General features: G+C 61.4%; 53 protein-coding genes and 4 pseudogenes (2 of these 57 running past the window's edge). 26 read left to right on the plus strand and 31 right to left on the minus strand.

What is annotated here, in order from left to right; all coding sequences use genetic code 11:
• The 5 genes from AC1RS8_RS09950 to ribBA form a co-directional block, all read right to left on the minus strand.
• Positions 1 to 695: the 5' portion of an ABC transporter ATP-binding protein gene (locus AC1RS8_RS09950; RefSeq protein WP_218496458.1), read on the minus strand. 460 nt of this gene lie to the left of the window's left edge; 695 of the gene's 1,155 nt are visible here — the first part of the coding sequence; the start codon lies at positions 693 to 695; its stop codon lies beyond the left edge, outside the window.
• A gap of 17 nt (positions 696 to 712) precedes the next feature.
• On the minus strand, positions 713 to 1,522 hold the full coding sequence (locus AC1RS8_RS09955) for an ABC transporter permease (protein WP_090456315.1): 810 nt from the start codon (positions 1,520 to 1,522) through the stop codon (positions 713 to 715).
• Between the two features lie 6 nt (positions 1,523 to 1,528).
• A complete protein-coding gene (locus tag AC1RS8_RS09960) occupies positions 1,529 to 2,461 on the minus strand; it encodes an ABC transporter permease (protein ID WP_167362897.1) in 933 nt (310 codons plus the stop codon).
• Positions 2,458 to 3,483: an ABC transporter substrate-binding protein gene (locus tag AC1RS8_RS09965; protein WP_095967714.1), complete on the minus strand. Its 1,026-nt coding sequence runs from the start codon at positions 3,481 to 3,483 to the stop codon at positions 2,458 to 2,460. The genes AC1RS8_RS09960 and AC1RS8_RS09965 overlap by 4 nt, the downstream gene beginning before the upstream one ends.
• Before the next feature lie 308 nt (positions 3,484 to 3,791).
• Positions 3,792 to 4,901: a bifunctional 3,4-dihydroxy-2-butanone-4-phosphate synthase/GTP cyclohydrolase II gene (gene ribBA, locus AC1RS8_RS09970; protein WP_489338734.1), complete on the minus strand. Its 1,110-nt coding sequence runs from the start codon at positions 4,899 to 4,901 to the stop codon at positions 3,792 to 3,794.
• A 70-nt stretch (positions 4,902 to 4,971) separates the two neighbouring features.
• Between ribBA and AC1RS8_RS09975 the strand changes: the two genes are divergently transcribed.
• Positions 4,972 to 5,268 (plus strand): DUF1330 domain-containing protein, encoded by a 297-nt coding sequence (locus AC1RS8_RS09975; protein WP_489338733.1) that lies wholly within the window; start codon positions 4,972 to 4,974, stop codon positions 5,266 to 5,268.
• A 133-nt stretch (positions 5,269 to 5,401) separates the two neighbouring features.
• On the opposite strand, the gene AC1RS8_RS09980 is transcribed toward AC1RS8_RS09975, so the two are convergent.
• From AC1RS8_RS09980 to AC1RS8_RS10030, 11 genes are all read right to left on the minus strand, one after another.
• A complete protein-coding gene (locus AC1RS8_RS09980; RefSeq protein ID WP_102671435.1) occupies positions 5,402 to 5,965 on the minus strand; it encodes an NUDIX hydrolase in 564 nt (187 codons plus the stop codon).
• 1 nt (position 5,966) lies between these two features.
• The gene (locus AC1RS8_RS09985) at positions 5,967 to 6,719 is read right to left on the minus strand and encodes a GntR family transcriptional regulator (RefSeq protein WP_015095667.1); all 753 of its coding nucleotides are present in this window, start codon (positions 6,717 to 6,719) and stop codon (positions 5,967 to 5,969) included.
• Positions 6,720 to 6,808: 89 nt separating this feature from the next.
• On the minus strand, positions 6,809 to 7,198 hold the full coding sequence (locus AC1RS8_RS09990; RefSeq protein WP_007991919.1) for a carboxymuconolactone decarboxylase family protein: 390 nt from the start codon (positions 7,196 to 7,198) through the stop codon (positions 6,809 to 6,811).
• A gap of 19 nt (positions 7,199 to 7,217) precedes the next feature.
• Positions 7,218 to 8,669, minus strand: coding sequence for an NAD-dependent succinate-semialdehyde dehydrogenase (locus AC1RS8_RS09995; RefSeq protein ID WP_489338732.1), 1,452 nt, complete (start codon positions 8,667 to 8,669; stop codon positions 7,218 to 7,220).
• Positions 8,670 to 8,816: 147 nt separating this feature from the next.
• Entirely contained in the window at positions 8,817 to 9,302 is a 486-nt protein-coding gene (locus AC1RS8_RS10000; RefSeq protein WP_218496465.1) for a flavin reductase family protein, read from the minus strand.
• Between the two features lie 12 nt (positions 9,303 to 9,314).
• Positions 9,315 to 10,796 carry an aldehyde dehydrogenase gene (locus AC1RS8_RS10005; protein WP_489338731.1) on the minus strand — a complete coding sequence of 494 codons (1,482 nt, stop codon included), beginning with the start codon at positions 10,794 to 10,796 and terminating at the stop codon, positions 9,315 to 9,317.
• A complete protein-coding gene (locus AC1RS8_RS10010; protein WP_090456298.1) occupies positions 10,793 to 11,626 on the minus strand; it encodes an alpha/beta fold hydrolase in 834 nt (277 codons plus the stop codon). The genes AC1RS8_RS10005 and AC1RS8_RS10010 overlap by 4 nt, the downstream gene beginning before the upstream one ends.
• Positions 11,627 to 11,670: 44 nt before the next feature.
• On the minus strand, positions 11,671 to 12,261 hold the full coding sequence (locus AC1RS8_RS10015) for an amino acid synthesis family protein (protein ID WP_007978708.1): 591 nt from the start codon (positions 12,259 to 12,261) through the stop codon (positions 11,671 to 11,673).
• 211 nt (positions 12,262 to 12,472) lie between these two features.
• Entirely contained in the window at positions 12,473 to 12,835 is a 363-nt protein-coding gene (locus AC1RS8_RS10020; protein ID WP_349736725.1) for a hypothetical protein, read from the minus strand.
• 245 nt (positions 12,836 to 13,080) lie between these two features.
• The gene (locus tag AC1RS8_RS10025; RefSeq protein ID WP_090456295.1) at positions 13,081 to 13,713 is read right to left on the minus strand and encodes a response regulator; all 633 of its coding nucleotides are present in this window, start codon (positions 13,711 to 13,713) and stop codon (positions 13,081 to 13,083) included.
• Positions 13,714 to 13,752: 39 nt separating this feature from the next.
• A complete protein-coding gene (locus AC1RS8_RS10030) occupies positions 13,753 to 15,111 on the minus strand; it encodes a cache domain-containing protein (RefSeq protein WP_489338730.1) in 1,359 nt (452 codons plus the stop codon).
• A 406-nt stretch (positions 15,112 to 15,517) separates the two neighbouring features.
• Between AC1RS8_RS10030 and AC1RS8_RS10035 the strand changes: the two genes are divergently transcribed.
• The 3 genes from AC1RS8_RS10035 to katG all read left to right on the plus strand — a co-directional run bounded on the left by AC1RS8_RS10035 (position 15,518) and on the right by katG (position 20,301).
• Entirely contained in the window at positions 15,518 to 17,575 is a 2,058-nt protein-coding gene (locus AC1RS8_RS10035; RefSeq protein WP_489338729.1) for a carbon starvation CstA family protein, read from the plus strand.
• 2 nt (positions 17,576 to 17,577) lie between these two features.
• Entirely contained in the window at positions 17,578 to 17,775 is a 198-nt protein-coding gene (locus tag AC1RS8_RS10040; RefSeq protein WP_007976534.1) for a YbdD/YjiX family protein, read from the plus strand.
• Between the two features lie 312 nt (positions 17,776 to 18,087).
• Positions 18,088 to 20,301, plus strand: coding sequence for a catalase/peroxidase HPI (gene katG / locus AC1RS8_RS10045; protein WP_489338728.1), 2,214 nt, complete (start codon positions 18,088 to 18,090; stop codon positions 20,299 to 20,301).
• Positions 20,302 to 20,710: 409 nt separating this feature from the next.
• Here katG and alr read toward each other — a convergent pair whose 3' ends face one another.
• On the minus strand, positions 20,711 to 21,940 hold the full coding sequence (alr, locus tag AC1RS8_RS10050) for an alanine racemase (protein WP_090456287.1): 1,230 nt from the start codon (positions 21,938 to 21,940) through the stop codon (positions 20,711 to 20,713).
• 337 nt (positions 21,941 to 22,277) lie between these two features.
• Here alr and AC1RS8_RS10055 point away from each other — a divergent pair, with 337 nt between their 5' ends.
• Both AC1RS8_RS10055 and AC1RS8_RS10060 read left to right on the plus strand, forming a co-directional pair.
• Positions 22,278 to 22,511 (plus strand): hypothetical protein, encoded by a 234-nt coding sequence (locus tag AC1RS8_RS10055; RefSeq protein WP_090456285.1) that lies wholly within the window; start codon positions 22,278 to 22,280, stop codon positions 22,509 to 22,511.
• Positions 22,495 to 22,662 (plus strand): hypothetical protein, encoded by a 168-nt coding sequence (locus AC1RS8_RS10060; protein ID WP_407516494.1) that lies wholly within the window; start codon positions 22,495 to 22,497, stop codon positions 22,660 to 22,662. Before AC1RS8_RS10055 ends, AC1RS8_RS10060 begins: the two co-directional genes overlap by 17 nt.
• 71 nt (positions 22,663 to 22,733) lie before the next feature.
• Here the strand turns inward: AC1RS8_RS10060 and AC1RS8_RS10065 are convergent, their stop codons facing one another.
• Positions 22,734 to 23,147, minus strand: a complete 414-nt coding sequence (locus AC1RS8_RS10065; RefSeq protein ID WP_218496475.1) for a DoxX family protein — start codon at positions 23,145 to 23,147, stop codon at positions 22,734 to 22,736.
• A 270-nt stretch (positions 23,148 to 23,417) separates the two neighbouring features.
• A complete protein-coding gene (locus tag AC1RS8_RS10070; RefSeq protein WP_090456283.1) occupies positions 23,418 to 24,050 on the minus strand; it encodes a cysteine hydrolase family protein in 633 nt (210 codons plus the stop codon).
• Positions 24,051 to 24,149: 99 nt separating this feature from the next.
• Here AC1RS8_RS10070 and AC1RS8_RS10075 point away from each other — a divergent pair, with 99 nt between their 5' ends.
• Together AC1RS8_RS10075 and AC1RS8_RS10080 are read left to right on the plus strand one after the other, a co-directional pair.
• Positions 24,150 to 24,665, plus strand: a complete 516-nt coding sequence (locus tag AC1RS8_RS10075; protein ID WP_489338727.1) for a winged helix-turn-helix transcriptional regulator — start codon at positions 24,150 to 24,152, stop codon at positions 24,663 to 24,665.
• A 183-nt stretch (positions 24,666 to 24,848) separates the two neighbouring features.
• Positions 24,849 to 25,301: a cupin domain-containing protein gene (locus tag AC1RS8_RS10080; protein WP_223531989.1), complete on the plus strand. Its 453-nt coding sequence runs from the start codon at positions 24,849 to 24,851 to the stop codon at positions 25,299 to 25,301.
• A gap of 173 nt (positions 25,302 to 25,474) precedes the next feature.
• Here AC1RS8_RS10080 and AC1RS8_RS10085 read toward each other — a convergent pair whose 3' ends face one another.
• Together AC1RS8_RS10085 and AC1RS8_RS10090 are read right to left on the minus strand one after the other, a co-directional pair.
• A complete protein-coding gene (locus tag AC1RS8_RS10085) occupies positions 25,475 to 25,894 on the minus strand; it encodes an organic hydroperoxide resistance protein (protein WP_489338726.1) in 420 nt (139 codons plus the stop codon).
• 232 nt (positions 25,895 to 26,126) lie between these two features.
• Entirely contained in the window at positions 26,127 to 27,011 is an 885-nt protein-coding gene (locus AC1RS8_RS10090) for a LysR family transcriptional regulator (RefSeq protein WP_340317037.1), read from the minus strand.
• A gap of 262 nt (positions 27,012 to 27,273) precedes the next feature.
• Between AC1RS8_RS10090 and AC1RS8_RS10095 the strand changes: the two genes are divergently transcribed.
• From AC1RS8_RS10095 to AC1RS8_RS10120, 6 genes are all read left to right on the plus strand, one after another.
• Positions 27,274 to 28,674, plus strand: coding sequence for an MFS transporter (locus AC1RS8_RS10095; protein WP_489338725.1), 1,401 nt, complete (start codon positions 27,274 to 27,276; stop codon positions 28,672 to 28,674).
• A gap of 157 nt (positions 28,675 to 28,831) precedes the next feature.
• Positions 28,832 to 30,835: an aminotransferase class I/II-fold pyridoxal phosphate-dependent enzyme gene (locus AC1RS8_RS10100; RefSeq protein WP_489338724.1), complete on the plus strand. Its 2,004-nt coding sequence runs from the start codon at positions 28,832 to 28,834 to the stop codon at positions 30,833 to 30,835.
• A gap of 27 nt (positions 30,836 to 30,862) precedes the next feature.
• Positions 30,863 to 31,645 (plus strand): transporter substrate-binding domain-containing protein, encoded by a 783-nt coding sequence (locus AC1RS8_RS10105; protein WP_489338723.1) that lies wholly within the window; start codon positions 30,863 to 30,865, stop codon positions 31,643 to 31,645.
• A gap of 170 nt (positions 31,646 to 31,815) precedes the next feature.
• Positions 31,816 to 32,529 (plus strand): ABC transporter permease, encoded by a 714-nt coding sequence (locus AC1RS8_RS10110; protein ID WP_057396652.1) that lies wholly within the window; start codon positions 31,816 to 31,818, stop codon positions 32,527 to 32,529.
• A gap of 5 nt (positions 32,530 to 32,534) precedes the next feature.
• The gene (locus AC1RS8_RS10115) at positions 32,535 to 33,233 is read left to right on the plus strand and encodes an ABC transporter permease subunit (RefSeq protein WP_154908666.1); all 699 of its coding nucleotides are present in this window, start codon (positions 32,535 to 32,537) and stop codon (positions 33,231 to 33,233) included.
• On the plus strand, positions 33,233 to 34,237 hold the full coding sequence (locus AC1RS8_RS10120) for a DMT family transporter (protein ID WP_489338722.1): 1,005 nt from the start codon (positions 33,233 to 33,235) through the stop codon (positions 34,235 to 34,237). Before AC1RS8_RS10115 ends, AC1RS8_RS10120 begins: the two co-directional genes overlap by 1 nt.
• On the opposite strand, the pseudogene AC1RS8_RS10125 reads toward AC1RS8_RS10120, so the two are convergent.
• Positions 34,193 to 34,678, minus strand: a pseudogene (locus tag AC1RS8_RS10125) (TetR family transcriptional regulator C-terminal domain-containing protein); the annotation flags it as partial. The gene AC1RS8_RS10120 and the pseudogene AC1RS8_RS10125 overlap by 45 nt on opposite strands.
• Positions 34,679 to 34,845: 167 nt before the next feature.
• Between AC1RS8_RS10125 and AC1RS8_RS10130 the strand changes: the two are divergent.
• Positions 34,846 to 35,862, plus strand: a complete 1,017-nt coding sequence (locus AC1RS8_RS10130; protein WP_489338721.1) for a M14 family zinc carboxypeptidase — start codon at positions 34,846 to 34,848, stop codon at positions 35,860 to 35,862.
• Positions 35,863 to 36,073: 211 nt separating this feature from the next.
• On the opposite strand, the gene AC1RS8_RS10135 is transcribed toward AC1RS8_RS10130, so the two are convergent.
• The gene (locus AC1RS8_RS10135; protein ID WP_489338720.1) at positions 36,074 to 36,442 is read right to left on the minus strand and encodes a type 1 fimbrial protein; all 369 of its coding nucleotides are present in this window, start codon (positions 36,440 to 36,442) and stop codon (positions 36,074 to 36,076) included.
• 263 nt (positions 36,443 to 36,705) lie between these two features.
• On the opposite strand from AC1RS8_RS10135, the gene AC1RS8_RS10140 reads away from it, so the two are divergent.
• Complete coding sequence (locus AC1RS8_RS10140) at positions 36,706 to 37,167, plus strand: HvfA family oxazolone/thioamide-modified RiPP metallophore (protein WP_407516486.1); 462 nt, start codon at positions 36,706 to 36,708, stop codon at positions 37,165 to 37,167.
• Positions 37,168 to 37,530: 363 nt separating this feature from the next.
• Positions 37,531 to 39,666: a calcium-binding protein gene (locus AC1RS8_RS10145; protein WP_489338719.1), complete on the plus strand. Its 2,136-nt coding sequence runs from the start codon at positions 37,531 to 37,533 to the stop codon at positions 39,664 to 39,666.
• A 214-nt stretch (positions 39,667 to 39,880) separates the two neighbouring features.
• On the opposite strand, the pseudogene AC1RS8_RS10150 reads toward AC1RS8_RS10145, so the two are convergent.
• Positions 39,881 to 40,060: pseudogene (locus AC1RS8_RS10150) on the minus strand (nucleotidyltransferase family protein); the annotation flags it as partial.
• 364 nt (positions 40,061 to 40,424) lie between these two features.
• Between AC1RS8_RS10150 and AC1RS8_RS10155 the strand changes: the two are divergent.
• The gene (locus AC1RS8_RS10155; RefSeq protein ID WP_090456259.1) at positions 40,425 to 41,084 is read left to right on the plus strand and encodes a hypothetical protein; all 660 of its coding nucleotides are present in this window, start codon (positions 40,425 to 40,427) and stop codon (positions 41,082 to 41,084) included.
• A gap of 198 nt (positions 41,085 to 41,282) precedes the next feature.
• Here the strand turns inward: AC1RS8_RS10155 and AC1RS8_RS10160 are convergent.
• Positions 41,283 to 41,525, minus strand: a pseudogene (locus AC1RS8_RS10160) (SDR family oxidoreductase); the annotation flags it as partial.
• Between the two features lie 51 nt (positions 41,526 to 41,576).
• Between AC1RS8_RS10160 and AC1RS8_RS10165 the strand changes: the two are divergent.
• From AC1RS8_RS10165 to AC1RS8_RS10175, 3 genes and pseudogenes are all read left to right on the plus strand, one after another.
• On the plus strand, positions 41,577 to 42,953 hold the full coding sequence (locus AC1RS8_RS10165) for an NfeD family protein (RefSeq protein WP_489338718.1): 1,377 nt from the start codon (positions 41,577 to 41,579) through the stop codon (positions 42,951 to 42,953).
• Between the two features lie 2 nt (positions 42,954 to 42,955).
• Positions 42,956 to 43,145, plus strand: a pseudogene (locus AC1RS8_RS10170) (slipin family protein); the annotation flags it as partial.
• Between the two features lie 564 nt (positions 43,146 to 43,709).
• Positions 43,710 to 43,961 (plus strand): hypothetical protein, encoded by a 252-nt coding sequence (locus AC1RS8_RS10175; RefSeq protein WP_090456258.1) that lies wholly within the window; start codon positions 43,710 to 43,712, stop codon positions 43,959 to 43,961.
• 189 nt (positions 43,962 to 44,150) lie between these two features.
• Here AC1RS8_RS10175 and phnE read toward each other — a convergent pair whose 3' ends face one another.
• From phnE to AC1RS8_RS10205, 6 genes are all read right to left on the minus strand, one after another.
• Complete coding sequence (gene phnE / locus AC1RS8_RS10180) at positions 44,151 to 44,918, minus strand: phosphonate ABC transporter, permease protein PhnE (RefSeq protein ID WP_489338717.1); 768 nt, start codon at positions 44,916 to 44,918, stop codon at positions 44,151 to 44,153.
• Positions 44,915 to 45,742, minus strand: coding sequence for a PhnE/PtxC family ABC transporter permease (locus AC1RS8_RS10185; RefSeq protein WP_489338716.1), 828 nt, complete (start codon positions 45,740 to 45,742; stop codon positions 44,915 to 44,917). The genes phnE and AC1RS8_RS10185 overlap by 4 nt, the downstream gene beginning before the upstream one ends.
• Positions 45,736 to 46,533, minus strand: coding sequence for a phosphonate ABC transporter ATP-binding protein (locus AC1RS8_RS10190; RefSeq protein ID WP_489338715.1), 798 nt, complete (start codon positions 46,531 to 46,533; stop codon positions 45,736 to 45,738). The genes AC1RS8_RS10185 and AC1RS8_RS10190 overlap by 7 nt, the downstream gene beginning before the upstream one ends.
• A complete protein-coding gene (locus tag AC1RS8_RS10195) occupies positions 46,530 to 47,381 on the minus strand; it encodes a putative selenate ABC transporter substrate-binding protein (RefSeq protein WP_489338714.1) in 852 nt (283 codons plus the stop codon). Before AC1RS8_RS10195 ends, AC1RS8_RS10190 begins: the two co-directional genes overlap by 4 nt.
• Positions 47,382 to 47,667: 286 nt before the next feature.
• On the minus strand, positions 47,668 to 48,846 hold the full coding sequence (locus AC1RS8_RS10200; protein ID WP_489338713.1) for a trans-sulfuration enzyme family protein: 1,179 nt from the start codon (positions 48,844 to 48,846) through the stop codon (positions 47,668 to 47,670).
• Positions 48,843 to 50,219 (minus strand): pyridoxal-phosphate dependent enzyme, encoded by a 1,377-nt coding sequence (locus tag AC1RS8_RS10205; protein ID WP_090456244.1) that lies wholly within the window; start codon positions 50,217 to 50,219, stop codon positions 48,843 to 48,845. Before AC1RS8_RS10205 ends, AC1RS8_RS10200 begins: the two co-directional genes overlap by 4 nt.
• Positions 50,220 to 50,495: 276 nt before the next feature.
• On the opposite strand from AC1RS8_RS10205, the gene AC1RS8_RS10210 reads away from it, so the two are divergent.
• The 5 genes in view from AC1RS8_RS10210 to AC1RS8_RS10230 are tightly spaced (at most 35 nt apart) and all read left to right on the plus strand, a layout consistent with a single transcriptional unit that may run on beyond the window.
• Complete coding sequence (locus tag AC1RS8_RS10210) at positions 50,496 to 51,857, plus strand: flavin-containing monooxygenase (protein ID WP_489338712.1); 1,362 nt, start codon at positions 50,496 to 50,498, stop codon at positions 51,855 to 51,857.
• Positions 51,857 to 52,267: a RidA family protein gene (locus AC1RS8_RS10215; RefSeq protein ID WP_003201555.1), complete on the plus strand. Its 411-nt coding sequence runs from the start codon at positions 51,857 to 51,859 to the stop codon at positions 52,265 to 52,267. Before AC1RS8_RS10210 ends, AC1RS8_RS10215 begins: the two co-directional genes overlap by 1 nt.
• 10 nt (positions 52,268 to 52,277) lie before the next feature.
• Positions 52,278 to 52,952, plus strand: a complete 675-nt coding sequence (locus tag AC1RS8_RS10220) for a DUF1028 domain-containing protein (RefSeq protein WP_090456242.1) — start codon at positions 52,278 to 52,280, stop codon at positions 52,950 to 52,952.
• Complete coding sequence (argE, locus tag AC1RS8_RS10225; protein ID WP_489338711.1) at positions 52,945 to 54,114, plus strand: acetylornithine deacetylase; 1,170 nt, start codon at positions 52,945 to 52,947, stop codon at positions 54,112 to 54,114. The genes AC1RS8_RS10220 and argE overlap by 8 nt, the downstream gene beginning before the upstream one ends.
• A 35-nt stretch (positions 54,115 to 54,149) precedes the next feature.
• A protein-coding gene (locus tag AC1RS8_RS10230; protein WP_090456239.1) for an ABC transporter substrate-binding protein crosses the window boundary here: on the plus strand, positions 54,150 to 55,111 show its 5' portion. The gene runs 79 nt beyond the window's last position; the window shows 962 of its 1,041 coding nt (coding positions 1-962); its start codon is at positions 54,150 to 54,152; the stop codon falls past the right edge of the window.

A 55,111-nucleotide genomic window follows, 5' to 3' on the forward strand; every position in this document is an offset into this window, starting at 1 on the left:
AAGCCGCTGCCCAGGCCGACGATCTTGCCGTGGCTGAAAATCGCGATGCGCTGGGACAGGCGCATGGCTTCTTCCTGATCGTGGGTCACGTAGACGATGGTGATGCCCAGGCGCCGATGCAGCTGACGCAGTTCGTCCTGCAAGTCTTCGCGCAGTTTCTTGTCCAGTGCACCGAGGGGTTCGTCCATCAGCAGGATGCGTGGCTCATAAACCAGCGCCCGTGCAATGGCGACTCGTTGCTGCTGGCCACCGGACAGTTGCGAAGGGCGGCGATGGGCAAACTGCTCAAGCTGCACCAGCTTGAGCATCGCATCGACCCGGCGTTCGCGTTCGGCGGCGGCCAGTTTGCGGATGGCCAACGGGAAGGCGATGTTGTCGCGTACCGACAGGTGCGGAAACAGCGAATAGCGCTGGAACACCATGCCGATATCGCGTTTGTGCGGCGGCACATTCACCAGCGACTGGCCGTTGACCAGGATCTCGCCGCTGCTCGGGGTTTCGAAACCGGCGAGCATCGACAGCGTGGTGCTTTTGCCCGAGCCGCTGGAACCGAGGAAGGTGAGGAATTCACCGTCCTTGATGTCCAGAGAGATGTCGTCCACGGCGGCAAAGTCGCCGTAGTATTTGTTCAGGTTGCGCAGGCTCACCAGGGGCTTGTCATTTTGCTGCGCGGAATCTTTGATCACTGCACTCATGTCGTACTCCTGCGCGCTCAGGCGCTGATTTCATTGCGCCGGCGCAGTGCGGCGGCGATCACCATGACCAATACCGAGAGGCCGATCAGCAGCGTCGAGGCGACGGCGATCACGGGCGTCAGGTCCTGGCGCAGGGTGGTCCACATTTTTACGGGAAGGGTTTGCAGGGTCGGGCTGGCCATCATCACGCTCAGCACCACTTCATCCCAGGAGACGAGGAAGGCGAAGAGGGCGCCGGCCACCATGCCCGGACGAATCGCCGGGAAGGTCACCTTGAACACCGCTTGCAGGCGCGAGGCGCCGCAGATCACCGCTGCATCCTCGATCGACTGATCGAACAGCTTCAGCGAATTGATGATCGAGATGATGGTGAACGGCAGCGCGACGATGACGTGGCTGACCACGAACGCGAACATGGTCCCGGTGTAGCCCAGTTTCAGGAACAGCGCGTACACCGCCACGGCGATGATCACCAGCGGCACGATCATTGGCAGAGTGAACAGACCGTAGAGCATTTCCCGGCCGGGGAAGCGGCCACGCACCAGGGCGAAAGCCGTGGGCAGACCCAGCGCGACGGCGAAGAACGTGGTCAGCACCGCGACCTTGAGGCTGGCCATGGCCGCGCTCATCCAGTCGGCGTTGGAGAAGAACTGGCCGTACCATTTCAGCGTCCAGCCCGGTGGCGGGAACACCAGCCATTGCGACGAGCCGAACGACAGCAGCACGATGAACACAATCGGCAGCAGCAGGAACAGACCGATCAGCCCGGTGGTGGCATACAGGCCGAAGCGCATGCGCCGGCTCATGGCATTGGGGGTCAGGAGCATGACGGCTTACCTCGCGTTGCTGGCGCCAACCGGGGATTCCGGCTGGAGCTTCAGGTAGAAGTAGAACAACACCAGCGTGATCACGATCAGCAACGCGGCGCCGGCGCTGGCCAGGCCCCAGTTGAGGAACGACTGCACCTGCTGAATGATGAACTCGGGCAGCATCATGTTCTGCGCACCGCCCAGCAGCGCCGGGGTCACGTAGTAACCGAGGGACATCACGAACACCATCAGGCCGCCGGAGAACAGCCCCGGCCGACACAGCGGCAGGAACACCCGGAAGAAGTTGGTCCACGGACTGGCGCCGCAGATCGAGCCGGCCTGCAGGATCATCGGGTCGATGGCCTGCATGGTCGCCTGCAACGGCAGCACGATGAACGGGATCATGATGTAGCTCATGCCGATCACCACGCCGGTGAGGTTGTGCACCATCTCCAGCGGTTGATCGATGATGCCCATGGCCATCAACGCCTTGTTGATCACCCCGGAGGCTTGCAGCAACACCAGCCAGGAGTAGGTGCGGGCGAGCAGGCTGGTCCACATCGACAGCAGCACGATGTTCAGGATCCAGCGACCCCAGCCGCGCGGCACCAGGGTGATCGCCCAAGCCAGTGGGAAGCCCAGCAACAGGCTGAACAGCGTCACCAGGCCGGCCACTGAGAAGGTGTTGAGCAACACCCGCGCATAGGCCGAGTTGGCGAACAGTTGCTCATAGTTGCCCAGGCCCGGCACCGGTTCCAGCACGCCGCGCAACAGCAGGCCAATCAGCGGCGCGAGAAAGAACAGGCCGAGGAACAGCAGGGCGGGGATCAGGTTGCTCGATCCGCGCCAGCGTTGCGCCAGGGTAGGGGATTGCGTCATCGCAGCCGCCTTGCCGACAGCGCCGGAGGCGCTCCCGACTGGCGTGGATGGACGGGAGGCGGTTACCGCCATTTTCATTTGACCAGCCATTCGTTCCACCGTGTCGCGATGGCTGGACCGTTCTTGGCCCAGTACGCGAAATCAAGAGTGATCTGATCCTTTGCGTAGGCGGTCGGCAGGTTAGGGGCCAGCGCCGAATCCAGGCGGGCCACACTGTCGACGTTGACCGGGGCGTAGGCGGTCAGGTTGGAGAAGTCCGCCTGTCCTTTGGCGCTGCTGGCATTGGCCAGGAACTTCATCGCCGCGTCCTTGTTTTTCGAACCCTTGGGGATGACCAGGATGTCGGCCATGACCAGGTTCTGCTTCCAGCTTACGCCGACCGGCGCGCCGTCTTCCTGCAGGGCATGGATCCGGCCGTTCCAGAACTGGCCCATGCTCGCCTCACCGGAGGCCAGCAGTTGCTGCGACTGCGCGCCGCCGCCCCACCAGACGATGTCTTTCTTGATGGTGTCGAGTTTCTTGAAGGCGCGGTCCAGGTCCAGCGGATAGAGCTTGTCCGCCGCTACACCGTCGGCCAGCAACGCCAGTTCAAGCACGCCTGGGCTTGGCCATTTGTAGAGGGCGCGTTTGCCGGGGTAGGTCTTGGTGTCGAACAGTGCGGACCAGTCCTGAGGCTTGTTGGCGCCGAGCTTGCCTTCGTTGTAGCCGAGGACGAAGGAGAAGAAGAACGAGCCGACGCCGTGATCGCTGACGAAGCGCGGGTCGATCTTGTCGCGTTCAATGACTTTGAAATCGAGGGGTTCGAGCAAGCCTTCGGCGGCGGCGCGCAAGGCGAAGTCGGCTTCGACGTCGACCACGTCCCACTGCACGTTGCCGCTCTCGACCATGGCCTTGAGTTTGCCGTAGTCGGTCGGGCCATCCTGCACGACGGTAATGCCGCTGGCCTTGCTGAACGGGTCGGCCCAGGCCTGCTTCTGCGCATCCTGGGTGCTGCCGCCCCAACTCACGAAGTTGACGCTTTCAGCCGCCAGCAATGCCTGGCTGGTCACGCTCAGCAGTCCCGCAAAAAGAACTGCGGTCGCACGTTTGTTCAACACCATTTTCACGCCCTCATTGTTGTGTTTATGAGCGGGGCTTTGGAGTGCCCGCCTATCGGGAGCAGTAGGTCCGTCGAGTCAGTGCTGACTGTCCGGTCTATGGAATATCATATTATGGTATTCCAAACTTTGTGCAAGCATTTTGCCGTACCGGCTATCAGCCAAACGTGGTTTTTCAGTGGCTCCGAAGATTGCCCGGCGACGCAGTCCCTTGTGGGAGCGAGCTTGCTCGCGATGAGGGCGTGTCAGTCGATATCAATGTTGACTGACATACCGCTATCGCGAGCAAGCTCGCTCCCACAGGGGATGTGTCAACCCGTGAAAGGAATACTCTCCACCACTTCCAGGTCATACCCGGTCAAACCGGCATATTTCAGCGGCGGCCCGAGATGGCGCAGCTTGCCGACACCCAGGTTCTGCAGGATCTGCGCACCGGTGCCCACCTCCGAATAAATCCGCGACTGCGAACGGATGAACTGTCGGGGCGTCTGGGTCAATTGCGGTACACGTTCGAGCAACGCCTGGGAGGATTCGTGATTGGCCAGCACCACCACCACGCCGTGACCTTCGGCGGCGACACGCTGCAAGGCGGCCCACAAGGTCCAGTTGGTCGGCCCGCTGTACTCGGCACCGACCAGATCGCGCAACGGGTCAATCACATGCACGCGCACCAGCGTCGGCTCATCACGGCGCAGATCGCCCATGACCATGGCCATGTGGACACCGACTTCGATGTGATCCTCAAAGGTGATCAGACGAAAGGTGCCGTGTACGGTGGGCAGATCACGTTCACCGATGCGCACGATGGTGTGTTCGGTGCTAAGGCGGTAGTGGATCAGGTCGGCGATGGTGCCGATCTTGATCCCGTGTTTGCGCGCAAATACTTCCAGGTCAGGGCGCCGGGCCATGGTGCCGTCGTCGTTCATCACTTCGACGATCACCGAGGCCGGGGTATGGCCGGCCAGGCGGGCCAGGTCGCAACCGGCCTCGGTATGACCGGCGCGGGTCAGCACGCCGCCTTCCCGGGCACGCAACGGGAAGATATGGCCGGGTTGCACGATGTCGGCAGGGCCGGCGTTGGCAGCGACGGCGGCGGCCACGGTGCAGGCACGATCGGCGGCGGAGATACCGGTGGTCACCCCGACGGCGGCCTCGATGGACACGGTGAAGGCGGTGCTGAACACGCTGCCGTTGCTCGGCACCATCTGCTCCAGGCACAGGCGTTTGCAGTGCTCGTCGGTCAAGGTCAGGCAGATCAGGCCACGGGCTTCGCGGGCCATGAAGCTGATCGCCTCGGGTGTGCAGCAGTCGGCGGCCAGCAACAGGTCGCCTTCGTTTTCTCGGTCTTCGTCGTCGACCAGCAGGACCATTTTGCCGAGGCGGTAATCTTCGATGATTTCTTCGATGCTGTTGAAGGCCATGCTGGAGTCTCAGTGTTTGTTGGATGGGTATTGTGGTATACCATAATACAAAACAAACCGAGAGGTCACTATGAAGGCGTACTGGATTGCTCACGTGGACATCACCGACCCCGATCAATACAGCCAATACACCCAGCGGGCGCCGAAGGCGTTTGCCCTGTATGGCGGTCGGATTCTCGCGCGGGGCGGGCGCAGCGAGGCGATGGAAGGCCGGCCTACGCCGCAACGCAGCGTGGTGATCGAGTTTGATTCCTATGAGCAGGCGGTGGCTTGCTATTACTCGGCGTTGTATCAGGAGGCCAGGGGACATCGCGAAGGCGTGGCGAAGGCAGAGGTCATTATCGTCGAGGGCATGGCGCCGCTCTGACCGGCACCGCTTGACCCTGTAGGAGCGAGCCTGCTCGCGAAAAACGTTAGAGCAACGCGTTCGGTCAGTCAGCACGCGTCATCGTTGACGACCATCGCGAGCAGACTCGCTCCTACAGGGGGAATGGGGTTTTTCAGCGAATAAAGTGAATCTTCCCGCTGTCGTCATTGCCCATGTAGATGCCATAAACCCCGGCCTGACGCTCCTCGATATAGCGCTCAAGGATCTGCCGGATCGCCGGATAGTAGATGCTGTCCCAGGGAATGTCCTCGGGCGCGAAGAACTTGTAGTCAAGGGTTTCCGGGCCGTACTGCCCGGTAATCTCCAGCGCGATGGCGCGGAAGATGATGTACACCTCGCTGATCTTCGGCACGCTGAAGATCGAATAGGGCGAGACGATTTCGGCACGCACGCCGCTTTCTTCCCAGACTTCGCGCAAGGCCGCCTGTTCGGTGGTCTCGCCACTTTCCATGAAGCCTGCCGGCAGGGTCCAGGTGCCCGGACGCGGCGGAATCGCGCGCTGGCACAGCAAATACTTGCCGTCCTGCTCGATGATGCAGCCGGCAATGATTTTCGGATTGATGTAATGGATGTAGCCGCAACCGCGGCACATCAGGCGCTCGTGCGTATCGCCCGGCGGCAACTGTGACCTGAGGTCTGCGCTGCCGCACTTGGGGCAAAAGCTCGGGCTGAACATTTCAGCGACCTATGCGCGGTTCTTTCAGCGCGATGGGCAAGGTAATCGCCGGGATATCGCCGGTTTCTTCCTGCTTGCGCTTGAGGTAGTCCAGGGCCACGGCAGCGGCCGCACGCACGTGGTCGACGCAAGCCTGGTGAGCGGCCAGCGGATCACCGCCCTTGATCGCCTCGACCATGCGTTCCATTTCCTGGTTACTGGCGCCGCGACGGTTTTCCTGGGACACCGAGGTCGCGCGCAGGTAGCTGATGCGTGCCTGCAACTGGCGCAATTGAGTGGCCGCGACATGGTTGCCCGAACCTTCGAGCAGCACATCGTAGAAACCTTGCACCGAGTCGATGACCTGTTGCAGCTCACCGTCCTTGAGCGCCTTGCGATTTTCTTCGAGGGCTTTTTCCAGGGCCTTGATGTCCTTGGCCTTGGCGCGCAGGGTGAACAGTTGCACGATCAGCCCTTCGAGTACGCAGCGCAACTCGTAGATGTCCACGGCATCGGCCAGGGTGATGATCGCGACACGCGGGCCCTTGGCGTCGGCGAATTCCACCAGGCCTTCGGATTCCAGGTGACGCAAGGCTTCGCGCACGGAGGTACGGCTGACGCCCAGGCGATCGCACAGATCGCGTTCGACCAGACGGTCTCCCGGCAGGAGCTGGAAGTTCATGATGGCGCTTCGCAGTTTATCCAGCACGATTTCGCGCAGGGTAACGGGGTTGCGATTGACCTTGAAGCTGTCGTCGAGTGGCAGGCGTTTCATGGGGTCCGCTCTGATTGTGGCTGTCCATGCAAAAAAGAGCACTTCGATTACAGGAATCTGGGTGCCCGGTCAGATCAAACAGCCAAGGGTTAACTGGAGGCCTCGGCATCGGCTTCGGCGAAGGCTTCACGGGCGAGCCGGAAACTGTCTACGGCAGCGGGAACACCGCAATAAATGCCGACCTGAAGCAATATTTCGCGTATTTGCTCACGACTCAGGCCGTTACGCAAGGCGCCGCGCACATGCAGTTTGAGTTCATGGGGCCGGTTGAGGGCCGAGATCATCGCCAGGTTGATCATGCTGCGCTCCTTGAGCGACAAACCCTCACGACCCCAGACATGCCCCCAACAATACTCGGTGACCATTTCCTGCAACGGTCGGGTGAAGTCGTCGGCGTTCTCGATGGAACGATTGACGTAGGCCTCACCCAGCACCTGGGTACGGATCTTCAGGCCTTTTTCATACTTTTCGTTGTTCATTTACGTAGCTCCCGCGGGCTCAAAGGCCGCCCATCAAGGTGTATTTGAGTTCCAGGTAATCCTCGATGCCGTACTTCGACCCTTCACGGCCCAGCCCCGAGGACTTGATCCCGCCGAATGGCGCGACCTCAGTGGAAATCAGCCCTTCGTTGATCCCGACCATGCCGTACTCCAGCGCCTCGCTCATGCGCCAGGCGCGGCCCAGGTCGCGGGTGTAGCAGTAGGCGGCGAGGCCGAATTCGGTGTCGTTGGCCATCTCGACGGCCTGGGCCTCGGTGTCGAAACGGAACACGGCGGCCAACGGGCCAAAGGTTTCATCCCGGGCGACTTTCATCCGGGTGGTGACGCCGATGAGCACGGTCGGCTGGAAGAATCCATTGCCCAGCGCATGGCGTTCGCCGCCGCACAACAGTTGTGCTCCGTGGGCCAGAGCGTCTTGCACGTGTTCTTCGACCTTGGCCACGGCGCGCTCGTTGATCAGTGGCCCTTGGGTGACGCCATCATCGAAACCGCTGCCGACCTTGAGTTGCGAAACCCGCTCGGCCAGGCGTGCGACAAAGGCGTCGTGGATGCCGGCCTGCACCAGGAAGCGATTGACGCAGACGCAGGTCTGCCCGGCGTTGCGGAATTTGGCGATCAGCGCGCCGTCAACAGCGCGTTCCAGATCGGCATCGTCGAAGACAATGAACGGCGCGTTGCCGCCCAGTTCCAGCGAGACTTTTTTCAGGGTCGGCGCGCACTGGGCCATCAGCAGTTTGCCGATGGCGGTGGAGCCGGTGAACGACAGTTTGCGCACAAGGCTGCTGCCGGTCAGCTCGCCACCGATGGCGATGGCATCGCCGGTGATCACGTTGAAAATGCCGGCTGGAATCCCGGCCTGTTCCGCCAGCGCAGCCATGGCCAGTGCCGAGAACGGTGTTTCCGGGGCTGGCTTGACGATGCACGGGCAACCGGCCGCCAGTGCCGGGCCGGCCTTGCGGGTGATCATCGCCGCCGGGAAGTTCCACGGCGTGATGGCCGCGACGACGCCAATCGGCTCCTTGCTGACCACGATGCGCGCATCGCCCTTGTGGCTGGGAATGGTGTCGCCGTAGATGCGTTTGGCCTCTTCAGCGAACCACTCGATGAAGCTTGCGGCGTAGAGGATTTCGCCTTTGGCTTCGGCCAGTGGCTTGCCTTGTTCGAGAGTGAGGATTTGTGCCAGGGCGTCGGCGTTTTCCAGCATCAGCGCGTGCCAGCGCTTGAGCGTATTGCTGCGCTCCTTGGCGGTCAGTGCGCGCCAGGCCGGCCAGGCCTTGTTGGCGGCCTCGATAGCCTGGCGCGCATGCTCGGCGCCGAGGTTCGGCACCTGGCCGATCAGTTCACCGGTGGCCGGGTTGAAGATGTCCTGACAGGCGCCATCCGGCGCGTCCAGCCACTGGCCATTGATGTAGGCCTGCTGACGGAACAGTTGCGAGGCTGCTGGGCTCATGCCGGCTCCTGGAAAGAATGAAGACTTAACTGTCTGGTGCAGTACCTGTGGGAGCGAGCTTGCTCGCGATAGCGGACTGACATTCAACATCTATGTCGACTGATACACCGTCATCGCGAGCAAGCTCGCTCCCACAGAAAAGCAGTGTCAGGCCAGGGTGGGCAGGGGGCCCAGCTTGCCTTTGTGGTAGATCATCGGCGTGACCGGTTGCGCGGGCAGGATCAGGTTCTTCACCGCGCCGACGATGATCGCGTGATCGCCGCCGTCGTATTCGCGCCACAGTTCGCACTCGATGATCGCCGTGGCCTTGGCCAGGATCGGGTTACCCCGTTCGCTCAAGTGCCACTCGATTCCTTTGGCCTTGTCCTTGCCTTTACCGGCGAAGGCATAGGCCTCGGCGGTCTGGTCGGCGGACAGCAGGTGAATCGCGAACTGCTTGCTGTCGCGCAACACCGGGTAGGTGTCGGAGCCGTAGTTGGGGCAGAACAGCACCAGTGCCGGGTCGATCGACAGCGCACTGAAGGCGCTGGCGGTGATGCCGACGATGCCGCCGTCCGGGTCCAGGGTGGTGACCACCGTGACCCCGGACGGGAACGAGCTCATCACGTCTTTGTAAATGCCGGGTTCGATCATTTTCCAGGACTCCTAGCGCATCACGAAGGGATCAGGCATCGGTGCCTGGGACAGGTTGATCCACACCGTTTTCAGCTCGGTGTAGGCCAGCACCGAATCGATGCCGCTTTCGCGTCCATAGCCGCTGTTCTTGAAGCCGCCGATCGGAGCCATGGCCGAGACCGCGCGGTAGGTGTTGACCCAGATGATCCCCGAACGCACGTCCCGGGCCAGGCGATGGGCGCGGCCCAGGTCGCGGGTCCAGATGCCGGCGGCGAGGCCGAACTGCGAGTCGTTGGCAATCGCCAGCGCTTGGGCTTCGTCCTTGAAACGGATGACCGAAGCCACCGGACCAAAGACTTCTTCCTGCATGATCTTCATCGAATTGCGGTCGCACTCGAACAGCGTCGGTTCGTAGAACCAGCCGTCACCCAGATTCTCTGGACGCTTGCCGCCCAGGCGCAGGCGCGCGCCTTCGGCGATGGCATCGGCCACCAGGCCTTCGACCACGGCCAGTTGCTGCGCGGTGGCCATCGGGCCCATTTCGCTGCTGTCGTCCTGCGGGTTGCCAATGCGGATGCGCTTGGCGCGTTCCACCAGACGACCGACGAACTCATCGTAGATTTCGTCCTGCACCAGCAAGCGCGAACCGGAGACGCAGCTTTGCCCGGAGGCGGCATAGATCCCGGCGATGGCGCCGTTGATCGCGCTGTCGAGGTCGGCGTCGGCGAAGATGATGTTCGGCGATTTGCCGCCCAGCTCCAGCGACAGCTTGGCGAAGTTCTCCGCACTGCTGCGCACCACATGCCGCGCCGTCGCCGCGCCGCCGGTAAAAGCGATCTTGCGGATCAGCGGATGGCGGGTGAGGGCGGCGCCGGTGCTCGGGCCATAGCCGGTGATGACGTTGACCACCCCCGGCGGAATCCCGGCTTGCAGCGCCAGGCGCGCCAGTTCGAGGATGGTCGCCGAAGCGTGTTCCGACGGTTTGATCACGATGGTGTTGCCCGCGGCAAGCGCCGGGGCGAGTTTGATCGCGGTCAGGTACAGCGGGCTGTTCCACGGAATGATCGCGGCAACCACACCCATGGCTTCGTGCACGGTGTAGGCAAACAGGTCCGGCTTGTCCAGCGGCAGGGTGCCGCCTTCGAGCTTGTCCGCCAGGCCTGCGGTGTAGTGGAAGAACTCCGGCAGATAGCCGACCTGGCCGCGGGTTTCGCGGATCAGCTTGCCGTTGTCACGGCTTTCGAGCTGCGCCAGTTGTTCTTTGTTCTCGGCGATCAGGTCGCCCAGGCGTCGCAGCAATTTGCCGCGAGCGGTAGCCGTCAAACCGCGCCATGCCGGGCTGTCGAAAGCCGTCTGCGCAGCCTGCACGGCACGCTCGACATCGGCCTCGTCGGCATCGGGCAGTTCAGCCCAGGGTTCGGCCAACGCCGGGTTGAGGCTTTCGAAGGTCTTGCCGGACAGGGCATCGACCCATTCACCGCCGATGCACATCTGGAAGCGTGCGAGTGTCATGCAACGATCCCCTTGATCTGGTTTTGTTTGGAGTGCGCGGTCTGCAGAAACTCCAGCAACAGCTGGTTGACCAGGCGTGGCGACTCTACCGGCATCATATGCCGTTGCTCGGCGAGTACGGCAACGGTCGCGCCGGGAATGCGTTCGGCCAGTTGCCGGGCCATTTCCGGGGTTGAGCCGGGGTCCAGTTCGCCGGTGGCGATCAGCGTCGGCACCTGGATGCTGGCCAGGTCGTCGGCGCGGTACATGTCCTGGGTGGCGAACAGTTCATAAGTGGTCAGGTAGCCCTGAGGGTCATTGCCGGCCAGGGTCTGGCGAATCGCGGCGATCTGCGCCGGGTTCGCGGCCTGGTATTCACGGCTGAACCAGCGCGACAGCGCGGCTTCGGCATTGGCGTCCGGCCCGTGTTCGGCAGCCTGGCTGGTGCGGGCGATGACCCCGGCACGCTGTTCGGCACTGCGGTTGAACACGCTGTTGAGCACCACCAGGCCTTCCAGGCGTTGCGGGTAGTGCAGGGCAAAGGCCCGCGCCACCAGCCCGCCCATGGAAAAACCGATCACCGTTGCCTTGGGCAATTGCAGGTGGTCGAGCAGCTCCAGCAACTGGTCGGCATAGCCGAGCAGTTGCGTACCGTTCTCCGGTCGCGGGCTGGCGCCATGGCCGAGCATGTCGTAGGCGATGACGCGGTACTTCGTGGCCAGGCCAACGATCTGGCCGCCCCACATTTCTTTGTTCAGGCCCACGCCGTGGATCAAGACCACGGGCTGGCCTTGGCCGGTCGCCAGGTAACTGGTGCCAGCCGGGGTGAGTTCAGCGGTGAGCCGAATCATGGAGCGCTCCTGCAATGCCTTCTTGTTGTCGTTCTGCTGGCCGGTTACTGGGCTTTTTCGGCGGCCAGTTCTTCCAGGTCGATGTAGCGGTTGCCGATGCGCGGGTGCAGGCGGCCGCCGTCGGCGCAACCCAGGACCACGACGATTTCGTCGGCACGCGGCGCGTCTTCGATCTGCATTTCCAGGGTGATGTAGTGCGAGCGCAGGCCTTCGTCGTCCTTGTGCATCATCGGGATCTGGATCGAGGTGCCCGGGCCGCCGCGCTTGTTGGTGAAGCTCAGGTAGCTCTTGGCCTTGACCGCCTCGCGGTAATGGTTGCCGAAGCGCAGGGTGTGGATCACCGCCGAAGCGTGTTCGATTTCGCCATCGGCGCCGACCACCGCAGCCTTGCCGTACGCCTCGATTTTCTCGGCGCCGCCAATGATGCCCACCAGACGCTCGACCATCAGTGCGCCGAGGTCGGAGCAGTTGGCGCGGATCTGTGGTTTCAGGTCTTCGACGAAACCGTTGCCCAGCCAGGGGTTCTTCATCACCACGGCCAGACCGACCATGGTCACGGGCTTATCGGTGGCTTTGCCGCCTTCAATAAAGGTTTCTTCGACATAGCTGACGATCTTGCGGATTTCGAAACTCATGAGCTGCTCCGTAGAGGTTTGGGTGTCTGTGCGTCTGATGGTATACCATAATACCGGAAGCACAAGTCCCCGAACGGAGTTTCTGGCTGGATGGCGATAAAAGGGGGGCGGGCGAGGCGCTATGCGTGGCGGGAAGGACTTATAAAAGACGTAAAAAAACCCGGCTGATGAGGCCGGGTTTTTCGTCGAGTCCTGCGGTAAAGCACTGCATTCAGACAGCGCGGCTTTCGATCAGACGATCCGAACCGCCTTCGGCTACACGGTTTTGCAGCAGTTTGTCGGAACCGCCTTCAGCGACGCGGTTTTGGATCAGTTTGTCCGAGCCACCTTCGGCAACGCGGTTTTGCATCAGTTTGTCGGAGCCATCGGCGGCGACGCGGTTTTCGATCAGGCGATCCGAACCACCTTCGGCGACACGATTCTCGATCAGGCGATCGGAACCACCCTCGGCCACACGGCTTTCAATCAGACGATCCGAGCCGCCTTCAGCGACCACAGGTTGAGCGGCGGTAGCGGCGAAAGCGTTAACTGCGAAAACCGAGAAAGCGATGCCGAGAAGGGTTTGGCGTTTCATGATGGTGTGCTCCGGGGTGCTGATGGGTTGGTATGGAGCAGATGTTACGCCGTGGATTTTTTAAGAGAACTTCATTGAATCAATGGTGACTATCGACGCAGTCAATGGTGGATTCGATGCCCCTTGTGGGAGCGGGCTTGCTCGCGAAGGCGTCGGCATTGCCAGCAATGTTGTCGACTGACACAACGCCTTCGCGAGCAAGCCCGCTCCCACAGGTTTTTGCAGTGAACACAGGGTTCGCGGTGTTAGCGGGAAATAAGCCCATGATCGATCGCGTACTTGACCAGCGCCGCCGGCTTGTCGATGTTGAGCTTGCGCCGGATGCTCAAGCGGTGTGTCTCCACCGTGCGCACGCTGATGTCCAGTTCCCGGGCCATTTCCTTGTTGTTCAACCCCTGCGCCATCTTCGACAGCACCTGGCTTTCCCTAGGGGTCAGTTCGTTGTCGGTGTTCCTGTCGGCGATCAGCCGCTGGGCGATTTCGGCGCTGTAGAAGGTTCCCCCGCTGGTGATGGCCTCGATGGCGGCGATGATTTCCCGTGACGGGGCGTTCTTCAGCACGTAGCCGCTGGCGCCGGAGCGCACCGATTCACTGACGTATTCGTAATTGTCGTACATGCTCAGCACCAGCACCTTGAGCGATGGGTACTGGCTGCGCAGCACGCGGGTCAGTTCCAGGCCGTTCATGTCCGGCAGGCTGATGTCGACCAGCAGCAGGTCCGGCTGGCAACGTCCAACCATCTCGATGGCCGCGGCGCCGTTTTCCGCTTCGCCGACCATTTCCAGGGGCGACATCACGGCCAGCAGCGCCTTGATTCCGTCGCGGACCAGGGAGTGATCGTCGACCAGGGCGACGCGGATCGGGGAGGGCAGGTTCATCGCAGCTATTCACTCTTGTAGTTTTGGGCCGGGTCAGCGTTATGCGTCTGGTTTCATTGGCAACAGTACGTCCAGCTCACTTCTGCCCGGCATCGAGATCAAATCGAAGCGCCCGCCAAAATGTTCGACGCGCTCGCGGATGTTACGCAAGCCAATGCCGGCCTGGCGACGTTCTACCTGGGCTACGTTGAAACCAATGCCGTCATCGACCACCGTCAGCCGCACCGACTGTTCGCAGCCGCGCAGTGTAATGGACACGTTCTTCGCCTGGGCGTGGCGTTCAATATTGGTCAGGCCTTCCTGGACGATGCGGAACAGCGAAACAGCCGCGCCGTCGACCAATTGACAGTCGAATTCATTTTCGTCATAGGTCACGGTCAGCCCGCTGCGCTGCTCGAATTCGGCAGCCAATTGGCCGATGGCCGCCGGCAGGCCGAGGGTGTCGAGCAGGGATGAGCGCAGGTCGTGGGAGAGGCTGCGGACTTCGCCGATGGCATCGCCCAGGCGCTCGGTGGCGTCTTTCAGCGTGCTCAAGCCCTTGTCGTGGGCCTGTCCGCGTTCCAGCAGATGGCTGGCCAGTTCGAACTGGAACTTGATCGAGACCAGCACCTGGCTGATGCCGTCGTGCAACTCGCGGGACACCCGTGATCGTTCCTCTTCCTGCAGGCTGACGATGCGCTGGGTCAGGCGCTGCAGTTTCTTGTCCGCCAGCCGATGTTCGCTGACGTTGAGGGTCATGCCGGTGGCGAATACGAACAGCACCGCGACGAGGGCGACCACGGCAATCGCCATCATGGTCTTGCGGATGCCCATGGCCACTTCGGCACGGGCCTGCTGGGTGGCGCGTTCGACGTCTTCGAGGTAGATGCCGGTACCGAGCATCCAGCCCCAGCGATCGAGCATCACCACGTAGGCGAGCTTGTCGGTCACCTGGCCGGAGGAGGGTTTGCTCCAGGCATAGCGTTGAAAACCTTCCCCCGATTGCGCGCTTTTGAGCAGCGCCTGGATCACCGGCAGGCCGTGGGGATCTTTCATGTCCCACAGGTATTGGCCCACCAGTTCCGACTGGCGCGCATGCATCAGGCTGCGGCCTTCGTGGTCGTAGACGAAGAAGTAGCCGTTGATGCCAAAGCTGAGCTTGCGCAGTTCTTCCAGCACTTGTTGTTGGGCACGGGCATCGCCGTGGCCGTCGTCGTACAGGGGCGCGATCAGGCTCTGGGCCATTTCCACGTAGTTTTTCAGCTCCGCGCGCTTGCTCGCCAGAATGCTGTCTTCGATCAGTTGTGCCTGTTGATCGCCCAATTGGCGATTGAGGGAAATCACCAGCGCGCAGATGACGGCAATGGCTAGCACCAGCGGCAGAATCCCGAGGGCGACGATCTTGTGTTTGAGCTGCATGTTGACTCCTGCCCGCGCGAAGGCTCGGGATCATATGCCAAAGAGGTATTCGGCCAGTAGCGTTGCTGGACGGAATGACCGGCGGCCGGGATGCCATTCAGTTGAAATACAGAACCTGTGGGAGCGAGCTTGCGCGCGATGAGGGCGGCACATTCAACATTGATGTGTCTGACAGCCCGCTATCGCGAGCAAGCTCGCTCCCACATTTGATCGGGGATGGCCCCCGGGTCCGGTGGTGAATCCACATGAGATCGGCGTCATCTACGTAGAACTACGTAGACGCCGCGTACGTAGTAACGCGGATTTATTTGTGGACGACATGCGCAGATATTGGGCCAGCTCCGCACTGCGGACACAATTATAAAAATTACCGCCGCAGTCACTGGCTGTCGGCAGGAGACACGCTATGCCCCGTCTGGCTAAACACCTCGCCTGGTTTGCCGTGGCTGTCCTGGGAGCGATTGCGCTGAGTGTCGTGGCCCTGCGCCGCGGCGAAGCGATCAACGCCCTGTGGATCGTAGTCGCAGCCGTCGCCATCTACCTCGTTGCCTACCGCTACTACAGCCTGTTCATCGCCAACAAAGTGATGCAACTCGACCCCAATCGAGCCACTCCGGCTGTGCTCAATAACGATGGTCTGGACTACGTGCCGACCAACAAACATGTCCTGTTCGGTCACCACTTCGCGGCCATTGCCGGTGCAGGTCCGCTGGTCGGCCCGGTGTTGGCGGCGCAGATGGGCTACCTGCCCGGCACGCTGTGGTTGATCGCCGGCGTAGTGCTGGCCGGTGCGGTGCAGGACTTCATGGTCCTGTTCATGTCCACCCGCCGCAACGGTCGTTCCCTGGGCGACATGGTCCGTGAGGAAATGGGCCGCATCCCCGGCACCATCGCGCTGTTCGGCTGCTTCCTGATCATGGTCATCATCCTCGCGGTGCTGGCGCTGATCGTGGTGAAGGCCTTGGCCGAAAGCCCTTGGGGCATTTTCACGGTGATGGCGACCATCCCGATCGCGATGTTCATGGGCATCTACATGCGCTACATCCGCCCGGGTCGCATTGGTGAAATCTCGGTGATCGGCGTGCTGTTGCTGCTGGGCTCGATCTGGCTCGGCGGGCAGATTGCCGCGGATCCAGTGTGGGCCAAAGCCTTTACCTTTACCGGTATCCAGATCACCTGGATGCTGATCGGTTACGGTTTTGTCGCGGCGGTATTGCCGGTGTGGCTGATCCTGGCACCCCGTGACTACCTCTCCACCTTCCTGAAAATCGGCACCATCGTCGCCCTGGCGATTGGCATCCTGGTGACCATGCCCGAGCTGAGAATGCCGGCCCTGACCCAGTTCGTCGACGGCACCGGTCCGGTTTGGAAGGGCGGTCTGTTCCCGTTCCTGTTCATCACCATCGCCTGTGGCGCGGTCTCCGGTTTCCACTCGCTGATTGCTTCCGGCACCACGCCCAAGCTGCTCGCCAGTGAGGGGCATGCCCGTTACATCGGTTACGGCGGCATGCTGATGGAGTCGTTCGTGGCGATCATGGCCATGGTCGCGGCTTCGGTCATCGATCCGGGTGTGTACTTCGCCATGAACAGCCCGGCCGCCGTAGTCGGTGCCGATGCGGTCGCGGTTGCACAAACCGTCAGCAGCTGGGGCTTTGCCATTACCCCGGAAGCCCTGCAAGCGGTCGCCCATGACATCGGTGAAACCACCATCCTGGCCCGTGCCGGCGGTGCGCCGACCCTGGCGGTCGGGATCGCGCAGATCCTGCACCAGCTTCTGCCGGGTGAAAACACCATGGCGTTCTGGTACCACTTCGCGATCCTGTTCGAAGCGCTGTTCATCCTCACCGCAGTCGACGCCGGTACCCGTGCCGGTCGCTTCATGCTCCAGGACTTGCTCGGCTCTTTCGTGCCGGCGCTCAAACGCACCGAATCCTGGACCGCCAACCTGGTGGCCACCGCCGGTTGCGTGGCCATGTGGGGTTATCTGTTGTACCAGGGCGTGATCGATCCACTGGGTGGCATCAACACCTTGTGGCCGCTGTTCGGTATCTCCAACCAGATGCTGGCCGGTATCGCGCTGATGCTCGGCACCGTGGTGCTGATCAAGATGAAGCACCAGCGTTATGTGTGGGTGACCTTGCTGCCGGCCGTATGGCTGCTGATCTGCACCACGACAGCGGGCTTCATCAAGCTGTTCGACGCCAACCCGGCGATCGGCTTCCTGGCCCTGGCGAAGAAGTACAGCGATGCGCTGGCCAATGGTCAGGTGCTGGCCCCGGCCAAGAGCATCGACCAGATGCAGCATGTGATCTTCAACGCCTACACCAACGCGACCCTGACTGCGCTGTTCCTGTTCGTGGTGTTCAGCATCCTGTTCTTTGCGCTCAAGGTCGGTATCGCTGCCTGGGGCACCAAGGAACGCACGGATAAAGAAGCGCCATATCAAGCGCTGCCGGATGCCTGATCATGTTCAATGACCTGAGTCGCCTCGGTAAATACCTCGGTCAGGCCGCGCGCCTGATGGTCGGCATGCCCGACTACGACAACTACGTCGAGCATATGCAGACCAAGCACCCGGACAAACCGGTGATGGACTACGAGGCGTTCTTCCGCGAGCGCCAGGAGGCCCGTTACGGCAGTAAAGCCGGACCGAAGTGCTGTTGAGTGACATAAAAACCGGCTGAAAGGCCGGTTTTTTATTGAATACAGGAATGCCCTGATGACAACGTCCTTGCAGCCAATGCTGCTCATCCACTGTGCAACTCGTTACTGATTTGAACTGTTTATCAGCTATCTCCAAAGATGAAGCGACAGTTTCCCCGACCGGGACTTTAATGGAGGGTCTGGAGCGACTGATCGCGGGGCTGTCATAGCCTCAAGGCTATGGATCCCATACCGAAAAGCTATTTCATCAATCGGTGATCCGGAGCCACGCTCAAAGGTGGTTAGCTGAAAACAAAATCAAGAGGAGATGCCATGTCAACTGAATCGAAATGCCCGTTCAATCACGCCGCTGGCGGTGGCACGACGAACCGCGATTGGTGGCCGAACCAACTGAACCTGAAGATCTTGAGTCAACACTCGCCCAAGTCTGACCCGCTGGGAAGCGACTTCAACTACGCCGAAGCCTTCAAGAGCCTGGACTTCCAGGCGCTGAAAAACGACCTGACTGCGCTGATGACCGATTCCCAGGATTGGTGGCCGGCGGACTTCGGTCACTATGGGCCTTTCTTTATCCGCATGTCCTGGCACGCCGCAGGCACCTATCGCACCGGTGACGGCCGGGGTGGCGCCGGCTCCGGCCAGCAACGTTTTGCGCCGCTCAACAGCTGGCCGGACAACGTCAGCCTCGACAAGGCCCGTCGGCTGCTCTGGCCGGTCAAGCAAAAGTACGGCAACAAAATCTCCTGGGCCGACCTGATCGTCCTCGCCGGCAACGTCGCACTGGAATCCATGGGCTTCAAGACCTTTGGTTTTTCCGCTGGCCGCCCCGATGTCTGGGAACCGGACGAAGACGTCTACTGGGGGGCTGAAGGCAAGTGGTTGGGTGGCGACGTGCGTTATGGCAAGGATGCCGGGCAAAATCCCGTAGAGCGCACTCTGGAAACCCCCCTCGCAGCCGTGCAGATGGGCCTGATCTACGTAAACCCGGAGGGCCCTGAAGGCAACTCCGATCCGGTTTCCGCCGGGATAGATATCCGTGAAACCTTTGCGCGCATGGCAATGAACGATGAGGAAACCGTCGCGCTGATCGCGGGCGGTCACGCCTTCGGCAAAACCCACGGTGCAGGTCCCGTCGATCATGTCGGACCTGAGCCCGAAGCCGCCGGCCTCGAACTGCAGGGCCTGGGCTGGAAGAGCACGTTCGGTACAGGTAAAGGTGGCGACACCATCTCCAGCGGCCTGGAAGTCACCTGGACCACCACGCCAACCCAGTGGAGCAACAACTACCTGGAGAACCTGTTCGGTTACGAATGGGAACTGACCAAGAGCCCGGCGGGGGCAAACCAGTGGAAGCCGAAAAACGGCGCGGGTGCCGGCACCATTCCGGATGCACACGATCCGTCCAAACGGCGCGATCCGACCATGCTGACCACGGACCTGTCGCTACGCTTCGACCCGATCTATGAACCGATTTCGCGGCGCTTCCTGGCCAATCCAGACCAGTTGGCCGACGCCTTCGCCCGTGCCTGGTACAAGCTGATTCACCGTGACATGGGTCCGCTCTCACGCTACTTCGGCCCGGAAATGCCGAACGAAGAACTGCTGTGGCAAGACCCGATCCCTGCCGTCGATCATCCGCTGGTCAATGACAGTGACGTGGCGGGCCTGAAAAGCAAGGTGCTGGCGTCCGGCCTGTCGGTCTCGCAGCTTGTATCTACAGCTTGGGCGGCGGCTTCCAGCTTCCGTGGCTCCGACAAGCGCGGCGGTGCCAACGGCGGGCGTCTGCGCCTGGCACCGCAAAAGTCCTGGGAGGCCAACCAGCCAGAGCAACTGGCCAATGTGCTGGCCAAACTCGAAGGCATCCAGAACGAGTTCAATAGCGCGCAAACCGATGGCAAGAAAATCTCCCTGGCCGACCTGATCGTGCTCGCCGGTGGCGCGGGTGTCGAACAGGCTGCGAAAAACGCCGGCCACAGTGTGACGGTGCCGTTCAGCCCGGGACGCATGGACGCCAGCCAGGAACAGACCGATGTCGAGTCCTTTGGTTTCCTTGAACCGATTGCCGACGGCTTCCGTAATTACCTGAAGCAACAGTACCGTGTACCGGCCGAAAAATTGCTGATCGACAAGGCACAACTGCTGACGCTCAGTGCGCCGGAAATGACGGTATTGCTGGGTGGCCTGCGCGGGTTGGACATCAATGTCGGCCAGAGCAAACACGGTGTGTTCACCACGCGTCCGGAAGCCTTGACCAACGACTTCTTCACCAACCTGCTGGATATGGGCGTGGAGTGGAAGCCCGTGTCGGATGCCCAGCAAGAGTATGAAGGGCGTGATCGCAAAACCGGTGCAGTGAAGTGGACGGGGACGCGGGTTGACCTGGTCTTTGGTTCCAATGCGCAGTTGCGTGCGTTGGCTGAAGTCTATGCCTGCGCCGATGCGCAGCAGAAGTTCGTCAAGGACTTCGTCGCTGCGTGGACCAAAGTGATGAACCTGGACCGATTCGACTTAAACCGCACTGTCTAGAGGGGATGTTGTCATAACGCTGGTTGTTGATGTTTGGTGGGCTGGCATGGGTAGTTTTAATGTGGTTCCTGCAAGCTATGATCGATACACACACTCAACACAAAAACCCGGCCACCGTGCCGGGTTTTTTGTTGCCCGTTCATCTGCTCGAATGCACCCTGCAATCCACACAGCTTCAAACCAATACGACTTGCGCTGTGACAAGACGCCCGGTGGGATCGATCGGCGAGCCAAGTAAGTCGCGACACGTTTCGCGAATCGCAAGCGTCTGGCCAAGGCATGATGGTCACCTTCCGACAAGAGAAAGCGAGCTCTCTCCTGTCAGTCCCTTTCCTACATTGGAGCTTGTCAGCGCTTGGCAAAGCTGTGCCCGAATGATCGTGCCCTGTGATTTACGATAATGGCGGGATTACTTCTCGACCAGTATTTTCGGGTTGGCGCTGCCCCAGACGGTATAGAGGTCGGCCAGTAGCGCACCGTTGATCTCTTCGACTTCAGCCTGGCTGACTTCGCTTGCGCCTTGTTTGCCAAACAGCACTACTTCATCACCCGCCTTGACGTCGGGTGCATCCGTGACATCGACCATCACGGTGTTCATCGAAACCTTGCCCACCACCGGCACGCGATGACCATTGATCAACACCACGCCTTTATTGGTGAACACGCGGCGATAACCATCGGAGTAACCGACCGTGATGTTGGCCAGTTTCGAATCACGTGACAGGGTGAATGTACGGTCGTAACCCACGGTGTTTCCAGCGGGATAGCTATTGACCGAGGCCACATGCGACTTGAACTGCATCACGCGCCGATACTCAGTGCGCGAGATGACGGTATCGCCAAACAACGCGCCGCCCGTGCGCACCATGTCCAGGCGCGATTCGGGTACTTCCAGGGTGGCGAAGGAGTTGGCCGCGTGCAGGGTGATTTTCTTGCGATCGAGCTGGGCCACGTCCATCAGCCAGGCCGCTTGTTCGTTGAAGGTTGCCAGGCCCTTGCGTACGTCGTCCTTATCCTCCACGGCGAAGTGGGTCATGATCGCAACCACTTCGACATTTGGCAGTTTGGTGATCGCCAGCGCGTCTTGTTTACCCTGCTCGGTAGCCATTTCCACGCCGTTACGGCTCATGCCGCTTGAGTTGAGACCGATGTGCACCTGCAGTTTGCGACCGTGTTTATGTGCAAGATCGGCCGCTTGGCGGGCGAAATCGAGGTTGCCAACCAGTTCCTCGATGTTGTACTGCAGAGCATTTTCCAGCTCCCCCAGGGAGGCGGTGCGAACACGGATTAACTGGCCTTTAAAGCCGCTTTCGCGAACCACTCGCGCCTCTTCGTTACTGGCGACCGCCACACACGGTACACCCAGCGCGATCACTGAAGGCATCACCAACCCGATACCATGACCATAAGCGTCGGCTTTCAGTACCGCACAGAGTTTCGACTTGCCGGCGAGCTCGGCTTGCAGGGTACGGATATTGTGCTCTAACGCGGTCTTATTGATTTCTATCCAGGCATTACTGATTTGCGCAGTCAGCTCGGAGTTGCCGTTAGCGAGCGACAGCGGCGCCGCTGCCTGGGCATTGCTCTGTAAAAAAACCAGGCCGAGGGACAACGCTAGAACAGTACGGGTAAAGGGCATCTGAAACTCTCCATGTAATCGGTCTTTTTATTATTCCGGTGCCGATTATTGGAAGGCGATGTAAGTTGCCGTTGTACGCCGGGTTCGAAGATGTAAAAACATGTAAGGAATTTGTTCGCGCTCAGCTTGACCCCAAGCGATGGCATCAGGAAGGTTTGTTGCCGGAACGGTTACCGCACAACAGAAATTCATGTCGCGACATTGGAGAGGGCATGACCAACGTCACTCGCCTGCACGCTCAGGTGCAGACCAACATCATGGTGAAGTGAACTGTTCAATGCTGTGGATTCATCTGCCTGCACCAGCTACTTTGAGATTTCACGCAAGGAGTTCGGACATGGCAGATAAATATGTTGGAAAAATAGTTGGGGTTGGCACAGATAACCTGGAATACGTGATTAACATCTATCAGGACGAGACCATTGAGCGCTCGCCAAACGGCATGGTTCGACATGAAGGTCTGAAGCATTTCGAAATGCAATTTGGTGGTGCCGTGAATAAAATTTCCGAAACTGAGTACGAGATTGTCGCTACGGGAGTTAGGGTCACTGTGCATGATGGTGAAAGCTAAGAGGGTCGGCCTCTCATGCCTGACGGTGAATGAGTTCGGCTTCAGCATTGCCTGGTCATTCGCAACGGCTGGCTTCATCGGCGTGCTCGGCGTAGAGCAGGCTCGTCAGCTTGGCAAGCGCTGGGCTGAGCGAAAGGCAGACGAGAGCTAATTCGCGACACGATTCGCGAATTAGCAAATTGTGTCGCGGATACCGGGAAGGCTCGAGTGATGTTCGCGAAGCTATCTGCCATCAATCGAATACTTGCCAGGACCAGTAATGCCCAGCAGCAGCAAACCGCCCATGATACTGAGGTTCTTGAAATATTGGGTCATGTTGGCTGCGCGCTCTGGGTCAACCATAGTCCAAAAGTGATGTCCGATTAGAGCAGTACCGAGTACGAACAAGACGAAGAGAAATGCGAGTGGGCGGGTGTAGAAACCCACGACTATCGCTATAGCGACAAAGAACTCCATGACGACCGCAATCCCCGCAGCGACCATGGGCATGGGCACGCCGAGAGAGCTCATGTAAGTAGCGGTACCGTCAAAGTTGGTCAGTTTGCTCCAGCCGGAAATGATGAAAAGGATCATCAGAAGGATGCGCGCGAGCAGGATGATCTCGTTTCTCTGATTCTCGAACAGGTTGTATCTCATGACTACCTTCCTTTTGTGATGGGCAGTTTTATATTAGCTGCCGCCTGGAAGTTCGCCTGGGCACGACAACGCACTCTCTTCTGGTAGGAATCTGAAGGATTCCCATGACAACCAAGCAACCCGACTGGGAGGCAATTGAACGTGCCTCCCGGGCCGGATTGCTTTCCACCCGTGAGATCGCATCTGCCCAGGGCATCACCCACGGTGCAATCAATAAGCGCGCCAAGCGTGATGGGTGGGAGCGAGACCTCAAGGTGCCGGTCAACTGCATCACTCACCTGCCTGTGCCAGCGCGGCAACCAGTTCATCGGTGGTCAGGATGGCGTGAGCGAAGGTCGGACCGTTCAGCTCATGGGCCGAATGCATCATCTCCGGCATGAAGGCCGCGGTCGCATCCCGCACCAGGGTGACGTGATAGCCGAGTTCCTGAGCGTAACGGGCGGTTGCCTCGATGCAGGTATTGGCCAGCAGGCCGACGATGATCACGTGGGTAATGCCCTTTTGCTTGAGGCGAAAATCGAGGTCTGTATTGGCAAAACCGCTGGAGCCCCAATGTTCCTGCACGACGATGTCACCGTCCTTCGGCGCGAAGTCGGGGTGCCATTCGCCGCCCCATTCACCCCGTGCGAAGTGATGCATATGCATGACCTTGCACTGGGTGGGGCTTGGGTGATCCCAGTTTTCGTAGTCGCCTTTTTCCCAGCGGCGGTGCGGTACGATGACCACCGGGATGTTGAGCGCGCGAATGGTGCGATCAAGCGTGCGCAGGTTGTCGAGCAGGCCGACTTGCTTGGCCATTGGCTCGATCAAGGGGTAGATCTTTCCGCCCTCCGACAGAAAGTCGTTGTAGGGGTCGACCAGCAGATAGGCAGTCCGGTCAAGAGGGTAGGTGGCGTTGGGCATGACGGTTCTCCGCAAAACAATCCGTGGATGGTGAAGTGTAGTTGCTCAGAATCTACGTTAATATGATAATCATAGTAACTAGGAAAGAGGCAATACCGCATGTCGGTGAAAACAACCGTTTCTGAAACCCTGTGTCCGATTTCCCGGGCCGAAGCCATCGTTGGCGACCGCTGGACGGTGCTGGTGTTGCGGGAGTTGTTCATGGGTAGCCATCGCTTTGATGACATCCAGGCGCAGACCGGCGCTACGCCGCAAATGGTCGCGGCGCGCTTGAAGAGCATGGAGGCCGACGGGCTCGTAGAGCGCCGCGCTTACAGTGAGCGGCCAAAACGCTACGAATATCACCTCACGGAAAAAGGCGACGCGTTCTACTCGGTGGTCCTGGCGTTGCGGGCCTGGGGTGAAACCTGGTGCAAGTCGCCCGAGGAAGGCCTGGCGGTGGTCTATACCCACCGCAGTTGCGGCGAGCCGGCCGGGCTCGGACCGATGTGCGCCCATTGCGGGCAGCCCTTGCGCCGCGCAGACCTGGTCAGTGAGCCGAGTGCCGCCTATGTCGCCGAACGCAGCGCCCGGAGCGACGCTTTCAAGGGCAGTCGCGGGGCGGCGGGGGAATAAGACCAACGACGTGCCCGCAGCTGCGGGTTTGTATCCGCAGGTATCCGCAACGCCCGCCGTTACCGGGGCATACAAAACCGCCGTTTCCCGACACCCGGGCGATACACGGCGGCCTTCAAATGGAACCACCGGCACCGCGCCACTTTCGGCGCGGCCTGGCGTGGTTCAATTGGAGGAAAGACAATGTTGCGTACCCACACCCGTCACACCCTCGGCAAGCTTGGTCTGGCTCTGGCCGCCGCAGGACTCGCCACTGTAGCGAGTCTCTCTCAAGCCCAGGAAACACAGCCGGCCCCTGCGATGAAAAGCTGGCAGCAGGGCCTGCATCGCACCGACCTGGTACGCGAAGACCTGGGCGCCGCCGATCGCGAAGTCCTTCAGGTGCTCGTGGACTTCGATCCGGGCGTGACTTCGCCCAAACATGCTCACCCGGGCGTAGAGGTGGCGCACGTGATCAGCGGTACCTTTGAGTATCAACTGGAAGGTCGGGCACCGGTGACGCTCAAGGCCGGTGATTCGTTGTACATCCCTGACGGCGTCGCCCATGTAGCGAAGAACGTGGGTGGAGGCAAGGCCTCGGAACTGGCGACCTACATCGTGAAGAAAGGCGAACCGCTGCTGATCCTGAAGGAGTAGTAGGAGCGAGCTTGCTCGCGATGGTCGTTAACGAAAACGCGCGCTTGCTGGCTATGCGCGGCGCTCTTGAGACCATCGCGAGCGAGCTCGCTCCTACACCTACAGCAATTGCGGTGCTCAAAAAGCCTGGCCTGACCGGTATCAAGACGTCAGGCCAGGCTTTTCTGCATCGGTCAAACCAGATTGATTTCGACGTCGATGTTGCCGCGGGTCGCTTTGGAGTACGGGCAAGTCTGATGCGCCATTTCCACCACCTTGCGTGCGATGGTCGGGTCCAGGCCCGGCAGGCTGACATTCAGACGGGCTTGAAGGAAGAAAGCGTTTTCGGACTTGCCCAGATCGATTTCGGCATCCACCGCAACGTCGTTCGGCAAGGCCACTTTCAGCGCGACGGATGCCTTGCCCATCGCCCCGATGAAACAAGCCGACCAACCCGCCGCCAGCATTTGCTCAGGATTGGTGCCGGCACCTGAAGAGCCGGGAGGCGAAAGCTTGATGTCCAGACGTCCGTCGGTGCTGCGCGCCTGACCGTCGCGGCCGCCGGTGGTGTGGGTCTTGCCGGTGTACAGCACGGTATCGATTGCATTGATCATGGTGGTTTTTCCTGTCAGTGGGTCGCTGGAATGCTCGGAAAACCTGCGCTTTCCGATGCGCCACACTTTTTCATTTCCATGTACTGCACATATGTCCTGAACCTGGCGGATTTGTATCGCTGTGTAAGGTGTCCGGGGGGAAGTACAGTTCGATACAAACCGCTTGAATGCCTTCGACTGGGGAGGGTGTGGCGGTCAAGCTTGGCGTTCCACACTCAGTGTCCCGGTGGTGTTATTGACTGCAAACCTCCCACACGCACCCGCGTAGCCAGCGATGCGCCGGGTCGGCGTCCATGCGCGGGTGCCACAGCATCGAAACCGTGATCGCCGGCGTGGGGAACGGCAGGGCAAAGCAATGCATTCCCTGGCACAGGTTGCCGACGTGCCGCTGCGGTACGCTGGCGACCAGGTCCGAAGCCCGCGCCAATGCAATCGCCGAAGAGAAGCCAGCGACAATGGTGGCGATGTCGCGCGTCAGTTCCAGCTCATTCAAGGCATCGTCCATGACGCCTTTTTCGTGGCCCCGACGCGAGACCAGGATGTGCCGGGCGGCGGCATAACGAACCGCTGTCATCTCGCCTCGAGCCAGTGGATGACCCTTACGCACGACGCCAATGAACCGGTCGCGAAACAGCATCCGGGTCCGCACTTCCGGGCTGGTCGATTCGCCGATCACACCGGTTTCCAGGTCCACCGAGCCGTCGCGCAGCAGGGTGCTGTCCTTGTTCAGCTTCTGCACAAAATTCAGGCGGACACCGGGTGCTTCCTGGTGGAGGCGGGCGATCAGTGGTGGTCCGAAATTTTCCACGAAGCCATCGCTGGTGCGCAGGGTGAAGGTGCGCGCCAGTTGATTGAGATCCAGTGCCTCGGCGGGGCGCAGGACGGCTTCGGCGTCCTGCACGAGCGCGCCGACGCGTTCACGCAGCTCCAGCGCCCGGGGCGTGGGAACCAGTCCGCGACCGGCCCGCACCAGCAGCGGATCACCCGTGGTTTCGCGCAACCGCGCCAGCGCCCGGCTCATGGCTGAGGGGCTCAGGCGCAACCGCTGCGCAGCGCGGGCCACGCTGCCTTCTTCGAGCAACACGTTCAGGGTGATCAACAGATTCAGGTCTGGCATCGAATCAATTCCTGTGGGAGCGAGCCCTGTGGCGAGGGGGCTTGCCCCCGTTGGGTTGCGAAGCAGCCCCAAAATCTCTGATGCACCAAAGATCTTGTGAGTGCTACGCACTCAAACGGGGGCAAGCCCCCTCGCCACAGGGCTCGCTCCCACATTTTCGAGTGTGGCGTTGTATGCACGTATAAAGTGCAAATGCTGCGTCTTCCGCCATGTTAGGTGCGGGCTTAGGCTCGAGACAACCTATTTGCGGAGTCACGAGAAAATGAAGTCCATATCGATTCGGGGCGCCTTGGCCAGCCTGTCGTTATCCATGTTGCTGTCGTCCCTGGGCACCAGCATTGCCAACGTTGGTTTACCGACACTGGCCGCAGCGCTCTCGGCCTCCTTCCAGCAAGTGCAATGGGTGGTGCTCGCTTACCTACTGGCGATCACGGCGCTGATCGTGAGCGTCGGCCGGCTCGGCGACATCATTGGCCGTCGGCGATTGCTGCTGATCGGCATTGCGGTGTTCACCGTCGCCTCGTTCCTGTGCGCCCTGGCGGCCAGTCTGTGGTTGCTGATTGCCGCAAGGGCATTACAGGGCATCGGCGCGGCCATCATGATGGCGTTGACCATGGCGCTGGTGAGCGAGGCAGTGCCCAAGGCAAAAATGGGCAGCGCGATGGGCCTGCTCGGCACCATGTCGGCGATTGGCACGTCGCTCGGCCCGACCCTCGGCGGTTTTTTGATTGCCAATCTGGGGTGGCAGGCGATTTTTCTGGTCAATGTGCCGTTGGGTGTTTTGGCGATTGGGCTCGCGCATCGTTTTTTACCGAAAGATTGCCGTGAGAAGAGGGTGGATCGAGCGGGTTTCGATGTCCTCGGCACCTTGGTACTGGTCTTGACACTGCTGGCCTATGCGCTGGCGATGACCCTCGGGCGTGGCGGTTTTGGTCCGCTGAACACGGCACTGTTGCTGGTGGCGATGGTCGGGGCGGGCGTGTTTGTGTTCGTCGAGCGCACAGCCGAGTCACCGCTGGTTCGACTGACGATGTTCCGCAATCCGCAGCTGAGCGCAGGTTTCGCCATGAGCATGCTGGTGACAACCGTGGTCATGGCCACCCTGGTGGTGGGGCCGTTTTATCTCACCGGCGCACTGGCGTTGAATGCAGCGAGCGTTGGTCTGGTGATGTCGACGGGACCGTTGGTCGCCGCACTGGCCGGGGTGCCGGCGGGTCGATGGGTCGACGGATTGGGCGCACATCGATCCAGCATGCTCGGATTGATTGCCATGTTGACCGGCGCTTGCATCCTGCCCGCCGTGCCGACGGGCTTTGGTGCGCTCGGCTACATCGTGCCACTGGCGGTCATTACCGCCGGTTACGCGCTGTTCCAGGCGGCCAACAATACCGCCGTCATGTCGAATATTGCGACGCCGCAGCGTGGCGTGGTGTCCGGTTTGCTCGGGTTGTCGCGCAATCTTGGCTTGATCACCGGCGCTAGCGTGATGGGCGCAGTGTTCGCCTTCGGTTCGGCCAGCAACGATGTTTTGCAAGCGCAACCCGAAGCCATCGCACAGGGAATGCGGCTGACGTTCGTGGTCGCCGCCGGGCTGATCCTCGTCGCCCTGGTGATTGGCGCAATCAGCAAAATCGTTTCACGTCGCCTGATCGCGCCGTGCTGAAAAACGGCGCGACTGTCGTGAAAACGACCTGTTTGCGCTGAACGCGAAGCCTCGCGAGTTTTCTGTTGAACGAGTGTTCAGTCTGGACTATGTTGAGGGCCACCTTCCCCCGGCTGGTTGCGGGCTTGCGTTTCTTCAATTCGAACGAGGCACTGGCATGCGGTTTTCACCCTTTGTTGAACGGATCAGTGGCCAAGGCGTTGCTGCCTGGGATATCCACTACGCGGCCAACGCTGCGCAGCGCAATGGCGAGGACGTGATCATCCTCAGCGTCGGCGACCCGGATTTCCCCACTCCCGATTTCATTACCGATGCCGCCATCCACGCCCTGCGCGAAGGGGATACCCACTACACCGAAATCGCCGGTCGCCAGGCCCTGCGCGAGGCCATTGCCGGCCGCTACAGCCAATTGATCGACCGCGAACTGCAGGCGACCAACGTCATTCTCACGGCAGGTGCGCAGAACGCCTTGTTCGCCACCTCGATGTGCCTGCTCGGTGCCGGCGACGAAGTGATTGCCTTCGATCCGATGTACGTCACCTACGAAGCGACCCTCAAGGCGTCCGGCGCCACGCTGGTGCGGGTGCCTTGTGCGGCGGACTCGGGTTTCCGCCTCGATGCCGCCGTGTTGGCCAAGGCCATTACCCCGCGCACCCGGGCGATTTTCTTCTCCAACCCGAACAACCCCACCGGCGTGGTGCTGGGTCGTGAAGAGCTGCAAGCCATCGCCGACCTCGCCATTGCCCATGACCTGTGGGTGGTGGTGGACGAGGTCTACGAGAGCCTCGCCTATGAGCGTGAACACCTCAGCCTGGCAGCGTTGCCGGGCATGGCCGAGCGCTGCGTGGTGATCGGCAGCCTGTCCAAATCCCATGCCATGACCGGTTGGCGCATCGGCTGGGTCGTGGCCGATCAAGCCCTGGTCAACCATGTCGAAACCCTGGTGTTGAGCATGCTGTACGGCTTGCCCGGGTTTGTCATGGAAGCGGCGCTCAAGGCCGTGCAGTCCCATGACGAAGTCACCCACGGCATGCGCGAGATCTATCGTCGGCGCCGCGATCTGGTGGTGTCCGGATTGGCGGATTGCCCGGGCATCAGCGTGCTCAATCCCGATGCCGGCATGTTCGTGCTGGTGGATGTGCGCGGCACCGGCCTGACCTCGCTGGAGTTCGCCTGGCGCCTGCTGCGCGAAGCCGGTGTCTCGGTGCTGGATGCCGCGGCATTCGGTGAGCCGGCCCAAGGGTTTGTGCGGCTTTCATTCACCCTGAGTGATGAGCGACTGGCCCAGGCCTGCCAGCGTATTCGCGGCTTTGTCCAGGTACTCAATGGTGAAGCGCCCAGGCCGGTGATCGGCACGGTGACCAGCACCGCGACCGTCGAACCGGCCGCGGCCAGGACCATGATCGAGGTCGATGGCCTGCACAAACGCTTCGGCAATATCGAAGTGCTCAAGGGTGTTTCCCTGACCGCCCGCGAGGGCGAAGTGATCTCCCTGATCGGTGCCAGCGGCTCGGGCAAAAGTACCTTGCTGCGCTGCATCAACATGCTCGAAGTGCCGGACCAGGGCCGCATCCTGGTCGATGGCGAAAGCATTCACCTTAACCAGAACCGTCCCGGCGCACCGCTGGTGTCGGACGCCAAACAGCTTGTGCGCATCCGTTCCAGCCTGGGCATGGTGTTCCAGAACTTCAACCTCTGGCCCCATCGCACGGTGCTGGAAAACCTCATCGAAGCGCCGACCCAGGTCCTGCGTGAAAGCCGTGCGGAGGCCACTGAACGGGCCGAAGCCCTGCTCGAACGCGTCGGGCTGGCGGCCAAGCGCAACGAGTACCCGGCGTTTCTCTCCGGGGGACAGCAACAACGGGTGGCCATCGCCCGGGCCCTGGCCATGCGGCCCAAGGTCATGCTGTTCGATGAACCCACCTCGGCACTCGACCCGGAACTGGTCGGGGAAGTGCTGCGGGTGATCCGCTCCCTCGCCGAAGAAGGCCGGACCATGATCCTGGTGACTCATGAAATGGCTTTCGCACGCGATGTCTCTTCCAAAGTCGCCTTTTTGCACCAAGGGCTGATCGAGGAAACCGGTTCGCCGGACGAAGTGTTCGTACACCCACGCAGCGAGCGTTGCCGACAATTCGTCAACGCTCATCAGACTCGCTAACTCATCATAAAAAGACGGGAAAACAACATGGGAAATCGACGTTTTGCAAACTGGTTGACCGGTGCGGCCTGCGTATTGCTGGCCGGCATGAGCGCGGCCCAAGCGCAACCGATCAGGTTCGCGGTGGCAGCCGAACCCTATCCGCCATACACCGAAAAACAGGCCAATGGTGAGTGGAAGGGCTTTGAAGTCGACCTGATCCACAAGCTGTGCAGCGAAATGAAAGCCGATTGCGAAATCAAGGAAGTAGCGTGGGACGGCATCATTCCGTCGCTGCTGGCGAAGAAGATCGACGTGATCTTTTCCTCGATGTCGGTGACCGAAGAACGCGAGAAACAGATCGCCTTCAGCAAGGCCTACTACGATTCGGCGATTGCCGTCGTCGGCCCGAAAGAGGCTTCGGTGAAGAAGTACCCGGATGACCTCAAGGGCAAGATCATCGGTGTGCAGAACTCGACCGTGAGCGCCAGCTACCTGAAGACCTACTACGAAAAAATTGCCGACATTAAGTACTACGACACCCAGGACTCGGCCAACGCCGACCTGATTGCCGGGCGCATCGACCTGATGATGGCCGACGGCACCGCCATGGCCGCATTCATCAAGACCCCGGATGCCAAGGACCTGGCCTACCTCGGCACCGTGCCTTATGACCCGATCTTCGGCAAAGGCGTGGGTGCCGGCCTGCGCAAGGACGACACCGAACTCAAGGCCAAACTGGACAAGGCCATCCAGGAGCTGCTGGCGAGCAAGGACTACGACGACCTCTCCCAAAGCTACTTCGGCACCAGCGTGAAGCCTGCGTTCTGACAGCCAGGTCGAACGCGAACCCTTGGAAAACGCAAATCCTTGTGGGAGCGAGCTTGCTCGCGATGAGGGCATGACAGTCAACATCCAAGTTGACTGAACCACCGCTATCGCGAGCAAGCTCGCTCCCACAGGGTCTGGCGGTGCTTTCTAACCGCCAACTGGAGACTGAAATGCCGGCAATGTTCGATCTGATCAATTTCACTGAGCAGGGATGGGGCAGTGCGCTGTTGAAGGGGCTCTGGATGACCCTGCAGATTTCCGCCGGGGCCTTTGTCCTCGGGCTGGCTATCGGACTGGTGGTGGCGTGTCTCAAGCTCGGCGCGCCGAAGCCGATTGCAGCGCTGATGCGCGGCTACACCACGTTGTTCCGGGCGGTTCCGGAATTGCTGCTGATTCTGCTGCTGTACTACGTCGGCTCCATGCTCCTCAATTCGCTGATGACCCGGCTCGGCTACGGCGTGGTCAATGTCAGCGGCCCGCTGGCGGCCATCGTGGTGCTTGGGCTGGTGCAGGGCGCCTATGCCTCGGAGATTTTCCGCGCGGCGATCCAGGCGATTCCCTTCGGCCAGATCGAAGCGGCCAAGGCGTTCGGCCTCAACGGTTTTGGGCTGTTTCGCCGGGTTACGCTGCCGATCATGGCGCCGTATGCGATGGCCGGGATGGCCAACCTGTGGATCAACCTGATCAAGGACAGTGCGCTGATCAGCGTGGTCGGCACCAATGAGCTGCTGTACACCGCCAAGCAAGGCGCGGGGTCGACGCGCCACTATCTGTTGTTCTACCTCACGGCTGCCGCGTTGTATTACGCGGTGACGCTGGCGTCGAACTATCTGTCGGGTCGGCTTGAGCGACGTATTCGTCGCTGGATGCCTTTGGCTGAGTGATTGAAATGATTCCAGCGTGGATAGTTGAATACGCGGCACTGTTGGGCCGGGGGCTGCAAACCACCCTCGTCATTCTGTTGGTATCGAGTGTGTTCGGTTACCTGCTGGCGGTGCTGGTGGCGCTGGCACGGATTTCGAAAAACAAGGTGATCGCCAAGGTCAGCCTGTTCTACACCAGCGTGACGCGCGGCACGCCGTTGCTGATCCAGATCTACATCTACTACTACGGGCTGGGCAGCCTGTTTGCCCAGTTCCCGCTGATTCGTGGCAGCTTTCTCTGGCCGTACCTGCGTGATGGCTACTGGTACATCGTGTTCGCCCTGGTGGTGTCGATGGGGGCCTATGTCGGCGAAGTGATTCGCGGTGGCCTGCTGGCGGTGCCCAAGGGTGAGATGGAAGCCGCGTCGGCCTTTGGCATGACGGCGCGCCAATCGTTGTTGCGAGTGCGCTTGCCCCGAGCCCTGCGCCTGCTGTTGCCGACCCTGGCCGGGGAAACCGTGATGCTGCTCAAGTCCACGGCACTGGCCTCGACCATCGCCGTGATCGACCTGCTCGGCGCCGCCAACGTGGTCCGCGCGCAGACCCTGCAAGTGTACGAACCCTTGTTGCTGGTGGCCGCCGTCTACGTCTGCCTGACGTTCCTGATCGAAGCGCTGTTTGCCTTTGCCGAACGGCGCGGGACGCCCGTGCGCAGGTCAGCCTGATGAGTTCGCCAACGGTTGACCGCTCGCTGCAGGGCATTGGCCTGTGCACCCTGGGCTACGCGTTCCTGGCCTTGCAGGACGCGGTCATCAAATGGCTGGTGGCCGATTATTCGGTGGTGACCATCCTGTTCTGGCGCAGCCTGGTGGTGGTCGCCGCGGTGTTGCTGGCGGGGCGCCTGCGCCTGATCCAGCGGGCCTGGCGTTCACCGAGCCGGCGCTTGCTGGTGGTGCGCGGTTTGCTGTCGATCGTCGCCTGGGTGCTGTACTACACGGCGGCCAGGGACCTGACCCTGGCCGAGATGACCACCCTGTATTTTTCCGCGCCGATCATGGTCACGGTGCTGGCGGCGGTGATCCTCAAGGAGCGCGCCAGCGGTTGGCAGTGGTTCAGCCTGATCATCGGTTTTGTCGGGGTGGTCATTGCCTGTCGCCCCGACAACATGACCGATCCGTTGCCGATCGTCCTGACCCTGCTGGCGGCGATGTGCTGGGCGTTCACCTACATCCAGTTGCGTCAGGTGGATGAGCAGACCTCAGTGCTGGAGCAGATGCTGATCACCAACGTGGTGTTCGTGATTTGCATGGCGGTTGCCCTGCCGTGGACCCACACGCCATCACCGACGCCCGCCTGGCTGGGCATGCTCGGCGCCGGCCTGGTGGGTGGCATCGGCCAGTTCCTGTTGTTCGCCAGTTTCCGCCGCGCCACCGCGACCCTGCTCGCGCCGTTCGAATACACCGGGCTGATCTGGGCGTTTGCGCTGTCGAGCCTGGTCTGGGGCACGCTGATGGACATGTCGCTGATGATCGGCGCCGGGCTGATCGCCGTCAGTGGCACCCTGGCGATGATCTTCGGCCGGCATTCTTCACAGGATGTCGTCGGTGCTGAATGCTCCGTGACGCAGCCCCTTTATCCAGCAACGGCAGATGTGGAGTCCGTTGGCGGCGCTGAAGGTCTCGGGGTTCAGGCACCACTCGAGCCAGAGCCCGTCGAGCATCGCCGATAAGCCGATGGCGGCCAGGCGCGTGTCGTGAATCACGAAGCCTTCGCTGGCGGCCAGCCCGTCGAGCAACTGGCGGATCAGGTCGAGGTAGGCGCGGTAACTTTTTTCGTGGGACTGGCTGACGTGTTCGGAGTGACGGATCAGGCTCCAGAACACCACCCACACGCCGAGCAGTTTCGGGTCCATGACCCTGGGCGAGAACGAGCCTTCCAGGAAGGCATCGATCTTTTGCGCGGGTGTCTGGGCCTGCTCGATTTCCTGGAGCAGGGCGGTGGTCAGTTCGCTCGCGAGCCGCTGATAGGTGTCGGCGATCAGTGCCTCGATGCTGCCGAAATGGTGGTTGAGCAACCCCACGGACACGCCGGCTTCGGTGGCAATGCGCCGTACGGAAATCCCGGCGTGACCGTCGCGGCCCAGGCAACGCAGAGTGGCGGCCACCAGCATTTCGCGACGGTCATCGGGTTCGGCGCGGCGGTTTTTCGGGGCATCGGTTGTCACAGGGTTGTCCTTGGGTGAGGTTCCACGATTCCGAGCTTAGTTGAACGTCTGTTCAATCACCAGCTACAGCAGCGATACCACGTTTTTCAGCATTCATGACGGGAGGGAAGCCAATGCCGCAGGATATTTCGTTCAGTGTTCGCAACAACAATGGCGATGCCGTGCGGGTCGGTGCCTGGCGTTATGCAGGCGACGGCAGCGGGCCAAACGTGCATCTGCAAGCCGGCGTACACGCCGATGAAATCGCCGGGATGCTGGTCCTGCACTTGCTGATGCAACGACTGCACACCGCCGAAACCCAGGGCCGGCTCAAAGGCAACATCACCGTGGTGCCGCAGGCCAATCCGCTGGGCATCGGGCAGTTTCGCCAGGGGCGGATCCTTGGTCGTTATCACGACGCCACCGGGCATAACTTCAATCGCTCGTTCGACCAGTCGACGGCCATGGAGCGACCTTCGACCTGCGTTCAGCAATGGCAAAAGAAACTGGTGCAACTGGCCGCCCCGGCCGATGTGATGCTTGACCTGCACACCGACGACGAGGCGCTACCGTACCTGTACGTGCACCGCAGTTTCTGGCCCCGTGGCCGCGAACTGGCGGCGGCGATGAAGATGGACGTGGCGATCATCTGGGATGACGGCGGCGATGGCTCCTTCGAGGAAACCATTATTGCCCCATGGATACGCGACGGAGTCACAGCGGGGCGCATGGCTGCGACCCTGGAGCTGCGCGGGCAGGGCGATGTCAGCGACCGTTTTGCCGAACAGGATGCCGCAGGGCTGTACAACTGGCTGTGCGGTTGCGGTGTCATCGATGAGTCAGTGGCGCCTGCAGAATGGCCCGTCGAAGCCGTGGAAATGGGCCACATGGAAACCATCCTCGCCCCGCAACCCGGGGTGCTGATCTTCGAAAAAGAGCTGGGGGATTTCGTCGAAGAAGGCCAGCGCTTTGCGCGGATTCTCGGGCGCCCGGGCGATCCGTCTTCCGAAGTGGTGTTGCACGCCGAACAAGCGGGGCGCCTGGTGACGCGCTATCGCGACCGCCTGATACCCCAGGGCATGGGCGTGGCGAAATTCACCGGCAGCCGGGTGTCGCGTAACTGGAGCGGCGGGTTGCTGGACCCGAACTAAGCCTCACCTTCGCAATAGTAGTGTCATGACATTTGTGGCGAGGGGGCTTGTCGGAACGCCGCACCGCCCCGTTCGGCGGCGAAGCCGTCGCAAAACCTGCCTGCACTATCTGACTGAAGAAAAGCGGGGGCCGCTTCGCAGCCCAACGGGGGCAAGCCCCCTCGCCACAGGTTCGGTGTAAGCCTCAGCCAACATCAGCCCGGCTCAGTTGTCAGGGAATGCTGAGGGTAATCAGGTAGCTCCCCGAGCGGACAGGGGAGCCTGCATCATCCACCAACGCATACTGCTGATCGAAATAGCGACCTTCCCGACCACTGTCAGCGAGCAGTTTGACGTTGACGCTGGATTGACCGACAGCGCTCACACTGGCGGTTGGCGCGATGGTGTTTGCCTCAATCCCCATCGCGCGACTCTGGGCCGGGCATTGGTAAAGTTCGAATGTGCCATGCGTACCCACGCGTGACTGACAGCCCGGCTCGACAATGCTGCCTTGAAACCTGATGGTGCCCGGCGCCGCCAGGCACGCACCACTGAGTGCGAACAAAAGACTCAATCCCGCTGCTATACGTTTGCCGTTCATGCTTAACGCTCCTTGAGTTGTAAGGTCTAGGTCGTCAATGAACTCTAGAAGCTTGAGGCTTTTGTTGTATCGCCGTGTATCAGGGCGCCACATCTTCGTACAGCCATACAAAACCAGCTCCCCACGGATACAGCCCGGATACACCACTGGGGCCAAATGGACCTGCCAAAGCGAGAGGCACAACGCAGCTCGCAACCAGGTTTATCAACCCTTGTGGCACGACCAATAGTGGTCCAGCCGCGCAAATGATCCGGAGTATCAACATGTCTCGTATCCAGTCGAACAAAACCCGTATTGGCCTGCTCGCTGTTGCACTGGTCGGCGGTATCAACTTCGCTTCCACTGCGTTTTCCGCTGAAGCCTTGCCTCAGGGCTATCAACTGGCCTCTGCGGAAAAGACCAGCGAAGGCAAGTGTGGCGAAGGCAAGTGCGGTGCCAGCGAAGCCGGCGCGCAAAAGACCCAGGCCGAGGGCAAGTGCGGTGAAGGCAAGTGCGGCGATGCTTCTTTCGCGCGCACCGACACCGATGATGACGGCCGCGTGTCGCTCAAGGAACTGCTGGCGGTGGCGCCCAAGGGCACTGAGGAATTCAAGGCGATGGACACCAACAGCGATGGTTTCCTGTCCGAGGGTGAGGTGTACAAGTTCCGCACTAACCAGTTCACTTCCAACGGCAAGAAAGTACCGACGGAACTGTTCACCAAGTTGAGCCAGGCTAAAGACTGATCGGTCGCAAACAAAAAACCCTTCCTGTGTTGAAACGCAGGAAGGGTTTTTTGCGTGGGCAGTACTGTATGGGAGAACGTTGTGAAAGTTCACTCAAGGAAGACTTATGTGTTTCTCGATATTTCATTACTTCACCGGGCAATAACCGCTTTTCAACCCCTCCTGCCCTGGAACTCTGGAGCTAGCCATGTTGCAGCGGTGGAGGGTTGGCGAATGCTACAGGGCTCATCAACACGCGGCTGCATTCGCGATAAACGGTCAGGTCAAAGTGGCGCACTTGCGATCCCTTGGAGTTGTCTAATTAACCTCAACCCGCTGTAACGCAGTTCACGCTTACCATCTCCATCAACGGAGGGTAGAACCATGGCTATTATCCCTGGCACCCTGGGTGATGACTTTCTGCTCGGCACCGAGGAAGACGACCAAATAACCGGCCTGGCCGGCAACGACAGCGTGTTTGCCCTTGGCGGCAACGACATTGTCGACGGCGGTGACGGCAACGATGACCTCTTCGGCGACCTCGGCAACGACACACTTCTCGGAGGCAACGACAACGATACTCTCGACGGCGGATCAGGCGCCGATATCCTCACCGGCGGTGCCGGCATCGACAGCTACTTCTGGACCGTGGAAACCGGTAACGAGTCCAGCTCCCTGAGCCAGGACCGCGTCACCGACTTCGAAGGTGCAGGTCAGGTCGGCGGCGACATCCTGCGGCTCTCCAGCTTCCCCAACCGCCTGGTCTTCCAGGGCGCTCGCAACGACGTACCCACGGTGGGAACCAGCCTCGGTTTCGGCAATAACGGCTTCACCGAAGTCTTCTTCGCCCTCGGTGCCGCCAGCACCCTGCTGTTCGCCGACTCCAACGACAACGGCATCTTCGACGCCACTGACTTCGCTGTGCAGCTGGACGGCATCCACAACCTGACCAGGAGCGACTTCGGCACCACCGCCTTCGTCCTGCGCGGTACTGAAGGCGGCGACGTGATCAATGGCACCAACGATCCTGACACCATCTTCGGCCTGGGCGGCGGCGATGTGATCAACGGCAATGGCGGCAACGACATCATCAATGGCGGCGACGGTAACGATACCCTGAACGGTGACGCGGGCATCGACCGGATCTCCGGTGGCACCGGCAATGACATTATCAATGGTGGCGCCGACCGCGACCTTCTGACCGGCAATGAGGGCAACGACATCATCAACGGTGGCGCCGGCAACGACACCACTCTGTCCGGCGGCGCAGGCAACGACGTCGTCAATGGCGGCGAAGGCAACGACACCCTCGACGGCGACGACGGCAACGACGTCCTCAATGGCGGCGTGGGCAACGACGACTTCTTCGGCGGCGACGGCAATGACCAGATCTTCGGCGAAGACGGCAACGACGAACTGTTCGCCGGCCCCGGCAACGACATGCTCAATGGCGGCGCCGGCAACGACCTGATCATGGGTGAAGGTGGCCAGGACAGTCTCACCGGTGGCGCCGGCGACGACGAGTTCGAGTTCTTCACCGGCTTCAACCCCAGCTCGCCCTTCGCCACCTTCGACACCCTGGTCGACTTCCAGGGCGCAGGCGTAGTGGGCGGCGACACCCTGGAACTCAACAATGAGTTCTTCTTCCGCGGCCAGGTCAATGTCAATCCGCAACTGGGCGCCGTGCTGGTGGGTGGTGGCAACGGCGTGACCGACCTGTTCTACAGCCTGCGCCCTGGCAACACCTGGCTGATCGCCGACGAAAACGACGACGGTGTGCTCGACAGCCTCGACTTCACCCTGCGCCTGCAGGGCACGCACAACCTGACGGCGGGCGACTTCGGTCGTAACACGAGCCTCATCACCGCCGGCACCGAGGGGAATGATGTGCTCACCGGCACCGATGGCGACGATCGCATCTTCGGCCTGGGCGGTAATGACCAGATCTTCGGCCTGGAAGGAGCCGACTTCCTCGACGGCGGCAGCGGTGACGACGTCATCGATAGCGGCCTGGGCTTCGACGAGCTGCTCGGCGGTTCCGGCAACGACACCCTGATCGTCCAGGAATTCGCCAATGCCAGTGGCGGCGATGGCGACGACCAGCTGTTCGGGGGCGACGACCCCTTCGGCTTCCAGTCCAACCTCGACGGTGACGCCGGCAACGACACCCTGACCGCGGGCGCCAGCGGCGCCGTCATGGAAGGCGGCGTAGGCGCCGACGTATTGGTGGGCAGCAGCGTCGACGACTTCATGGTCGGTGACGTTTTCTTCGAGCCGAGCCTCGGTGCGGACAAGTTCCAGTTCGGTGCGGTGTGGGGAACGGACACCATCTTCGACTTCGAGGACGGCACTGACCTGATCGACCTGAGCACTAGCGGTTTCACCTTCGCGAGTCTCGATATTGGAGAACAGTTCGGTGAGGCATTCATTACCGTCACTGGCCAGCCGGATGTGGGAAGCATCACCTTGACCGGCGTCCCACAGGCCGCGATCACCGAGGCGGACTTCGCCTTTACCTGAGTGATCGGCGCATGCTCACGCCGGGGGATGGCGTGAGCATGCCGCGTCGCGAAACCAGAAGGGGAAAGGGGACTGATTTATTTTTTTACTCCGAATGTCGGGTCGATTTCAGCCGGTCGAGGAAGGCAGAAGTCGGCCAGAAGCGTTCGGGAATGGCGGCTAACGATCCGAAACGGGCATGAAACTTCGAAGCTGAAACGTTTCGGCCTATCGGGAGAACCTTCAGATCCGGCCAGGTTGCGAGCCAGTTTTTTGAGCGCAGGCGGTTCAGATAGACCTGCCGTTTATCTGCTCGGAACTTCACCGTAGGTCGGACGACAAGGTTAAAGAGATCGTCTAGGCCGAGTGGTGCCGCGACCTCGACCACACCCTCTACTCCAAGCCGTACAGCTACCTTGAAACCTCAGGGTCAGGTCTTGTCTTTTGCGATCGCTATTATGCAAAAGGCAAGACCTGACCCCGCATTGCTTTGAGAAATACGAAAACCCCTGATTTCGAAAGAGATCGGGGGTTTTTGCTTTCTGGCTCCCCGGGGCCGTGTCGAAAAAGTATCGAAGCCCCTAGAGCGCCCCAAGTGGATTGAGCCTTACCGCATCCTGCATCCAACGCCGGCTCGCCAAACTGCGAGCCGCGCACTCAAGCAATACATGAGGACGGAAGGTTGAACCGCGGCTGTGTGTCGGTAACCGGCGTCGTCTAGGCTCAATTTCTCGGTCATATTCCATCTTGGAGGCCGTGTTCCCGCAGGAGGACTGCACATGCACATCACGACTTTCACTCTCACCTTACCGACTGCCCTGTTGGCAATAGCCTGCAGTTTCGCCAGTCAGGCCCAGCAAACGGACATGACCTTCTTTGTCACTAGCCTCGGCATGGGCAAGGGCGCCGATCTAGGTGGTCTGAGCGGCGCCGATAGGCACTGCCAGACGCTGGCCTCCGCCGTCGGGGCGGGCCAGCACACCTGGCGTGCTTACCTCAGCACCAGTGCCGTCGGCAGTGCGGGGGCGGTCAATGCCCGTGATCGCATCGGCCAGGGCCCTTGGCAAAACGCCAAGGGGGTCGTCATCGCCCGCGACGTCGCGCAACTGCACGGCGACAACCAACTGACCAAGGAAATGGCCCTGGACGAACACGGGGCGCTGGTTAAGGGGCGCGGCGACACGCCGAACATGCACGACATCCTCACCGGCTCGCAGGCGGACGGAACTGCGTTCGCCGGTAGCGATGACCATACCTGCAGCAACTGGACCAGCAGCGGCGAAGGGACGGCCCAGGTCGGTCATCATGACCGAATAGGACTGCGTGACGATGCGGCGGCACGCTCGTGGAACTCCTCGCACCCCTCGCGTGGCTGCAGCAGCGAAGCCCTGGCCGGCTCGGGCGGGGCGGGGCTGCTGTACTGCTTTGCCGCAGAATGACGGGCGATGCCGCTGCGGGGTCGCAAGTTGCAAGCGGGCCGGGCCGAGTAGAGTGGCCGGGGTCGCCGCATTCCTAGGCACGGCGGATCAGTGCAGAAAGTCTGTGAAACCTCAGGGTCAGGTCTTGTCTTTTGCCATCGCTATTATGCAAAAGGCAAGACCTGACCCCGTATTGCTATCCTTGCACCAGACGGAGTATCCGCCATCGATGACGTATTCAGTACCAGTAATGGAGCTTGCAAGCGGCGAGACGAGGAATGTGATGAGATCGGCTACTTCCCTTGGTTTAGCGGGTCGTCCGATCGGGATGCCTCCCATTGAGCCCATTACGATTTGGCGGCCACCCTCATAATCGGTGCCGTTCTGCCTCGCAATCTCCTCTACAAAGGCGACTGATGCCTCAGTCTCCACTCATCCCGGTGAAACCCTGGCTGACTCAACTACGCTTTAAGTGAAAGTTGCAGGCTGCCGAACCGGCAACTGGGAGGGGCCGTGAACAGTCACTGGTGGTGCCGCCTGCTCTTGCTGATGATACTGGTCGGATTACCGACGGGTTCGGCGAAGGCTGCGGGCAGTGTCGTGGTCCTGACCGTCAACGATGCCATTGGTCCAGCCAATGCCGACTACGTGGTGCGCGGCCTGACGCGTGCGGTGACCGAGGGCGCACAGTTGGTGGTCATCAACCTCGACACTCCCGGTGGGCTGGACACTTCGATGCGCTTGATCATCAAGGCGATTCTGGCCAGCCCCCTGCCAGTGGCCAGTTTCGTCGCCCCCAGTGGCGCACGCGCGGCCAGCGCCGGCACCTATATCCTGTATGCCAGCCACATTGCCGCCATGACCCCGGGCACCAACCTGGGCGCCGCTTCGCCGGTGCAGATCGGCGGCCTGCCCGGAACCGCGCCCGAACCGCCGCGCCCAACTACCACCGACAAGAACTCCCCGCCCGAGCCGCTGGACACCCTGACTCGCAAACAGATCAACGATGCGGCGGCTTACATCCGTGGTCTTGCGCAATTGCGCGGACGCAATGCCGACTGGGCCGAACAAGCGGTACGCGAAGCGGCCAGCCTGTCTGCCGACGAAGCACTCAGACTCAAGGTGGTCGATTATGTGGCCAATGACGTGGCGGACCTGCTCAAGCAACTGGACGGCAAGAGCCTGAATGTCGCCGGTCAAACGCTGAAACTGAGCACCGCCGGGGCTACTCTCATCGACCTTGCGCCTGATTGGCGCACGCAACTGCTGGCGGTGATCACCAACCCCAGTGTGGCCTTGCTGCTGATCATGATCGGGGTCTATGGCCTGATGTTCGAATTCATGAACCCGGGGTCGGGCGTCGGTGGGGTACTCGGTGGCATCTGTCTGTTGCTGGGGCTGTATGCCCTGCAACTGTTGCCGGTGAATTACGCCGGGGTCGGGCTCATTCTGCTGGGGCTGGCCTTTATGATCGCCGAGGCGTTTCTACCGAGTTTCGGTGTAATCGGCTTCGGTGGGGTGGTTGCCTTTGTAGTCGGCGCAGTGATTTTGATGGACACCGATGTGCCGGGCTTCGGCATTCCGTTGACGCTGATCATCGGCATGGCACTGACTAGTGCCCTGTTGCTGATGACGCTGGTCGGTATGGCGCTTAAGGCCCGACGCCGCGCCCTGGTCAGCGGCGATGCGGGTCTGGTCGGCAGCCTGGCCACGGTGACGGGGCTGCTGCCGGGCCTGCCGATGAGTGGCTGGGTGCAACTGCAGGGCGAAAAATGGCAAGTGCGGAGTAACTCGCCCCTGCGCCTGGGCCAACAGGTCCGGGTGGTGGCGCGCAAGGGCGTGCTGCTGGACGTCACTGTGCAGGATGAAACTCCACCGCTAGAAGATTAATCATGTTTGGCGAATTGGGTTTTGGCGCGCTGATAGCGCTGTTCCACGTGTTGGTGGTCTCGGCCTTCCGGATTCTGCGCGACTACGAGCGCGAGGTAGTGTGTACCAACTCGCCAATTCGGGTGCTTCTGGCAGGTCAAGGGGCCGGGATTGATTCTGCTGATTCCGATGGGGCAACAGATGGTTCGCGTGGCTGGCCGGGGGAGCGACAACTAGCCAGACATGGAGGGAAAGTGAAAAAAGTAAGTCCGTGCCCTATTGCTTGAGCGTCCGCAATGGGTCGGTTGCAGCCCCTAGCGACAGGCAGGAACAGGCCAAAATCACTGTTTGTTCAGCTCTAATCAAAAATCCGCCCTATTAATACGAAAACTGCTGCTAACAAGAACGAAACCGGCACAGGCAATATCGCCTGTACCGCATTCAAACGCCTACCCGTTCGCCGAGTGAACATCCTTGCCGCGCCAACGACCAATACGAAACTTAGAACGAGTGCCCATCCAAAATCACTCATGAAAATCACCTGCCCCTACTTCATTGGAGTCCAACACTAGCACCCTAGACAGTGCCGGGAAAACACTGATGATTCTCCTCTGTTTTTACGAATGTAAAGACCGACAGCTATGGGTCGTTCTCTGCCGGTCGCCGATCCTGATCCCTCTATGCAGTCTGTGCGCGTGGGCTACACTCAAAGGTGCGCCGATTTAATCCTACTTGCGGGGGCGCTTGAGAAATACTCGCTAAAGCGGAGTAGCTACCATGCCTACTCTTTCGATTGATTCACACACCCGTCTGCTTATCGCCAAAGCCATCATCTCGACCACAGGTGAAGCCGAAGCTATTCGTATCGTCCCGCTGCCGGACGGCGGTCAACTATTGCTGATGTTCAACTGCGGGCATGTCGCCGTCGATCTCGTATCGGATCAGGACGATCTGTTCGACAACCACCGCCTCGTGTTCGACGTATCTGCACAGGTCATTGCCGACATGGAAAGCCATCGCGGCGAATAGTTCGGGTTGTTTTTTGCTGCGAAAACCATGGTCGACTTTTTTAACAGAATCAACCGATTTCTGCCTGTCGCCACCGTCAGCTTTGGGTCGTTTTCTGTCGGTCATAGCCATAAAACGCGGTAGTCAAATCCATACAACTGGTTGCTCAAATCGAATGCAATCAGGTGAGCAAATCCATGCAGTTCCCCATCACGCCTTGACCCAGCGCTGGCGACTCCAGCTGCTCAGCCCGTCGACGGCAAACACCAGCACCAACATCGCCAGGATCACAGTACTAGCCTGGGCTTCCTGGAACAGGCTGAGGCTGACATAAAGCATCTGCCCCAAACCACCGGCACCGACGAAACCGAGCACGCTGGCCATGCGGATGTTGTTTTCCCAGCGATACAGGATGTACGCCAACAGCTGCGGAAACAGGTTGGGCAGGGTGCCGTAACAGAAGGCCCAGACGACGTTGCCGCCCTGCAGACGGATGGCTTCGGCGGGTTGCAGCGGGGTGTTTTCCAGTGCTTCGGCGAACAATCGACCCAGCACCCCGGTGGTGTGCATCGCCAATGCCAGGGTCCCGGCGTTGGGGCCGAGTCCGGCTGCCAGCACCATCAGCGCGGCCCACACCAGTTCGGGAATGGCGCGCAGGGCGTTAAGCACGAGGCGCGACGCACTCTGCAGCGGCCAACCGAAACGACCGGCCGCCGGCAAAGCCAGCACCAGGCCGAATACCGCCGCGAGCAGGGTGCCGAGGGCCGACATGGCCATGGTTTCCACGGCGCCACGGCCGATGGCTTGCAGATGGCCGGTGCTCAGGTCCGGGCTGAGAAAACGCAGCACGTAGGCACCCATCTGCTTCAGGTTACCGCTGCCCGTCAGTTCGCCGAGGTCGATGCCCAGGTAGCTGAACGATGCGACGACCGCTGCACCAATGCACAGGATCAGCAGCAGGTTGAAAAGGCGATTCATGCGAACCTCCAGCGCAACAGGCGGCTGATCTGATCGGCGAACAGCACCAGGACGAAAAAGGTCAGCAACATGCTCGCCACTTCACCGCCGGCGAACATGCGCAACGACAAATCGATCTGCTGGCCCAGCCCGCCGGCGCCGACGAAGCCCATCACCACCGACGCGCGGATCGCGCATTCCCAGCGATATACCGTGTACGACAGCAGCTCCGCCGCGACATTGGGCAGGATGCCGTAGCAGAACGCCGCCAACCGGCCGCTGCCGGCTTGCATCAGTGAGTGGGCTGGGCGCTGGTCGACCGACTCGAAAATTTCCGCGTAGACCTTGCCCAGCATGCCGCTGTAGGTGATGGCAATGGCCAGCACCCCGGCCGTCGGGCCAAGGCCGACGGCGCGCACGAACAGCAAGGCCCAGACGATTTCCGGCACGCTGCGCAGGAAGATCAGCAACCCGCGCACCGGCCAGCGCAACAACCGGCCCAAGGCGCTCGGGCGACCGCTGCGCGAAGCCGCCGACAACGAGAGCGCCCGGCTGGCCAGCAGGCTGGCAGGGATGGCCAATAGCAAGGCCAGGGCCATGCCGGCGGTGGCGATAGCCAGGGTTTGCAACGTGGCTTGCCACAGCAGCTGGAGGAACTCTTCGCCATGGGCCGGTGGCCAGAAGGCCGAGACAAACCGGCCCATTTCACTTTGGCTGTCAGCCTGGAGCAGCACACCCAGGTCCAGTTCGCTGAAATGAATACCGGGCCACAACAGGGCAAGCGCCAACAAACTGAGCAACAGGCGGGGCAGGGTGGCCGGGTCTCGTGTATCGCGGGTCAGCATCGTGGAATCTGCAGGCTCAAGGGCGCCACCGGCGCGGGCGGCGACAGCAGTTGCTCGTTGGCGTAGAGCTTGTCGAGCAAATCGTGGTCGACGTCGCTGGCGGGAAGATCGAACAGGATCTGCCCTTCACGCAATCCGATGATGCGCGAGAAGTGCGCCAGGGCCAGTTCCACCGCATGCAGGCTGGCGACCAGCGTCACCTGGTGTTCCCGGGCATGGCGGCAGAGAACTGACAGGGTGTGCCCGGCTAGCACAGGGTCCATCGCCGACACCGGCTCATCGGCCAGCAGCACTTCTGGCGCCTGGTACAGCACCCGGGCAATGCCCACGCGCTGCAGTTGGCCGCCGGACAATTGCTGGCACTGGGCGAACAGCTTGTCACCCAGGTCCAGCTTGAGCAGTGCCGCCCGCGCGCCTGGAACATCCACCGGATGCAACAGGCTCAACAGGCTTTTGGCAAAACCCCATTGCCCCAGCTTTCCGGCCAGCACCGCCGTGACCACCCGTTGCCGGGGGGGCAGGGGGGGGGCCTGATGCACCAGGCCGATGCGCGCCCGCAACTGCTGACGCCGACGCGCGCCGAGCTGCCAGGCGTGTTCGCCGAGCACCTCGACCGCGCCGTTGTCCGGGCGCAGGGCGGTGGCCATCACGTTGAGCAGGCTCGACTTGCCGGCACCGGACGGGCCGATGATTGCGACTTGCTCACCGGCGCCGATGTGCAGGTCGACCTCATGCAGCGCACGCACGCCGTTGCCGTGGGTGAGGCTGACCCGGTTCAGGTGCAAGGTCATTTCAACAGGTCGGCAGCGCGCGCGGCTTCCTCGATGCCCTTGTAGTTCTCAGGCTTGGTCTCGATGAAGCGGCTGGCGGCTTGCAGATCCAGAATCGCTTTTTGCTCCGGGTTGGCCGGGTCGAGCGCGAGGAAGGCCGCCTTGATTTTGCCAGCCAGGGCCGGGTCGAGGGTGCCGCGCACGGTCCAGTTGTAGTCGAAGTAGGCCGGTGTGGTGGCGAAGACCTTGACCTTGTCGGTGTCGACCTTGCCGGCCTTGACCAGTTTTTCCCAGACGCTGGCATTGAGTACGCCGGCGTCCACTTTGCCAGCCTGAACCCAGGCGACCGTGGCGTCGTGGGCGCCCGAGTAACCGACGCGACTGAAATAGGTTTCCGGCTTGATGCCGTCCTGCAGCATGAAGTAGCGCGGCATCAGACTGCCCGACGTCGATGAGACCGAACCGAAGGCAAAGGACTTGCCCTTGAGGTCGGCCAGCGACTTGACGGCCGGGTCGGCGGTGATGAATTTGCTGGTGAACTGGGCGTCCTGCTCACGCTGTACCAGTGGAATGGCATTGCCGGTTTTCAGTCGCGCCTGCACGAAGGTGAAGCCGCCCAGCCAGGCCATGTCGATACGGTCTGTGGCCAGCGCCTCGACCACCGCCGGGTAGTCGGACACCGGCACGAACTCGACCTTCATGCCCAGTTGCTTCTCCAGATACTCGCCCAGGGGCTTGAACTTGCGCAGCAATTCGGTGGGGGCTTCATCAGGAATGGCGCTGACCTTGAGGGTATCGGCGGCCTGTGCCAGCAGGGCGGAAAAGGATAGGGTCAGGCCGACGGCCAATGCCAGGGTACGTTTGAGCATGGAAGTTCTCCGGTTCAATAGCGGAAAAATGTCGATGCGCCCCGCACAAGCTGATTGCTGCACGACGCTTCGTGAGGGTAGACGAAAATGGCGCGATTATAGGGGCTCTTGCGTGCTTGACCAGCGTTGCAACAGGGCTTCAGGCAAAAATGAAACTGTAGGAGCGAACTCGCTCGCGATGGTCGTTAACGATACCGCGTGTTTACTGACTGAACGCGACGGTCTTGAGTCCATCGCGAGCGAGCTCGCTCCTACAGGTTTTGCAGTGTCCCACCATTCAGGTGATTTACATCCTTGCCAACGCCTGCGCCAGATCGGCCCGCAAGTCCTCGACATCCTCGACGCCCACCGACAACCGCACCAACCCATCGCCAATTCCCAGTTCCGCGCGGGTATCGGGCGGGATGGTGGCGTGGGTCATGATTGCCGGGTGTTCGATCAGGCTTTCCACGCCGCCCAGGCTTTCGGCCAGGGCGAAGATCTGCACGCTTTCAAGGAAGCGTTTGGTACCGGCCAGGTCACTGTTGAGGTCGAGGGCGATCATCCCGCCGAAACCGCGCATTTGCCGCTGGGCCAGTTCGTGTTGCGGGTGCGACGGCAGGCCAGGGTAGTAGACCCGTGAGACTTGTGGCTGGCGCTCCAGCCACTGCGCCAGCTCCAGTGCGTTGCTGCAATGTCGCTCCATGCGCAGCGCCAGGGTCTTCACGCCGCGCAGGGTAAGGAACGCATCGAACGGGCCGGCGATGGCGCCGACGGCGTTTTGCAGGAAGCCCAGGCGCTCGGCCAGTTCGGCGTTCTGCCCGACCACGGCGATACCGCCGATCACGTCGGAGTGACCGTTGAGGTATTTGGTGGTCGAGTGCAGCACGATGTCGAAGCCAAGCTCCAGCGGGCGCTGGATCCACGGGCTGGCGAAGGTGTTGTCGGCCACGCAGATGATGCCGCGGGCGCGGCAGGTGCGGGCGATGGCGGAGAGGTCGGTGAGGCGCAGCAGCGGATTGCTCGGGGTCTCGACCATGACCATGCGTGTGTCGTCTTGCAGGGACGCCTCGAACGCCGCCAGGTCGGTCAGGTCGACGAAGCTGAAGCGGTGCCCGGCGCTGCGCTGGCGCACCTTGTCGAACAGGCGGAAGGTGCCGCCGTACAGGTCGTTGCCCGAAACGATGTGCGAGCCGGCGTCGAGCAGTTCGAGCACCGTGGAAATGGTCGCCAGCCCCGAGGCGAAGGCAAAGCCCCGGGTGCCGCCTTCGAGGTCGGCCACGCAGCGTTCCAGCGCCCAGCGCGTCGGGTTGTGCGAGCGCCCGTAGTCCAGGCCCTTGTGCACCCCGGGGCTCTGTTGCAGGTAGGTGGAGTTGGCGTAGATCGGCGGCATCAACGCCCCGGTCGAAGGGTCCGGCGCTTGCCCGGCGTGGATCACCCGGGTGGCGAAGCCCTGTGGCGGGGCGTTTTTATCCTGTTGACTCATGGCAGGGATCTCCGCAAATGGTTGAGCATGTCGGTTCGGGTAATCAGGCCGTGAAAGCCCGAGGCATCCTGGATGATCGCCACCAGTCCACGGCCCAGCTCGGCTTCCAGTTCAGCCAGCGTGGCATCGGGGGACAGGGTTTGCAGTTTGTCGGTCATGGCGCTGGAGACGGCCCTGCGAAAGTGCGCAACGTCTTCATGCACGCCCAGCAGGATGTCGGACTCGTCGATCACGCCGACCAGTTGCTGCCCCTTCACCAGCACCGGCAGCTGCGAGACATCCGCCAGGCGCATGCGCTGGAAAGCCGTCAGTAGCGTGTCATCCGGGCCGACGCTGATCACTCGGCCATCCTCGAAGCGCCGCGCGATCAGGTCGCGCAGGTCGCCGTAGTGCTTGCGTTGCAGCAGGCCCTGATCGTTCATCCACTGGTCGTTGTAGACCTTCGACAGGTAACGCGTACCGGTGTCGCAGACGAAGCTGACCACCCGTTTCGGCTGGGTCTGTTCGCGGCAGTAACGCAACGCCGCCGCCAGCAAGGTGCCGGTCGACGAACCGCCGAGAATCCCTTCGGCGCGCAGCAGTTGGCGGGCGTGATCAAAGCTTTCTTCGTCGCTGATCGAATAGGCGTGGCGCACGCTGGACAGGTCGGCAATCGACGGGATGAAGTCTTCGCCAATGCCTTCCACCGCCCAGGAACCGGGGGTGGGGAGGGTGCCACCGCGGCTGTATTCGGCCATCACCGAACCGACCGGGTCGGCCAGGACCATTTCCAGGTCCGGCTGTACTCGTTTGAAGAAACGGGTCAGCCCGGTGAGGGTGCCGGCCGAACCGACGCCGACGACGATGGCGTCCACATCATGCTGGGTTTGTGCCCAGATCTCTGGCGCGGTGCTGCATTCGTGGGCCAGCGGGTTGGCCGGGTTGTTGAACTGGTCGGCGAAGAACGCATCGGGAATTTCCGCTGCCAGCCGTGCGGCGACGTCCTGGTAATACTCGGGATGGCCCTTGCCGACGTCGGAGCGGGTGATGTGCACCTCGGCGCCCATGGCCTTGAGGTGCAAGACCTTCTCGGTGGACATCTTGTCCGGCACCACCAGCACCACTCGGTAACCCTTGGCGCGGCCGACCAGGGCCAGGCCGAGGCCGGTGTTGCCGGCGGTGGCTTCGACGATGGTGCCGCCGGGGCGCAGGCGGCCATCGCGTTCGGCGGTGTCGATCATCGCCAGACCGATGCGGTCCTTGATCGAGCCGCCGGGATTCTGGGATTCGAGTTTGAGAAACAGCGTACACGGGCCGGTATCGAATCGGCTGACGCGTACCAGAGGTGTATTGCCGATCAGTTCGAGCACGGCAGGGCGGGAGTTGTCAGTCATGTCGTCACTTCCTTGCGCTATTCGCACTGGGTGGACATCGACCGGCGCTGTGCCATCAGGCGTCAATCGCCGGCATTGCATCGCTAGGACCATAGGCCGGGATCAGGCCTCCCGCAACCTTGCACAGCCGACCGGTCGGCTCGACGCTTTTTCCTCGCCAGCAACCACAAAAAACATAATTTCGCTATTTCCCGGCTCCGAACAGAATGCGGCCAACACCCTGACACCGATAGCCGCAGCAGAAGAACAACAGTGATCAGAATCGAGGCGGCAGCCATGACCGACCTGAATCAAACCACCTTTCAGAAGTGCACAGCCATGACAGTTGATAAAACCGAAATTGATACGCTTGTTGTTGGCGCCGGCCAGGCCGGCGTGGCCATGAGTGAACACCTGAGCAAGCTCGGTGTGCCTCACCTCGTTGTGGAGCGCAATCGTATCGCCGAAGCCTGGCGCACCGGTCGCTGGGATTCGCTGGTAGCCAACGGCCCGGCCTGGCACGACCGCTTCCCGGGGCTGGAATTCGACGGTCTGGACCCGGATGCCTTCGCCGGGAAAGAGCAGGTGGCTCAGTACTTCGAAGCCTATGCCCGCAAGTTCAACGCGCCGATTCGTACCGGCGTGGACGTGAAGAAAGTCGAACGTAACATCGACCGTCCCGGTTTCACCGTTGAAACCTCTGATGGCGTGATCGAGGCCCGGCATGTGGTGGTCGCCACCGGTCCGTTCCAGCGTCCGGCCATTCCGCCGATTGCCCCACAAATCGCCGGCATCGCGCAGATTCACTCCGCCCAATACTACAACCCGCAGCAACTGGCCGAAGGCGCGGTGCTGGTGGTGGGTGCAGGTTCCTCGGGCGTGCAGATCGCCGATGAACTGCAACGTTCCGGCAAGCAGGTCTACCTGTCGGTGGGCGCCCACGATCGTCCGCCGCGTGCCTATCGCAACCGTGATTTCTGCTGGTGGCTGGGGGTGCTTGGCGAGTGGGATGCCGAAGCCATGCAACCGGGCAAGGAACACGTGACCATCGCCGTGAGCGGTGCCCGTGGCGGCCATACCGTGGACTTCCGCCGGCTGGCTCACCAAGGCATGACCCTGGTTGGCCTGACCCAAGCGTTTAACGGCGCCATGGTGAGTTTCGAAAACAACCTCGCTGACAACATCCAGCGCGGCGATGAAAACTACTTGGCGTTGCTCGACAAGGCCGACGCCTACATCGAACGCAATGGCCTGGACCTGCCACTGGAACCCGAAGCCCGGGCCATGCTGGCGGACCCGGATTGCGTGACCAATCCAATCCTGGAGCTGGATCTGCTCAATGCCGGTGTCACCACGATTATCTGGGCCACTGGTTACTCCACCGATTACAGCTGGCTGAAGGTCGATGCCTTCAAGGAAAACGGCAAGCCGCAGCACCAGCGCGGTGTGTCGGCCGAGCCGGGGGTGTATTTCGTGGGGTTGCCTTGGCAGTCCCGTCGTGGCTCCGCGTTTATCTGGGGCGTTTGGCACGACGCCAAGCACATCGCCGATCACATCGTTAAACAGCACACCTATCTCAACTACCGGGATGCGACCCAGCGTCAAGCCGAAGCCGCCCGTGCACCTATTCACAAAGCCAGCCTCATGGGAGTTCGTTAATGCCTACTCATACCCGCATCCGCATGTTCAACACCAAAGACACCTACCCGAACCAGACGCTGGACAACGATTTGTGCCAGGCCGTGCGCGCCGGCAACACCGTGTATGTGCGTGGTCAGGTCGGTACCGATTTCAACGGCCAACTGGTGGGCCTCGGTGATCCGCGCGCCCAGGCCGAGCAGGCCATGCGCAATGTCAAGCAACTGCTGGAAGAGGCGGGCAGCGACCTGAGCCACATCGTCAAGACCACCACCTACCTGATCGACCCGCGCTATCGCGAGCCGGTGTACCAGGAGGTCGGCAAGTGGCTCAAGGGCGTGTTCCCGATTTCCACGGGCCTTGTGGTCAGCGCCCTCGGCCAGCCGCAGTGGCTGATGGAAATTGATGTGATCGCCGTCATCCCTGAATAAGGAATTCGCCATGACTTTTTCCATCGTGGGTCGCTGCGCCGAGACCGGCCAGCTGGGCATTGCCATCAGCTCTTCGAGCATTGCCGTCGGTGCGCGCTGCCCGTGGCTGCGGGCCGGTGTCGGCGCGGTGTCGAGCCAGAACATCACGCTGCCGGCCCTCGGCCCGCAGATCCTCGATGAACTGGCCAACGGCTCGGCGCCGCCCCAGGCGCTGGACCACTCATTGACCCGCAACGGCTACAGCCAATACCGCCAGGTGGCGGTGGTGGATGCCCACGGGCGCACGGCGGTGTTCAGTGGCAACCATGCCCTGGGCATCAATAACGCTGTGGCCGGTGACCAATGCGTGGCGGCCGGCAACCTGCTGGCCAACAGTGGGGTGATCGAGGCGATGGTCGCGGCGTTCGAAAACAGCGAAGGCTGTCTCGCCACCCGGCTGATGAGCGCGTTGCAGGCCGGGCAGGACGCTGGCGGCGAAGCCGGCGCGGTGCACTCGGCAGCGTTGTCGGTGGTCGGTGACCTGACCTGGCCGATTGTCGACCTTCGGGTGGACTGGGCCGAGGAAAACCCGATTGGCGAGCTGGGCAAACTGTGGACGGCCTACGAGCCGCAATTGCAGGACTACCTGACCCGCGCCCTCAATCCGACCCTGGCCCCCGCGTATGGAGTGCCAGGCGATGAGTGAGTTGCGCAGCCGCGCCATGCTCGCGCGATTGATCGGGTTCGCCACGGTCAGCCGCGATTCGAACCTGGAGCTGATCGAGTTCGTGCGCGACTACCTGCACGAACTGGGCGTGGATTGCGAACTGATCTACAACGCCGAGCGGACCAAGGCCAATCTGTTGGCCACGGTCGGACCGTGTGTGGCCGGCGGCATCGTGTTGTCCGGGCACACCGACGTGGTGCCGGTGGACGGCCAGGCCTGGACGGTCGAACCGTTCTGCCTGAGCGAGGCGCACGGCAAGCTTTACGGTCGCGGCAGCGCGGACATGAAGGGCTATCTGGCTTCTGTGCTGGCCGCTGTGCCGATGTTTCTCTCCAGCCCTTTAAAGCGCCCGGTGCATTTGGCGTTTTCCTATGACGAAGAAGTCGGTTGCCTCGGCGTGCGCGGCTTGCTGGAGGTGCTGCCCCAACGCATCCCGGCACCGGCGCTGTGTTTGATCGGCGAGCCGACCGAACTCAAGCCGGTGCTCGGTCACAAGGGCAAACTGGCGATGCGGTGTCACGTGCGCGGCGCCGCCTGTCATTCGGCCTACGCACCTTACGGGGTCAATGCCATCGAGCAGGCCGCGCGCCTGATCGGTCGGCTGGGGGACATCGGCGCCACCCTGGCCCGGCCGCCATTGCACGACAAGCGCTTCGATCCTGCGTTCTCGACCGTGCAGGTCGGAGTGATCCAGGGCGGTACGGCGCTGAACATCGTTCCAGCGGACTGTCGTTTCGATTTCGAGATCCGCGCCTTGCCGGACTTCGCCCCGCAAGTGGTCGTCGATGAGTTGCAGGACTACGCCGAGCAGACGTTGCTGCCGGCCATGCAGGCCGTGGACACCGATACCGGTATCCGCTTTGAAAAAATCTCGGCCTATCCCGGCCTGGCGACACCCGCCGACAGTGCAGCGGCCCGCCTCATTGCCCAGCTGTGCGGCAGCGACGAGTTCAGCACCGTGGCCTTTGGCACCGAAGGCGGGCTGTTCGATCAGGCCGGCATTCCGTCGGTGGTCTGTGGTCCCGGCAGCATGGACCAGGGGCACAAGCCCGATGAATTTGTCAGCGTTGATCAGATGGCGGCCTGTGACCGCTTGATGGATCGCCTGGCGGCTTACTTGAGTGAATCCGAACACCCATAACAACAACGGGCCGACAAGCCCCGAGGAAGCGATCCATGTCCAGATCCTTGCGTTGCAGTGTTCCGTTTGCCCTGGCGTTGTTGAGTGCCAGTGTGTGGGCGGCCCCCCAGGACCTCACCGTGATTTCCTTCGGTGGTGCTACCAAACAGGCCCAGGATAAGGCCTACTTCCAGCCCTTCAACGCCAGCGGCGCGGGCAACATCATCGCCGGGGAGTACAACGGCGAGCTGTCGAAGATCAAGGCCATGGTTTCCGCCGGTCACACCAGCTGGGACGTGGTGGAAGTCGAAAGCCCCGAGCTGTTGCGTGGCTGCGAAGAGGGCCTGTTCGAGAAGCTCGATGCGGGACGCTTCGGTGATTCGGCGAACTTCGTGCCGGGTGCGCTGACCGAGTGCGGTGTCGCAACCTATGTCTGGTCGATGGTCATGGCCTACGACCAGAGCAAGCAGGCCAAGGCGCCGCAGTCCTGGGCCGACTTCTGGAACGTCGCCGACTTCCCGGGCAAGCGCGGCTTGCGCAAGAGCGCCAAGTACACCCTGGAAATCGCGTTGCTCGCCGACGGCGTCAAGGCGGACGACGTGTACAAGGTCTTGAAAACCCCGCAAGGCGTGACGCGGGCTTTTGCCAAGCTCGACCAGATCAAGCCGAACATCCAGTGGTGGGAGGCGGGCGCGCAGCCGGCGCAATGGCTGGTGGCCGGTGACGTGGTGATGAGCGCGGCCTACAACGGCCGGATCGCTTCGGCGCAGAAGGAAGGCATGAAACTGAGCATCGTCTGGCCGCAGAGCCTGTACGACCCGGAATACTGGGCGGTGGTCAAAGGCACGCCGAACAAGGCGCTGGCGGAAAACTTCATCGCCTTTGCCAGCCAGCCGCAGACGCAAAAAGTCTTCTCGGAAACCATCCCCTACGGGCCGGTGCATCGCCAGACCCTGCCATTGCTGCCCAAGGATGTGCAGGACCAACTGCCGACCGCCGAGGCCAACCTGGCCGGCGC

Source organism: Pseudomonas sp. GW821-FHT12A04 (assembly GCF_058807755.1).

What these genes read in the sequence shown, in the direction of transcription:
- AC1RS8_RS09955 (WP_090456315.1), bottom strand. Translation starts at nt 1,522, where the DNA reads ATGCTCCTGACCCCCAATGCCATGAGCCGGCGCATGCGCTTCGGCCTG.
- AC1RS8_RS09960 (WP_167362897.1), bottom strand. Translation starts at nt 2,461, where the DNA reads ATGAAAATGGCGGTAACCGCCTCCCGTCCATCCACGCCAGTCGGGAGC.
- AC1RS8_RS09965 (WP_095967714.1), bottom strand. Translation starts at nt 3,483, where the DNA reads ATGGTGTTGAACAAACGTGCGACCGCAGTTCTTTTTGCGGGACTGCTG.
- ribBA (WP_489338734.1), bottom strand. Translation starts at nt 4,901, where the DNA reads ATGGCCTTCAACAGCATCGAAGAAATCATCGAAGATTACCGCCTCGGC.
- AC1RS8_RS09975 (WP_489338733.1), top strand. Translation starts at nt 4,972, where the DNA reads ATGAAGGCGTACTGGATTGCTCACGTGGACATCACCGACCCCGATCAA.
- AC1RS8_RS09980 (WP_102671435.1), bottom strand. Translation starts at nt 5,965, where the DNA reads ATGTTCAGCCCGAGCTTTTGCCCCAAGTGCGGCAGCGCAGACCTCAGG.
- AC1RS8_RS09985 (WP_015095667.1), bottom strand. Translation starts at nt 6,719, where the DNA reads ATGAAACGCCTGCCACTCGACGACAGCTTCAAGGTCAATCGCAACCCC.
- AC1RS8_RS09990 (WP_007991919.1), bottom strand. Translation starts at nt 7,198, where the DNA reads ATGAACAACGAAAAGTATGAAAAAGGCCTGAAGATCCGTACCCAGGTG.
- AC1RS8_RS09995 (WP_489338732.1), bottom strand. Translation starts at nt 8,669, where the DNA reads ATGAGCCCAGCAGCCTCGCAACTGTTCCGTCAGCAGGCCTACATCAAT.
- AC1RS8_RS10000 (WP_218496465.1), bottom strand. Translation starts at nt 9,302, where the DNA reads ATGATCGAACCCGGCATTTACAAAGACGTGATGAGCTCGTTCCCGTCC.
- AC1RS8_RS10005 (WP_489338731.1), bottom strand. Translation starts at nt 10,796, where the DNA reads ATGACACTCGCACGCTTCCAGATGTGCATCGGCGGTGAATGGGTCGAT.
- AC1RS8_RS10010 (WP_090456298.1), bottom strand. Translation starts at nt 11,626, where the DNA reads ATGATTCGGCTCACCGCTGAACTCACCCCGGCTGGCACCAGTTACCTG.
- AC1RS8_RS10015 (WP_007978708.1), bottom strand. Translation starts at nt 12,261, where the DNA reads ATGAGTTTCGAAATCCGCAAGATCGTCAGCTATGTCGAAGAAACCTTT.
- AC1RS8_RS10020 (WP_349736725.1), bottom strand. Translation starts at nt 12,835, where the DNA reads ATGAAACGCCAAACCCTTCTCGGCATCGCTTTCTCGGTTTTCGCAGTT.
- AC1RS8_RS10025 (WP_090456295.1), bottom strand. Translation starts at nt 13,713, where the DNA reads ATGAACCTGCCCTCCCCGATCCGCGTCGCCCTGGTCGACGATCACTCC.
- AC1RS8_RS10030 (WP_489338730.1), bottom strand. Translation starts at nt 15,111, where the DNA reads ATGCAGCTCAAACACAAGATCGTCGCCCTCGGGATTCTGCCGCTGGTG.
- AC1RS8_RS10035 (WP_489338729.1), top strand. Translation starts at nt 15,518, where the DNA reads ATGCCCCGTCTGGCTAAACACCTCGCCTGGTTTGCCGTGGCTGTCCTG.
- AC1RS8_RS10040 (WP_007976534.1), top strand. Translation starts at nt 17,578, where the DNA reads ATGTTCAATGACCTGAGTCGCCTCGGTAAATACCTCGGTCAGGCCGCG.
- katG (WP_489338728.1), top strand. Translation starts at nt 18,088, where the DNA reads ATGTCAACTGAATCGAAATGCCCGTTCAATCACGCCGCTGGCGGTGGC.
- alr (WP_090456287.1), bottom strand. Translation starts at nt 21,940, where the DNA reads ATGCCCTTTACCCGTACTGTTCTAGCGTTGTCCCTCGGCCTGGTTTTT.
- AC1RS8_RS10055 (WP_090456285.1), top strand. Translation starts at nt 22,278, where the DNA reads ATGGCAGATAAATATGTTGGAAAAATAGTTGGGGTTGGCACAGATAAC.
- AC1RS8_RS10060 (WP_407516494.1), top strand. Translation starts at nt 22,495, where the DNA reads ATGATGGTGAAAGCTAAGAGGGTCGGCCTCTCATGCCTGACGGTGAAT.
- AC1RS8_RS10065 (WP_218496475.1), bottom strand. Translation starts at nt 23,147, where the DNA reads ATGAGATACAACCTGTTCGAGAATCAGAGAAACGAGATCATCCTGCTC.
- AC1RS8_RS10070 (WP_090456283.1), bottom strand. Translation starts at nt 24,050, where the DNA reads ATGCCCAACGCCACCTACCCTCTTGACCGGACTGCCTATCTGCTGGTC.
- AC1RS8_RS10075 (WP_489338727.1), top strand. Translation starts at nt 24,150, where the DNA reads ATGTCGGTGAAAACAACCGTTTCTGAAACCCTGTGTCCGATTTCCCGG.
- AC1RS8_RS10080 (WP_223531989.1), top strand. Translation starts at nt 24,849, where the DNA reads ATGTTGCGTACCCACACCCGTCACACCCTCGGCAAGCTTGGTCTGGCT.
- AC1RS8_RS10085 (WP_489338726.1), bottom strand. Translation starts at nt 25,894, where the DNA reads ATGATCAATGCAATCGATACCGTGCTGTACACCGGCAAGACCCACACC.
- AC1RS8_RS10090 (WP_340317037.1), bottom strand. Translation starts at nt 27,011, where the DNA reads ATGCCAGACCTGAATCTGTTGATCACCCTGAACGTGTTGCTCGAAGAA.
- AC1RS8_RS10095 (WP_489338725.1), top strand. Translation starts at nt 27,274, where the DNA reads ATGAAGTCCATATCGATTCGGGGCGCCTTGGCCAGCCTGTCGTTATCC.
- AC1RS8_RS10100 (WP_489338724.1), top strand. Translation starts at nt 28,832, where the DNA reads ATGCGGTTTTCACCCTTTGTTGAACGGATCAGTGGCCAAGGCGTTGCT.
- AC1RS8_RS10105 (WP_489338723.1), top strand. Translation starts at nt 30,863, where the DNA reads ATGGGAAATCGACGTTTTGCAAACTGGTTGACCGGTGCGGCCTGCGTA.
- AC1RS8_RS10110 (WP_057396652.1), top strand. Translation starts at nt 31,816, where the DNA reads ATGCCGGCAATGTTCGATCTGATCAATTTCACTGAGCAGGGATGGGGC.
- AC1RS8_RS10115 (WP_154908666.1), top strand. Translation starts at nt 32,535, where the DNA reads ATGATTCCAGCGTGGATAGTTGAATACGCGGCACTGTTGGGCCGGGGG.
- AC1RS8_RS10120 (WP_489338722.1), top strand. Translation starts at nt 33,233, where the DNA reads ATGAGTTCGCCAACGGTTGACCGCTCGCTGCAGGGCATTGGCCTGTGC.
- AC1RS8_RS10130 (WP_489338721.1), top strand. Translation starts at nt 34,846, where the DNA reads ATGCCGCAGGATATTTCGTTCAGTGTTCGCAACAACAATGGCGATGCC.
- AC1RS8_RS10135 (WP_489338720.1), bottom strand. Translation starts at nt 36,442, where the DNA reads ATGAACGGCAAACGTATAGCAGCGGGATTGAGTCTTTTGTTCGCACTC.
- AC1RS8_RS10140 (WP_407516486.1), top strand. Translation starts at nt 36,706, where the DNA reads ATGTCTCGTATCCAGTCGAACAAAACCCGTATTGGCCTGCTCGCTGTT.
- AC1RS8_RS10145 (WP_489338719.1), top strand. Translation starts at nt 37,531, where the DNA reads ATGGCTATTATCCCTGGCACCCTGGGTGATGACTTTCTGCTCGGCACC.
- AC1RS8_RS10155 (WP_090456259.1), top strand. Translation starts at nt 40,425, where the DNA reads ATGCACATCACGACTTTCACTCTCACCTTACCGACTGCCCTGTTGGCA.
- AC1RS8_RS10175 (WP_090456258.1), top strand. Translation starts at nt 43,710, where the DNA reads ATGCCTACTCTTTCGATTGATTCACACACCCGTCTGCTTATCGCCAAA.
- phnE (WP_489338717.1), bottom strand. Translation starts at nt 44,918, where the DNA reads ATGAATCGCCTTTTCAACCTGCTGCTGATCCTGTGCATTGGTGCAGCG.
- AC1RS8_RS10185 (WP_489338716.1), bottom strand. Translation starts at nt 45,742, where the DNA reads ATGCTGACCCGCGATACACGAGACCCGGCCACCCTGCCCCGCCTGTTG.
- AC1RS8_RS10190 (WP_489338715.1), bottom strand. Translation starts at nt 46,533, where the DNA reads ATGACCTTGCACCTGAACCGGGTCAGCCTCACCCACGGCAACGGCGTG.
- AC1RS8_RS10195 (WP_489338714.1), bottom strand. Translation starts at nt 47,381, where the DNA reads ATGCTCAAACGTACCCTGGCATTGGCCGTCGGCCTGACCCTATCCTTT.
- AC1RS8_RS10200 (WP_489338713.1), bottom strand. Translation starts at nt 48,846, where the DNA reads ATGAGTCAACAGGATAAAAACGCCCCGCCACAGGGCTTCGCCACCCGG.
- AC1RS8_RS10205 (WP_090456244.1), bottom strand. Translation starts at nt 50,219, where the DNA reads ATGACTGACAACTCCCGCCCTGCCGTGCTCGAACTGATCGGCAATACA.
- AC1RS8_RS10210 (WP_489338712.1), top strand. Translation starts at nt 50,496, where the DNA reads ATGACCGACCTGAATCAAACCACCTTTCAGAAGTGCACAGCCATGACA.
- AC1RS8_RS10215 (WP_003201555.1), top strand. Translation starts at nt 51,857, where the DNA reads ATGCCTACTCATACCCGCATCCGCATGTTCAACACCAAAGACACCTAC.
- AC1RS8_RS10220 (WP_090456242.1), top strand. Translation starts at nt 52,278, where the DNA reads ATGACTTTTTCCATCGTGGGTCGCTGCGCCGAGACCGGCCAGCTGGGC.
- argE (WP_489338711.1), top strand. Translation starts at nt 52,945, where the DNA reads ATGAGTGAGTTGCGCAGCCGCGCCATGCTCGCGCGATTGATCGGGTTC.